This window comes from Rhodovulum adriaticum (assembly GCF_004345735.1).
In the GTDB taxonomy this organism is placed as follows: Bacteria; Pseudomonadota; Alphaproteobacteria; order Rhodobacterales; family Rhodobacteraceae; genus Rhodovulum; species Rhodovulum adriaticum.
In genome coordinates this window covers 110929-167043 of record NZ_SLXL01000001.1, presented here as the reverse complement: position 1 = coordinate 167043, position 56115 = coordinate 110929, and the positions used below count along the sequence as shown (strand labels likewise).

Here is a 56115-nt window from a genome sequence, read left to right as displayed (position 1 = left end):
CATCAGGTCGATCAGGCGGCCGGGCGTGGCCACCAGGATATCGGTGCCCTTGGCCAGCACGCCGATCTGGCGGTTGATGGACTGCCCGCCAACGACCGTGGCGATGCGCAGGCGCGTGCCCTCGGCCAGGGGACGCAGGCTGTCGGCGATCTGGTTTACCAACTCGCGCGTGGGGGCCAGGATCAGGGACTTGGCGGTTTTCGGGGCGGGTTTGCCCGGTTCGGCCAGCAGGTGGTCGATCAGCGGCAGGCCAAAGGCCAGCGTCTTGCCGGTGCCGGTCTGGGCCAGCCCCAGCACATCATGCCCGTCCAGCGCCAGCGGAATCGCTTGCGCCTGGATCGGGGTGGGTTGGGTGAACTTGCCCCGGTGCAGCGCGGCGGTCAGGGTCGGCGACAGGCCGAGTGTGTCGAATTCGGTCAAGGAATATCCTTTTCGGGCCGGGGGCACAGGCCCGCACGGCAATGGTGCAGCGCGCGCCTGGGCGGGCTGCAAGGGTCTGGCCGGCCTCAAGACAGGCGGGTGTGCCCCGCGCCATCCGGCCGTTGGTCAGGAACCCTGCGTGATGGGGAACTGTGTATCGGTGTGCGCTGATGCGCCCGAATGGGGCGCGGCATGCTCACGCGGCAGCGCAGCGTCCCGTTGCACATGCGGGTTCGCGGCTGCGAAGTCAAGTGTTATGCGCGTCCCCGGCCTGGGCCTGTCGCGGGGCGGGCTGGCACACATGCCGCTGGTAGACGCGCCCGATCCCGATCAGCGTCAGCCCCAGCCCAAGGAAAGAGGCGACACGGTACAGCCCGGTCAGGTCCGACATGTCATACAGGAACACCTTGACCACCGTGACGATCAGCACCGCGAGCGAGGCATAGCGCGCCGCCTGCGTGTTGCGGCGGATGCCGATGGCCAGCAGGACCAGGGCAAAGACGATCCAGACGGCGGAATAGGCGTAGATTTCCCCGTTCGTGGGCATGCGCTCGGTCCCCAGGGCGATCACGCTGCCGTGGAAGGCCCGCCGCGTTTCCAGCGTCAGGTCCAGGAACAACAGCACCCCGGCCCCGGCCCACAGCCACTGACGGCTGGCTGGCCCCAGGTCAAATCCCGGGCGCGCCGCCAGCAGCGCAAAGATCAGCGCAGGCGCCAGATAGGCCAGCCCCAGCAGGTTGACCAGTGGCCAGCGGCCGACCGGCTCGGCCGTGAACAGCGGGTTCAGGTCGATGACGTGCCCCAACCCGACCACCAGCCCGGCGGCCAGCAGCAACAGCCCGCCCGCATAGACCAGCCACGGGCGCGCAGCCGTCCATGCCCGGCGCAGGCACAGCGCGGCGGCGGTCAGCCACCACAGCACCTGCACTGCGGAATCGAACAGGTTCCAGCCCATGGGCGACAGCGTGCCAGAGGTCCACAGCTTTAGCTGGAACGCCACCATGAGAAAGCCAAAGCCCAGCCCCAATACCTCGCAGATCAGGACCAGCGGGTCGCGTGTGCCCCCGGCCCCACGGGCGAACAGCCGCGCCGCGCCGATCATCGCCGCCGCGGGCAGGCCATAGCCGTAGATCACCCAGCCCAGCAGCCCGGCAATCCCGCCCTCGTAATCTAGGATCGCGGGGTTGGCGACCAGCCGCACCAGCACGATGCAGGCCATGATCAGGGCGATGGCCTTGACCTCGCGCACGCGCAGACGGTCCCAGATCCAGGCCAGTGCCAGAACCTCGGCGGCCAGGGCGACGGTCAGCCAGGCCTCGCGCAGGACGCAGGTTACGGCCAGCGCGATCGCTGCCGTGCAGCCCGCCGCATAAAGGGCCAGCGCGACATCGCGGCGGCGCCTGGTCATGCGCCGGGCCACCATGGTCGCCGCCCCCAGCATCAGCGCCGCCAATCCCATGCCGACAAAGGCCCAGTCGATGTCGATGCGAAACGCGCCGATACGCCAATAGGCGATGGCAAACAGGATCGTGGGCATCGCCGCCGACAGCCCCGCCCACAGCGCCACCGTGCGCCCGCGTGCCAGCCCCAGCCCGGCGCCGATCCCGAACAGGGCCGCCAGCCCCCACAGGGCGCGGGCAAAGACGTGGAATTCCACCGGCATCAGGAACGGGCCAAAGGCCACGCCCAGACTGCCCATGCCCAGTTGGCGCATTTCCTCGGGGATGGTCAGAACGGCGGGCACCGGCCAGATCAGGAACGCGGCCACCGCGATGGCTGCCGCGGCGACGGTCAGGCCTTCCAGCGCGGGGCGCCAAGCCGCCATCGCCAGGGCCAGCGCGCCGTAAAACCCGACAAAGGCAAAGGCCGCCCCGTTATAGCCGCTGGCATCGGCCAGCATCAGCAGCAACAGCCCCGACAGGGTAAAGCCCAAACCGGATGTATCGGCCAGCATCGCCGACAACCAGCGCCAGGCGGGGGTTTGGGGGTCTTTGACCGGCAGGCGGGTGGACAGCCCCGCGAACAGCGCGGCCAGACCCAAGGCATAGCCGCCCAGAACGCCTTGGTCCGCGATGGTCCAGTTCGTGGCCAGCCACAGCAGCGGCCAGGCCAGCGCGCCGGTCAGCGTCAGCACGGCGAACCACCACCAGCGCTGCCAGACCATCACCGCCAGGCACCCCGCGCCAAGCGCCCACAGATACAGGAACAGCGGCAGGGCCTGCGGCTGGGGGCTGTCGATCAGCGCAGGCATCAGATAGCCGCCCGCTAACCCCAACAGCGCCACGAACCACCCCTGCCGCAACGCCAGCCCCAGTGCGGCATAGGCCACCAGCCCCAACGCGACAAAGGCCGTGCCCGGCCCCAACAGCCCGTACAGACCATGCGCCGCATAAAGCGCGGCATAGATCGCAAAGATGCCCGAGGCCGTCAGCGCGGGCGGCACGTAGTCGGTATTCATCGCCCGGCCGATCCCCGGCACTGGGCGGCGGGCGGCCCATTCCCCGGCGCCCAGCAGGGCCCCGCCCAGCATCAACCCTGCGATCACGCGGGCCATCGGCGTCAGCCAACCGGCGTCGATGGCATAGCGGAACAGGAATACCGCGCTTAGCGCCACGGCGATGGCCCCCAGCCAGATCATCCACTTGGAGGCCAGGGTTTCCTCGATATTCGGGCGGTGTTCGGCAGGGGCCGGTTCGGGCGGTTCGGGGGCGTCCCACGGGCCGGGCGCGGCGGCGCCCTGCGCGTCAGTGTCCGTATCGTCAACCGCGGCGTCCTCTCGCACCGGGGCGGTGATGACCTCTGCCGCGTCCACGGCTGCGGCGGGTTCTGCCTCGGGCATGGTCGGGGCCGGTTCCGGCGGGGCCTGTGCGTTCCGGTCCCGCAGATCGTCCAACTTCCGTTCCAGACGCATCAGCCGGTCGGCCAGCGCGTCCGCCCTGCGGTTAGCGCGCCGGACCATGATCACCGCGATCAGGGGCGTCACGGCGACATAGGCCACGAACAGCAGTGCGAGCAGGGCCAGACCTTCCATGATCCGAGGTTTGCACAGTTTGCGCGCGGGCCAGAATGTTTTTTGCGCGGCAGGGGGCGGGATTCGGGCTGCGCGGCTTTGCGCCTTGGCGTTTGGGGGCGAGTCGGCTATGCGTGCGCCAACCTGCCCGGACCCGGCCCCGTGCCGGGCGGTGCCGTCCAGGCCGCCATTTCCGGAACATTGACAGCCAAACCAGCCGCGTGCCCGCAGGGGTGCCGCGGCCTGCCGTTATCGGGGACCGCATGAAGACAGTATATGCCTATCGCGACCAGTGGTTCGGGAATATCCGCGGCGACATCCTTGCCGGGCTTGTCGTGGCGCTGGCCCTGATCCCCGAGGCCATCGCCTTTTCCATCATCGCGGGGGTGGACCCCAAGGTGGGGCTGTATGCCTCGTTTTCCATCGCGGTGATCGTGGCGATCACCGGCGGGCGGCCGGGCATGATTTCCGCCGCCACCGCCGCAACGGCCGTGCTGATGGGGACATTGGTTCGCGAACACGGGCTGGAATACCTGCTGGCCGCGACCGTGCTGGCGGGGCTGATCCAGATCGGCGCGGGGTTCCTGCGGCTGGGGCAATTGATGCGCTTCGTCTCGCGCTCGGTCATTACCGGGTTCGTGAATGCGCTGGCGATCTTGATCTTCCTGGCGCAGGTGCCCGAACTGATCGGGGTGACCAACATCACCTATGTCATGGTCGCGGCGGGGCTGGCGATCATCTATCTGTTCCCGCTGATCACCAAGGCGGTGCCGGCGCCGCTGGTCACGATCATCGTGCTGACGGCGGTGTCCATGGCGATGGGGCTGGACGTGCGCACCGTGGGCGACATGGGCGATCTGCCCGATACACTGCCGGTGTTCCTGATCCCCGACGTGCCGCTGACGCTGGAAACCTTGCAGATCATCCTGCCCTATTCCATCGGGGTGGCTGCCGTGGGCCTGCTGGAAAGCCTGATGACCCAGACCATCGTGGATGACCTGACCGACACGCCCAGCGAACGCGATCAGGAATGCATCGGGCAGGGCATCGCCAACACCGCGACCGGGTTCATCGGGGGTATGGCCGGCTGCGCGATGATCGGGCAGTCCATCATCAACGTGAAATCCGGCGGGCGCGGGCGGCTGTCCACCTTTACCGCGGGTGCCATGCTGCTGTTCCTGATCGTGGTTTTGGGCGATCTGGTGGCCCAGATCCCGATGCCCGCGCTGGTGGCGATCATGATCATGGTTTCGATCGGCACATTCTCGTGGTCGTCGATCAAGAACCTGCGTGATCATCCGCGCTCGTCCTCCATCGTGATGCTGGCGACGGTGTTCTTCGTGGTCTACACGCACAACCTGGCGATCGGGGTCCTGGTCGGCGTGCTGCTGTCGGGCATCTTCTTTGCCGCCAAGATCGCGCAGCTGTTCCGTGTGAGATCCGAGATTTCAGAGGACGGGCGCGAACGGACCTATGTGGTCGAAGGGCAGCTTTTCTTTGCCTCGACCGAGGATTTCATGCGCGCCTTCGACTTCAAGGAGGCGCTGGAGCGTGTCACCATTGATGTCAGCCGCGCGCATATCTGGGACGTGTCCTCGGTTGCGGCGCTGGATATGGCGGTGCTGAAATTCCGGCGCGAGGGCGCCGAGGTGAACATCAAGGGCATGAACGAGGCGTCTGAAACCATCGTCGACCGGCTGGCCGTGCATGACAAGCCGGGCGCGACGGACGCGCTGATGGAGCATTGAGGAACATGACCGAGAAAACCAACGGGTTGCTGATCGCACTGGTCGACGGGTCGATCTATTCCGAAAGCGTCTGCCGCCACGCCGCCTGGATCGCCCGGCGCACCGGCGTGCAGGTCAAGCTGTATCACGTTCTGGACCCGCGCAAATCGCCCGCCAAGGGGGATTTGTCGGGGTCGATCCGGCTGGGCGCGCGGACCAAGCTGCTGGAACAGCTGTCCGACCTGGACGAACAGCACGCCAAGCTGTCCCAGGCGCAGGGCCGCGCCATCCTAGAGGATGCCAAGGCCCTGATCGAGGCTGAGGGGATCGACCACGTCATCACCCGCCTGCGCCATGACGACATCGTGGACACCGTCCAGGCCAAGGAAGGGGCCGCCGACATGATCGTGATCGGCAAGCGGGGCGAGGCCGCCGATTTCGACAAGATGCACCTCGGCTCCAACTTTGAGCGGATCGTTCGGGCCAGCCACAAACCCGTTTTCGTGGCCAACCGCGCCTTTGCGCCGATCAAGCGTGTGCTGATCGCCTATGACGGCGGGATTTCCTCGCTGAAGGCGGTGGATTACGTTGCCCGCGACCCGCTGTTCGCGGGGCTGGAGGTGATCGTCGCCACGGTGGGCGACTCCAAGGACCGCGCCAAGGGGCTGGCCGATTCCCGCGCCACGCTGAAGGCCGGGGGCCACGCCGCCGAAACCCGCGTGCTGAAGGGCACCCCCGAAACCGCCCTGGGCGAGTTGGTCGAGCAAGAAAAGATCGACCTGCTGGTGATGGGCGCCTACGGGCATTCGCGCATCCGCAGCATGGTGATCGGATCGACCACGACGGCGATGATCCAGGGCTGCAAGGTGCCGGTCGTCCTGATGCGTTGACCGGCCCGGGGGCTAGTCGGTCATGTGTGCGGCAAGCTGGCCCACGATCTCGTGCAGGGCCGCATGCAGCTGCGCCATGTTGCGGTAGGGGTGCCAGCCGGTGGCATCGGCCCAGCCCGTGCTGCGGTAATCCACCGGGTAGGGGATCGGCGCGGGCCAGCCGGCGGCCCTGAATTCCGCCAGGGCGCGCGGCATGTGACCGGCTGAGGTGACCAGAATCCAGCGTGCACCGGGGGCCGGCCGCACGCGGGCCAGACCAAGGCGGGCGTTTTCGGCGGTGTTGCGGGCGCGCTGTTCCAGGATCAGGCGCGCCGGGTCCAGCCCAAGGTCGCGCAGGATCGCAGCGCTGATCGCGGCTTCGCTGGGGGTTGGCGGGGCGCCGTGGCCACCTGTCACCAGAACGGGCACCCCCGGAAATCGCCGCGCCAATGTGGCCACTGCGATCACGCGGTCGGCGGCCTCGTTCAACTCGGGGCGGTTCCAGCGGGCACTGACGGCGGGCCGCTCGGCCCCGCCCAGCAGGATGATGCCGTCGATTTGGTCCAGCACCGGGTTGGCGGGATGCTGTGCCTCGCGCGCGGCCAACATGGGGTGGCCCAGTGGCACCAGGCTGATCGCCAGCAGCCCCGCGAACAGCCCGGCCAGCAGCCACCGCGCGCCCCGCAGGCGCCCCCGCCAGACCAGCACCAGTGCCAGGGCCAGCCCGGCCAGCAGCCATGCCACAGGCGACAGGGCGATGCCCACGGCCTGGCGCAGCAGTATTGCCACCGTGCCCATCACCGGCCTGCAATCCGGGCCAACACCTCGCGGTAGGCCGCGATCACGTGGCGTTCGTCGAAATCGCGCTCGATCCGGGTGCGCCCGGCCGTTCCCATCGCGGCGCGTTCCTGTGGGGTCAGCGCAATGAAACGGGCACAGGCCCGCGCCAGGCTGTCGCCGTCCCGCACGGCGCACAGGAACCCGGTTTCACCATCCACCAGCGCATCGCGGCAGCCCGGCACGTCGGTGGCGATCACCGGGCGGGCCATCGCGGCAGCCTCCAGCAGGGTGCGGGGCATCCCCTCGCGGTAGGAGGGCAGCACGATGCAATCGGCCGCGGCGATCACCGGGCGGACATCGGGCACTGCGCCCAGATAGTCGATGGCGCCCTCGGCCTGCCAGGCTTCGACCGTTTCGCGGGGAATGGCGGTGCGGTTCTCTGCGCCCAGTGGACCCAGCAGCCGGAACCGTGCGCCGGGCCAATCGGCGCGGATGCGGCGGGCGGCCTGCACGTATTCCTCGACGCCCTTGTCGCGCAGCACCCGAGCGATCATCAGAAAGACGGGCGCCTCGGGGGCGGTGCCGGGCAGGGGTGCGGGGGCGAAACGCCCCGTGTCGATGCCCGAGCCGGGCAGCAGCCGTGCTTGTTCCGAACGCAGCAGGTTCCGATCAAGAAACAGCGCCCGGTCGTCGCCGTTCTGGAAGAAAACCACCGGAACCCCTGCAAAGGCGGTGCGATACAGGGTTTCGACCAGCCGTTGCAGGGCCCGCCCCGACAGAAAGGCCGTGCCCAGCCCGGTCACGTTCGGCACGAAGGGGATCCCGCGGAGCCGCGCGGCCAGCGCCCCGAAGATGTTGTTCTTGATCGTATAGCTCAGCACCGCGTCGGGCCTTTCGCGCCCCATGTGGCGCCAGAACCGCAGCATCAGCCCCGCGTCGCGCAGCGGCGACAGGCCCTTGCGGTCCATCCTCAGCGGCACGACGCGACAGCCCATCGCCGAAAGCGTGGCCGTGGCCTCGTCCGGGGGGGCAAGAACCGTCACGCGGTGCCCGTCGGCCAGCAGCGCGGCGATCAGCCCCCGCCGGAAATTCACCAGGTTCCAGGCGGCGTTGACCGTAATCATCAGATGCAGCGGGGCAGGGACGGTCATCGTGATATCACCCCAGCCACATGCGGTATGGCACCCAGGCCCTTGAGAACGTGCCAAAGCCCAGCCAGACCATCAGGATCGTTGCCGCGTAAAGCGTGATCAGGAACACCAACCCGCTGTTGCGTCCGTTATAACGGCCCATCAGGTCGGGCAGGTGCGCAAAGACGAACATCTGCAACGGGATCATGTACAGCGCGACGCGGTCCAGCGCCGTGCTGGCCGATGTCGTGAAATACATAAAGAACATCGCAAGCGAGATCAGCGAGAACAGGCGCCAGACCTTGTACTCGGCCAGGTTGATGCGGATGCGTTTGCGATAGAGAATGAACAGCGCGGCGGGCACCACGTTCATCGTCAGTCGGATCAGCGCGCCGGTCGAGGCATATTCCGCCTCGACATAGTTGCGGATCAGCCTTTCGGAACTATCCGCCAGGATGACCTGATAACCGATCGCCCCCGTAATGCCGACCAGAAGGATGATCAGCCAGCGGTTTTGCGTGGCCGTCAGCGCCACGATGGGCAGCATGATCACCGCGCTTTTGTGGAACAGGGCGGCCAGCATGACCCACAGGATAAAGGTAATCGCGCGGCGCCGGCCCAGGGCCACCAGCCCGATCATCACCAGGCCGATGGCAATCGACTGCCGCGTGTAGCCCATGCTGACAACGACCACCAGATATGGCACCGCTACGGTCAGCCCCAGCCAGGGCCGGGGCAAGCTGCGGCAGAACGCAATCAGCCCGATCGAGAACAACAGCCCTGAGACCGTGTTGACGAAGAGCATGTCCAACCCGGTCAGCAGGCCCAGCTCGTTCAGCAGGCGATAGCCCGGATCGTCCTGCGTCAGCGAGTCCATGAGGCTGAAATAGCGGGCATGGTCGAGATAGTCGAAATAGGCGCCCCAATCGCCGCCGACCCGGTAGCGCAAGCCGATCATCAGGGTCAGGGCAAACAGGATCAGGAACCAGGCCGCGCTGAACCGGGTGTGTCGCGTGCCGTCCTGGCGCACACGGCGGGTTGGCCCGGCATTCAGTGCGGCCAATGCGGGGATCATGAAGAGGATCCAGTAGGGGATCATGCGGGCCCCTTCTTGCCTGCGTCACGCTCCAGCCAGGCCAGCAGCATCAGCAAGGTCCACAGTTTTTGCCCCTCGTTGCCGTGCCGGGCCTGGTGCCGGGTCCACAGCGCGGCGACGGGGCCGCGATCCAGCCCGGCGGCGTCCAGCAGGGTGTCGCGCGTCAGCAGGGCCTCGGCCCAGTCGCGCAGCCCTTCGCGTAGCCAACGGTCCAGCGGTACGGCAAAGCCCTGCTTGGGCCGCTCGACCAGATCGCCGGGCACATGGCGTGCCAGGATGCCGCGCAGGATTGCCTTGCCGCGTTTGCCGTCGATCCGGTCGCCGGGCGCCAGCGACCAAGCGGCCCGCACCACCTGCGGGTCCAGGAAGGGTGCACGGGTTTCCAGAGAGGTCGCCATCGCGGCGCGGTCCACTTTGGTCAGGATGTCGCCGGGCAGATAACCCAGGCTGTCCTGTGCCATCAGCCACTCAGCCCCCGTCAGCCCGGCCAGTGTAGCGGGCAGCGGCGGGTCCGCCACCGGTGCGCCGGGGGGCGGTGCCATGATCGCGGCGGGATCGAGAAAGCCGCGCGTCAGATGGGTGTAAAGCGCGGGCAGCCCGTCCGCTGCGGCGACGATGCCCCCCAGGCGCGCCAGCTTGTCCAGCAGCGTGACCGGCAGGCCCAGCTGCTTGGCCAGCGTGTGCAGGCGTCCGGCGCGGTCGGCGGTGCCCAGCCCCTCCAGCCCGGCCAGCGCGCGGCCCAGCGGACGGCGCAGCGGCCGCGGCAGTGGCGCCAGCAGCCGCCACAGGCGGGGCCCCAGAACGTGGCGGTTATAGCCGCCGAACAATTCGTCCGCGCCGTCGCCGGTCAGCGCCACCGTCACCCGGCTGCGCGCGGCCCGGCACAACAGCGCGGTCGGGATCTGGGAACTGTCGGCGAAAGGCTCGTCATAGATATGCGGCAGGTCGGGGATGACGGCCAGCGCCTCGGCCTCGGACAGGCGAAAGGCGGTATGGGCCGTGCCCAGATGCCGGGCCACCGCCGCGGCATGAGGGGATTCGTCGAACCGCGCGTCGCTGAACCCGACAGAGAAGGTTTCCACCTGCCGGGCGCTGTCCGCCTGCATCAGCGCGGCCACCAGCGAACTGTCCACGCCCCCGGACAGGAAACAGCCCAGGGGCACGTCGGAAATCATCTGTGCGCCGACCGCCCCGCGCAGGATTTCCTCCAGCGCGGCGCTGCGGGCCTGTGCGTCGCCGGGCATGGGGGCGGCGCGGCCCTGCGCGGCCAGCGCGGCGAAATACTCGAAAATGCTTTCTTCGGGCGCCGCGCCTGCGCGCAGCACCACCATCCGCCCCGGCGCCAGCTTGGTGATCCCGGCATGGATGGACATCCCTTCGGGAACGTAGCCGCGCGCCAGATAGGCGGCGACGGCGGCGCGGTCGGTGCCCTGCGGGCAACCGGGCAGGCAGCGCAGCGCATGCAGTTCCGAGGCCGCGGCCCAGACCCCGCCGATCTGCCCGTAATACAGGGGCTTTTCCCCCATCCGGTCGCGGGCGAGGGACAGCGTTCTGTCCTGTCGGTCCCACAGCGCCAGCGCGAACATACCCCGCGTGGCGCGCAGCGCCCCGGCCAGGCCGCGCGCCGCGATCAGGGCCAGCAGCGTTTCGGTGTCGGACTGCCCGCGCCAGCCGGGGGCATGCCCCGCAGCGGCCAGTTCCTCGCGCAGCGCGGGGTGGTTGTAGATTTCGCCGTTAAAGGCCAGCGCGTACCGCCCGCAGGCCGAGTGCATGGGCTGCGCGCCCGCCTCGGAAAGGTCGAGGATCGACAGCCGCCGGTGCCCAAGCGCGATTCCGGCGGCCGGATCGGACCAATGCCCCTCGGCATCGGGGCCGCGATGGGCCAGCGCATCGGTCATCGCGCGGATGTCCGCGGCCGCGGGCAGCGCAGCGCCCGGTTCAGCGGTCAGGATTGCCGTAAAGCCGCACATCCGCCCGCGCCCCTAGTTCGCCGCCAGCCCGAAATCGCGCAGCAGGGCTGCGGTGTCCTGTCGGTTCAGATAGCTTTTGCGGTCGCGCCAGTTCCGCACCCGCTTGGCCAGCCAGCCCGCCGCCCCGCCAAAGCGGCTGCGCCCGTTCGACACGTTCTGCCCGTGCAGCACTGTCAGCCCCCGCGGGGCCTCCAGCCGGTCGACATGGGCCACGCGCTTATCCAGGTTTTCGTGCCGCGCAATGAACACGGTGCGCGGGCCGGTCCCCCATGCGCCTGTTTCCCAGCCCTGGGGGCCGGGACGTTCCACCATCGTGGCAAAGGGCGTGACCATCTGCGAGCGGTATTGCCGCGCGCGTGCCGTGCCCTCTTGCCACCAGGTGGCCAGCGGCGCATCCACGATCGCGGGCAGCGTAGCGGGCCGGTCGGCCAGCATGCGGGCGCGGGCCTGCACATCGGCCACGAAATCCGGGTGCAGGGCGTCGTCGTTGTCCAGCCGTGTTGTCAGGAACAGGCCCTGCGCGGGCGCCTGTGCGCGCAGGCTCTCGATCATCTCCGAGGGGCTGTCGACGAAGACCGGGGCCCAGCCGGGACGGTCCAGCAAGGCGCGCACCGCCGCCTCGCGCGGGCGGGTGCGGTCGCGGTCGAAAAAGACCAGCCAGCGAAAGCCGGTGCAACTCTGCCGTGCGACCGAGGGCAGGCAGTAGCGCTCGAACAGGCCCATCCGGTGATCCATCCACGCCTCGGAATAGGGGTAGAGATCGCCGTAGTTCAGATTGAACCGGGTAATCAGCAGATGGGTGATCTCAGTCATCGCGGGCGGCTCCGTTTTCGGTCTCTTGCAACATTTCTGCCAGCGGCGCGAGGCGTGGGCCGAACCGGGAAATCCCCGCTTGCGACCAGTGGTGCCCGTCGATCCAGTAAAGCGCGTCGCATGAAACGATATCGCTGCCCGGATCGAAATGCATCAGCGGGATCAGCGGCAGGTAGGCGGGGTTCGGTCCGCCCGCGATCTGCGCAGGTGCGGCCATCGCCTGCGCAATGGCCCGGTCCAGCGCGACAAAGCTGTCGGCCTGGCCTGGGCGCAGGTGCCACCGGGCCGTACAGCCGCGCCGGATCAGGGTGCGGATTGGCAGGTAATGGCCGATCTGCGGCCCCAGCCAGATCACTTGCGGCCCGCCCGGAACCACCAGTCTGTCCAGAAAGGCACGCACCGCCGCGGTCCGTCCGGCATCTGGCCGGAAGGGGGGCATGGGTTCCTCGGGGCCATAGCGTTCGAACATGGTGCGTTCGCCTGACAGCGGCGTACCGTCATCCAGCAACGCCTGCGCGGCGTTGTGGTAGACGATGTGCGAGAACATCTCGGGCCGCTCGGCGATAAGGGCGGGCAGTTGCGCGGGGTAGTGGCAATCGCTGCGCCCGGTAAAGGGGCGGCAGCCGCCCTGCGCCAGCGTCACCACGAAGGGCCGCCCGGTCAGCCGTTGCAGCGCGGGCATGACCATGCGCGAATGGCTGTCGCCCACCACCAGCAGGCCGGGCCCGTGCTGGCGATAGCAGCGTTCCAGCCGTGCCTGCGCCGACACCGCCGAGGTGATCTGGATCACGCAGCGCAGGTTGGGGTCGCGGATCAGGTCGGCGCCGCCTGCGCGGGCGGTTTCGTACAGGCGATACATCTGCGCCTGCGCGGGTGGGGCAGAGGCCAGCCAGGACGCGCGCCGGCCCTCGGTCAGCTCTCCTTGTGCACCCGCCGCGACCATCAGCGCGACCGCCGGCACCAGCGCCAGCGCCAGCCGCTTGCCGCGGAACAGGCCATGCCGGTTGCGGAAGGGCTGTTCCACGAAGCGCCAGCTGAGCGCGGCCAGCCCCAGCGACAGCGCCGACAGACCCAGCATGACCCAACCCGGCGGCGGGGCGGGCAGGCCGATCCGGGCAAAGGCGAAAAGTGGCTGGTGCCAGAGATATGCGCTGTAGCTGACCAGCCCCACGGCGACGATCGGCCGCCACGCCAAAAGCTGCGCAACCCGCCCGCCCGGCCAGGCGAAAAGCACGATCAGCGCGGTACCGCCCACCGGCGCCAGCCCGTAGAGCGAGGGGAAGGGCGTCGTTTCATCGTAAAGAACCACCGCCGCCAGGATCAGGACCAGCCCCAGCCCAGCCAGCAGATCGCTGCCCCGTGCCCGCCGTCGGCTGAGCCATAGCGCGCACAGCGCCCCGGCCATCAGTTCCCAGGCGCGGGTCGGCAGAAGGAAGAAATTCGCCGCTGGCGAGGCCGAAGCGGCATACTGGCTGAGTCCGAGGCTGACCAGCAGGACCAGCGCGATTCCGAAAAACACCGCCCGCCGCCCGAACCGCCAGAGCAGCAGCATCGCCAGCGGGAAAAAGATGTAATACTGTTCCTCGACCGCCAGGCTCCAGGTGTGCAGCAGCGGCTTTTCCTCGGATGCGGCGGCGAAATAGCCGCTTTCTTGCCAAAACAGGATGTTAGAGGCAAAGACGCTGACCGCGATCAGCGATCGGGCATAGGCCTGGTACTGGTCGGGCAGCATCAGCATCCAGGCCAGCGGAACCGTGACCGCCATCACCAGGTAAAGCGCGGGCAAGATGCGCCGCGCGCGCCGTTCCCAGAACCGCCAGATCGAGAAGCTGCCCGCCTCGTGTTCGCGCAGCAGGATCGAGGTGATCAGGTAGCCCGAGATGACGAAGAACACGTCCACGCCCACAAAACCCCCCGAAAAGCCGGCAAAGCCCGCGTGAAACAGGATCACCGGCAGCACGGCAAAGGCCCGCAGGCCGTCGATCTCGGGGCGGTAGCCGGTCATGCCCGGCCTAGCCTTTAAGGCGCCGCGCCAGCCCGCGCGCCTTGCGTTGCATCCAGGCCCGCGCGCCCCATTGCCAGTAATGGACCGGCTTGGGATCGGCGCGCGACAGGTCGCGGTCTGCCGGGTCGGCCAGCGCCTTCAGTCGGCCGGGCGAAGGAAAGCGGTAGGCCGCCCGCCCCGCATTGGCGCGGTTCACGTGCCAGCCGCGTTTCAGCTCTGCCTGGGCAAAACGGCGCTGCGTGTATTTCCGATAGGCATGGTCCTGATCGGTGAACATGTAATGGCGCATCGCCAGCGTTTCGTCGGCCAGGCGATAGTCGACCCCGTGCAGCTTGTGCCCGCCGCTGCGCACCTTGTCGGGCCGCAGCGCGGCGCGCCAGGCGTTGATCTTTTGCGGCGTGCCGTGGGAAAAATAGTAGTAGTGGCGCAGGGGCTGAACGCCCGGATGGCCGGGGATGTAGTCGGTTTCGACCGGCAGGAACACGAACTCGTCGAAATTGATTGCGTCAGCCCCGGTTTCGGCGATCCGGGCGATGGCCTCGTCCAGCCGTTCGCCGGGGCGGTAGGAATGGACGTATTCGTCGGGGTCGATATGCATCAGCCAGTCGACACTGTCGGCCAGCTGTTCATACATGGCCTGCTTGGTTTCCAGGATCGCCTGCCACTCGTAGATGCCGTTATAGGGAAAGGTCCGGTAGTCGACCAGATGGCGACGAAAGCGGTCTTCCTTCAGCAACTCGGGGCTGCCGTCGTCCGAATCGTTGTCCAGGATCGCGTAGCGGATGCCGTTGTCGATCAGGTGCTGCAACGCGTTGGCAAGATATGCTTTTTCGTTGCGCATGGCGAGGACGGCGACGATATCCATGATCCGGCGGAACTCCTTGCGATGGCCGCGGTTCTGAGGCGTTTGATACAGGCGTTTGTGGCGGCCGGAAAGGCACTAGCCAAGACGTTTTCCCGGGCAGGTGCGGGCGGCATGGCGCCTTAGTCGGCGGTGGACGACAGCCCGGCATGAAAGGCGATGTCTTCTTGCAGTGCGTCGCGCAGCAGGCGCAGCGATGCCTCGTCCGGGGCGTCGGGCATCGCCGGGGTGATCCCCTGCAGCACGCTGCCGCGCAAGCGGCGATAGAGGGCCGAGGATTTCAGCCCGCCGGGCACCAGCCGGGCGGCGGCGCGGATCGGGCCGGGCATTACCTTGCGCTGCGTGCCGGTGGTGGCATTGCGTGCGGGGGGCGGGGCCTGTTCGAGCGGCGTAAGCCCCAGGAAGCGGTGGCAGCGGGCCAGAACCGCCGCGGGGGTGGCGTGAAAATCCTCTGCCCGCAGCAGCAGGACGTTTTCCCCGCCAAAGCGGCGCTGCCACTCTGGCACGATTCGGGCATAGCGCGAAAACGCAAGGTAGCCCCCCACGCTGCGGTAGAAAGAGATGCGCGTGTCATAGACGTAAGAGGAATCTTCGCCCCGGTTGCGAAGGGCCACGTCCAGCGGATCGGTCTCGATCCCGCGGCGCAGGTCGTAACGGTATTGCGACAGGGCCCGGTCCACGGGATGACGCAGCAACAGGATGATCCGCGGCCGTTTCAGGCAGGCGGCGATGCGGTCCATCGACGGCGCGTCGGCGAAATACCCCTGAGAGCTTTCGCCGAAAACGCGCGCGTCCGCCTGGGCATGGGCGAACAGCGCGTTGTGGCGTTCCACCCCGGAATCGGCGCGGAAAAAGAGCCAGGGTTCCTTGGGGCGGCTCATGCAGATATGCGGATGGGTGGCCAGCGCGGCGTGCAGGGTGCTGGTGCCGCTTTTGGGGGCGCCGGGGATCAGCAGGTTGCACAGGTAGTCCACACTTGCCGGGTCTGGGACGTTCATGGCTGGTCTGTCACTCTGCTGTGGCCGGGCCGCTTGCGCAACAGCCGTATACCACCCCTGGACCCGCGGCGCAGGTGAAAACGCGCCCCCTGCGGCGGCTCAGGCGGTTTCGCTTACCTCGACGATGCGGCGGAAATGCGGGTTCTCGGCCATCAGCGCGTCCCAGGTGCCGACCCCTTCCAGCTGGCCGCGGTGCAGCACCACGATGCGGTCGCACTGGCGCACGGTGCTGAGGCGGTGCGCGATCATCATGATCGTCTTGTCGTCGGGCAGGGCGGATATCGCGGCCATCACGTCGCGCTCGGTCAGGTTGTCCAGCGCGCTGGTTGCCTCGTCGAACACGATCAGGTCCGCCGCGTGATACAGCGCGCGCGCGATCCCGATGCGCTGGCGCTGCCCCCCCGACAGGCGCACGCCGCGTTCGCCGATCTTGGTTTCATAGCCCTCGGGCAGGTCCGACAGGATGAAATCGTGCAACTGCGCCAGTTGCGCGCAATGAATCACGCGGTCGCTGTTCACCTGACGGGGGGGCACGCCCAGGGCGATATTCTCGGCAATGCTGGAATCGCTGAGGAAAATGTCCTGCGGGACATAGCCCACGCTTTGTTGCCAGGCGCGCAGGTTCTCGGGGGTGATTGGCGTGCCGTCGGCGCGCAGCGTGCCCGATTGCGGTTCCAGCAGCCCCAGGACGATATCGGCCAGCGTGGTCTTGCCCGCGCCGGTACTGCCGACGATGCCGATACGCTCGCCCTTGCGGATGGTCAGCGAGATGTCGCGCAGCCCAGCCCCGTCGGCGTTGGGGTAGGCGTAGGAAATGCCGTCCAGTTCCAGCCGGTCGCGCAGCCCGATCCCCGAGGGCGGCTGATCGGGCAGGGGGCGCCCGCCAGCGGTGCGTTCGAAATCGCCGGTCAGGCTTTCCAGAACCCCGCGCCCGTATTGCAGCTTGGAGAAGTTGTTGTAGATCTTGGCCAGCTCCGGCAGGATCTTTTGCCCCGCGAAGGCAAAGACGCCGATCAGCGGCAGCAGGTCGCCCAGCGGCGCCCCGGTTTCATAGGCGGTGGGGTCGACCAGCAGCAGGCACAAGAGGATGATGCCGCCGAAGGCCACCGATTGCACCGCGAATTGCGGCAGCGAAGAGATGAAGGCCACCTTGCGCTGGTTCTCTACCATCGTTTCCGAAGGGTGCTCGAACCGTTGCAGATAGGCGGCCTCGCGCCCCAACAGCTTGATGTCCTTGATGCCGTGCAGGGCCTCGGCGCTGGCACGGAAACGCATCTTGTTCAGGTGCACCCGTTCCCGCCCGAAACGGTGCAGCATCGCCCGGGCCGAGCCGTAGATTATGCCGTAGATGCCCCCCAACAACAGCAACGCAGTACCAGCCACGATGGGGTTCACGGCGATGACCACGAACAGGATGGCCAGGGCGGACAGCACCGCGCCCACCAGTTCGGCAAGCGGCCGAAAGAACTGGGTCACCAACTGGTTGGATTCCGACAGGACGCTCTTGTTCATGTCGCTGGTATGGGTGTTCAGGAAGAATTCGTAGGGCTGGCGCAGGTAGTTGCCCAGCAGGCGGTAACTGACCAGGTGCACCTGCCGGTAGGAAAAATCGGTGATTACGTAGACCTTCAACATTTGCAGGGCATTGCTCAGCAAGATGACCCCAAGAGAGCTGAGGCCGAGCCCGACCAGAAAGCCGAAATCCGAGGTGAAGCCGAACATTTCGTAGAGGCGGTTGAAGGTCGCGTTGCGGTGGATGCGCGTGGGGTCGGAAAGGACCGCCAGAAACGGCAGGATCGAGACCACCATGATCGCAGAGGACAGCGCGGACAGGATGATGACCCCCAGCACGCGCAGGGCCTTGCGGCGCTCTGGCGGGGTAAGAAGGTTCCAGGCCTGCCGCCATGTCTGCTGTGTGCTGGTCATGGGTTCGCTCCGGCAATGTTGCGCCCTCGGTCCGGTCGGCGGGGCGCCTGTTCAATGCGGGCGGAATACACCATCGCCCCTGGCAGGTCGATAGGCCCGATCTGCGGCGCCTGCGGTTTCATCCCCGTCACGCGACCCTGATGCGAAACGGTGCAGGCGTGCCAAGGGCGTTTGCGTTGCAGGGATCGACGATCCTATTTGCAGGTGATGAATTCGGGGCGGACTTCGCTTCTCCACGCGTCGCGGATCCTGGCCGTGCTGACCCCGTAACGCTGGTGTAGAACGGGGCCGAAGACCTTGATGAAATAGGCCTCATCCTGCGCGATCCGGGGGAATTCCGCGAAAATGACCGGGATTTCGTGTTTCACCAGCGCATAGGCCAGGGTGTAGAAACTCTCGGCCAGCGCGGCCAACTGCCCCTCTTCGTGGTCGGTCTTCCACAGCCCGCCGGGGGTCTTGGTCAGGTCTAGCCCGGATTGGCGCGCACGCTCTGTCACCGCGACCCGGCTGGAGGCTGCAGCGGACAATTCGCGGATCGGGACAATGCACAGGTCCAGTTTCAGCCAGCCCTCGGCCAGCGCGTCGTCCACGATATCGACTGCGTGCGGGGTCTTGATGATTTCCGGGCGGAACCGGATCGTGTCCTTGTTCAGGCTCTTTTCCAGCCCGGCCTTGCCGACGTTCTTCTCGACGTTTTCCAGGTCGGCCGTGGTAAACCCGGTGTCCAGGCCAAGCTGGGTGAAGACGCGCATGATGAACGTCGTGCCCGACCGCCCGGTCCCGGTGATAAGTACGCGACCCGCCCCGTTTCTGCGGGCCCGGCGGATCCTTTTCCTGAACCTGTCGAGGCTGAAAAGTTCCATCAAGTCGCCTTGTTCGTTTGATTTTTTGAAAATGTATTCGTGCGGGCGGGCCTGAACCAGTTTGATCCGCCGATGCCGGCCTTGCGATGGCGACGGACCCGTTTCGCGGCAGACCGTATCGCCGGACCGTGTGCGGTGCAACCGCTCTATAGGGGGGCGGAACAGATCGGGCGGGGCCCGGTCCCCGGCATGGAAAGGGCCCCGGCACGCGCTGTGCCGGGGCCCCCTTTTTCGTCCTGCTCAGGCGATCAGAACTGCAGGCGCATCTGACCGGTCAGGCCCATGCCCTGGACATCGCCGCCAAAGCGGTAGTCCGCACGGAAGCCGTAGTTGACCTGGCGGATCTGCCCGGGCGTGTTGCTGAGAACCTGAACGTGGTTGAAGCCTGCGCTCAGCTCGGCGAAGTCGCCCACCTCTCCGGTGGTCAGTTTCGCCGAGGTCACACCGTCGAACGATGTGAACCGGCTGGCCCGATCGCCGCTGAAGTCGACGTGGTAGGTCGCCGTGGCAAAGGCGTTGGTGGCCGACATCGCCGCTTCGTTCACGGTGGTGTTGCTCAGCGTGGCGCCCACAAACCCGGTCTTGTAGGTGTGGTCGCTCAGGTCCAGGCGGCCCAGGGTGGTGCCACCGGCGTCCTCGAAGAACAGCGCGCCGGTCGAGCTGCGCGTCAGGTTGAAGCCCACGCTGGGCAGCAGGGCCAGACCGTTCTGCATGTCGATCCGGTAGGTCATGCTGCCGCTGAGCGACGTGCTTTCGGAATCGACGTCGGCATCGCGCATATCCAGCGCGATGTTGCTGAAGGTGTAGTCGGTGTTGGCCTGGCGCAGTTGCAGTTCGCCCGACCAGTTCCCCGAGGTCGCGGCCACATAGCCGCCGAAGAAGTACTGGTCGAAATCGCTGGCGGTGATCGTGGTCACGGCGGGGGTGCCCACGGTGGCCTGTTGGCCCGTGTTCCCGGTGTTCATGCCGATCAGCAGGCCGCCGGAAATGTCCCAGCCGCCATCGAAGGCCTCAAAGCAGCCGAAGTCCAGGCCGCCCTGAATGCCCGCATATTCGACACGGCCCAGCGACTTGGACGCGGTGGTCCCGTTGTTGGTCACCGTGTCGGCATCGATCCGGCCGCCGCTGACGCGTGCCCAGCTTCCGGTGCTGCAGTTGCCCGGGGCATCGTAGGCGATACCGCTGACATAGGCGCCAGAGGGACGGTTCCCCGTGGTCGACAGCAGGCCCTCCACCGACGCGATGGTCCCCGCGACGCCGCCCAGGGCCGGGTTCAGTTCGCTGAACAGCTGGATATCGGCGGCCGCAGGGTCGTCGATCAGGCTGTAGAGAACCAGGCCGGTATTGGTCGGCAGGTCGCCGGTCAGCTGATAGGACATGGTGCCGCCAAAGGCGTTGGCATCCATGATCGTGATCGGCGTTTCCTGAAGCGTGTAGACACCGCCGGTCAGGATCGAGTCGACGTCGATGACCACGGCGCCGTCCAGCGTGCCGTTGACCGTCACCACGTCAGCGGTGCCGGCATTGGTCACGCGCAGGTCCGCGTCCACCTGAACCGTGTTGGCGTTGGCGCCGGCGGTCGTCAGGTTGCCCTTGATGGTGATGCCATCGCCCGCCGCGCCGTTTTGCAGGTCGAACGTGCTGCCGACGCCACCGATGACCGAACCGCCCACGGTCACCGTGGTCGCGCCGGGCACACCCCCGCCCAACCCGATCGTGCCGGTGTTGGTCATCGCGCCACCAAAGGTGATCTGCCGACCGTTGGACAGGAAGAGTTGCCCGGTGTTGTTGAACGTCCCCGAGGTGGTCATGCTGCCGCCCTCGATGTGAAGGCCGCCGTCGTTGTCCAGGTTGCCGGTATGGGTCAGCGCGCCGGTGGTGAAGAAGCCGCTGCCCGAATTGATGTCGATGTCGCCGACGATGGTGCCCTCGGCGTTCATCTGGCCGCCGTTCGTCACGACATTGCCATTGATGGTGCCGTCGGTGTTGAACTCGCCGCCATTGACGGTAACCGGCCCATTGATCGTGCCAGAGGCGTTGACCTCGCCGCCGTTCTGGCCGCCGTTCAAGGTCACGCCATCCGTGGTGCTGCCGGAGTTGAGGTTCAGCGTGCCAAGGCTGACGGTCGTGCCGCCGGTCACGCTGCCGCCCGCCGTCACGGTCGCCGTGGCGCCGTTGCCGACGCTGAGGCCGCCGTTCAGCGCGCCGCCGTTGGTCAGGGTGCCCGCACCGTGGGTCACCGCACCGGCGACAGTGCCGGTCGCGCCGATCTGGACGTCGACCGTGGCGTCGCCGCCGGTGGTGTCGATCCCGCCGCCGATGGCGCCGTCATTGGTCAGGGTGCCGCGGTTCACGGTGGCCGTGCCCGTCAGGGTACCGCCATTGGCGATCGTGACCATGGGCGCGGTGCCCGTCATCAACAGGTCGCCGTTCAGCGTGCCGCCGGCATTCACGCCCAGCGACCCGGTGCCTTTGACATGGGTCGGCGCGGCCAGCGTGCCGTCGATGGACACCGTCGCCGCGTTGGACACGGTGAACTGGTTCGCGTCCATCTGGCCGCCCGCGTCGATCTGAAGGGCCGCGGCGTGGCGGAACTCGACCGCACCCGATCCGGTGACGAAGTCGATATCCCCCGCAGCGCCAACCGTCATGGTCCCGCTCGATTGCAGCAGGGAGTCCGCTGCGAAAGCGGCATTCACGTCGACGTCGATGCCTGCATCGATCGTCACGTCGTCCCCTGCGACGGGAACGGCAGCCGGGTTCCAGTTGCCGGCGGTGCCGTAGTCGGTGTCGACGACGCCGGTCCACTGTTGCGCCGATGCAGCGCCGGTCGCGCCGATCATGACCAACATCGCCAGGGCGGTTGTGGAACGGAACACTTCGCCGACCGGGCGCCGTGCGGCGCGCGTCAGGGTCGGGGTGGTGGTGGAATCAATCATGTGAGCCCTCTAATGGTCAGCCCCTTGAAACCGGAGTCCATGCCGGACGGGCTTTCTCTTCGAATGTCGACTTCGTCAGGATACAGCCTCGTCGCGACCATAACCCCAAAGTTCAATTTGCCTCAAGCCAAGCCGCGAAATTCGAGCGGGCGATGCCCCCTGCGGAACAAGATGCGCGGCAGTTGTGTCGCTTGGGCAACAAGTTGAGGCCCCGAACGGGGGTGACACGGGGTCACGGCGCGTGCCTGTCTATTTTTCAGGCGATATACGCCGCCGTCATCGCGCGCGGGGTGGCGGTGTTGCCCCGTTCGCCCGGTCCAGCAGGGCGCGGCAGGCCCGCAGGACATCATCGCGGTAAAGCGCCCTGTCCTGCCACACGGCCCGTGCGGTTCGGGCCATGGCCTCGGACCGGGCGGGATCTGCCAGCAGGTCAGCGATGCGCGCCGCGCTTGTGGCGGGCGGCTCGTCCGGTGGCAGGAACAGCGCGCTGTCGTCGTCGCGTGCGTAGCGGGGGATTTCGCCCACGGGCGTCACGACCGGTATCAGGCCCAGTTGCATCGCCTCGACCACCGACATCGCCATGCCTTCGGTCACGCTGGGCTGAAGGTAAAAGCAATGCGTGCCCGCCTGTCGAAAGATCTCGGCCCGGTCCAGCGGGCCGGCGAAGGTCACGCGGTCGTCCACCCCCAGCGTGCGCGCCTGTTCTTGCAGCGCGGCCTGGATGCCCATGTCGGGGCCGATCAGGGTAAACTGCGCCTCCGTATGCCGTGCCGCGACGGCCGCGAAAATCTGCAGCGCGCGGGACAGGCCCTTTTGCGGGTGCAACCGCCCCCAGAAGATGAAGTGCGGCCTGGCAGGGGGGCGTGTCGCGCGCTCCATCCGCTCGGTCAGGAAGGAGATCACCCGCCCCTTGCGCCGCAGCCTTGCGGGCAGGCGCGCCCGAAGCGTGCTGTCGCTGTCGGCCCAGATTTCCACGGCCAGTTCCATCACCAGCCGATTCAGCAGCCGGTCGGGCAGGTGCACGGATTCGGCAAGGTGCAGGAAGGCCACCAGCCGCAGCCGCGGGCGCAGTGCCTTGGCCAGCAGCGCGGCGATGCAGGACCGCCAGAGCGAAACGATGACCAGATCGGGCTTGCGGCGGCGGATTTCCGAAACGGCGCCCAGATAGTTCCCCGGTGCCCATTCCGACGCCTGCGGCCCGGTCCAGACATGGGGGCCGTGTGCCGCGCCCCCCTTGCACGACAGGAACAGCTTGGCAAAGGTCAGCGCGCCGCTATCCGTGCCGTGCGGCCCCGCCGCCAGCGACCGCGCCGCCACCTCGACGCCGCCGATCCCGTCATAGGGGATCAGGTGCAGCACGGTGGGCGGGGTGCGCGGGGGCATGGCGCGTTCAGATCCAAGTGGAATAGATCACGCCCATTTCGGTCAAGAGCGCCTCGTAGCGGGCATTATCTTCGGGGCGGTCCAGCCTTTGGGGGTGAAACTCGATCATAAGGTAGTCGATCAGGGGCGTGCCGGTTTGCGACCAGACCCGGTGCAGGTCGTCAATGATCTGGTATTCCGCCCCCTCGATATCCATTTTCACGACGATAAAATCGCAGCCCTGCGCGCGCTGTTCCGCCAGCAGGTCGGAAAAGCGGATCGCCGGGACGGTATAGCTGGCCGCCGGGGTGCCCGTGCCCTCGGGGCGCAGGATGGACGTTGCGCCGCGCACGTTCAGGCCTGATTTCTCGGACAGGAACACCTCGACCTCGCCGGGGGTGCCGGCAACCGCCTGGTGCCGGATCTCGGTTCCGGGGTTCACCTTTCGGGCCCGTTCGATCACGTCCCTCTGGATCTCGAACCCCAGGAAGTCGAATCCCGGCAGCGCGGTCCGGTAGCGGCGCAGGATCGCGCCTTCGTTCGCACCGCAATCGATGAACAGCCGGTGCGCGGCCCCGGCAGAGAGGCGCTGGATCTCGAGCGCCTGCGCCTGCACCAGCTTGCCGATTTCGCGGTCGTGGCCGTGCAGCTTGCGATTGAGCGCGGTGTAGAAATACGGGCTGATGCGCTGCGTCGGTCTGAGCAGGCGTTCGCGGAATATCCGTTTCGTCCGCTGGCCGGTGCGCCGCGAAAGCCGCGCCAGCACGCCGCCCGGCCCGTCGCGGCGGATGGCCCGAATTCCCCGTGTGAACAGGTTGGTCACGGCTGGTTTCCCTGTCTTGGGCGGCCCGGCGGGGCAGTTTTGCTGGGGCTCATGCCCCGGACCGCAGGATAGCGTTCAAGATGTCGGGTGTAAGAAGATTATCGTCCGAGGCGTCCTCTATCGAGGTGCTGAGCGTTGCAATCTGCGCTTCGATCGCCGCGCGGTCGCGTTCGATCTGGGCCTGCGGGGTCAAGGCGCGGCGCAGCGGGGCAAGCAGGCGGTTGCGCCCCTTGATCGCGGCCAGGCGGTCCAGCACCCTCATGCGGAGGGGGAAGCGTTCTCGGGCCTGTTGCATGATGCGGTCGTGGTCCAAGCGCGACAACCTTTGCGTGATGCGGTCATGGTCCTGCGGCGACAGCTTGCCCCGGCTGCCGGCCCCGTGGTGATAGATCGCATCGGCATAAAGACCGAACCACAGCGGATGCGGATTGTACGCGTTCGAGCGCAACAGCGGCGCCCAGTCGATGTTTTCGGCCTCCAGGTGCTTCAGCAGGTTGCCGCCGACATCGGTGACCTTGGCGCCGGTTTCGCTGCGCCATTTGTGCCCCGAGGCCCAGGTGCCGCCGATCCGCCGCCAGAACCCGACCGTGGTCGCGCAGAAACAGGGATGGGGCTGCGGGGAGCCGAAGTTTTCCAGCCGCTGCACGGCGGTCAGTTCGTGACGATCCAGGGCGGGCAGCAGCCGCGCCTCCCACGGCGCGACGGGAAAGGCGTCGCTGTCGATGAACACGAGGATATCGTCGTCCCGGGCGCCCTGGCGGCAGACCTCGTGCGCGAGGATGTCCAGCTTGGTCGCGTGTTCGCGGATGCGGGTCTCTTCGCGGAACAGCCACCGGCTGTCCTCGGGGATGGGGCCGTCCAGGTCGGTGTGAAAGCAGGCGATCCGGTAATCGCCCGTCGTATAGCCCGCAATATGCCTGAGCTGGCGTCCGATCCACCGGGTGTTCTTCCAATGGACGACACAGAAATAGATCATTCCGAATGCTTCCTGGGGAACCGGGGTGCGGGGCCGCGGGATATGCGTGCAAGTGTCAAATCTTCGTGCCGCCACTTAGCCCATCCCCGCGCGGCCTGGCAAGCCGCATCCGGTCCGCCCAAAAACAGGTGGCACCGTCGCGCGCTTCCATGATAGGGGTCGGCCGGATCGGAAAAATGGCCAAGTTCCGCCCGGCCGGCACGATGACAGGGAAATCTGGAATGGTTCAGTCCGGCGGGAAACACGGCATTGTCACGGCCGGCGCGCCCAAGAATGCCGTGGCATTCGTGACCTCTGCCACTGCGTTGCGCAAACGCGGCATCACCTTCCGGCAGGTCTGGAACGATGCGGGCAGCTACGACCGAAAAAACCCTGTCTCGGTGCTGCGCTACCTGTTGCGCAAGACCCTGCCGCGGTCAAATCGCGGCATCCTGTTCTGGACGCTGTTTTCGCGGCGGCTGGATTTCGTGGTCATCATGTGCGCCTCTTCGGTCTACAAGACGCCCCGGCGGCTGGCATTGGTGCACCGGATCGCGCGGCTGCGGGGCGCGCAGGTGATCCTGCTTTTCGTGAACTGCGGCTACAACATCGGCAACCTTGCCGAACTGGTGTCGGCCAGGCCGGGCGGGCCGCGGCGCGTGGCGCTGGCGCGCCGGCTGGTGGCCCGGCCCGATGTCGTGCCCGCGGCCATCAGCCCGCAGGCCTGCCGCGATGTCGAGGATCATTTCGGGGTGCGCGATGTGCGCAACATCGGCTTTGCCCCCGGGATCGCCCCGGCGGACCTGACTGGCGAATTGCCCGAGGATCCGCCGATGTTCATCAACATCGGCAACTATTCCCATCGCAAGGGTCAGGATCTGTTCCTGGACGTGGCGTTCCGCTGTCTGGAACGGAACCCGGCGCTGCGCTTTTGCTGGGTGGGCAAACATGTGCCCCGCCCCGAGGATGTGCCAGAGATCGCCCGGCGGGGGCTGGCCGGGAACTTCATCTTCACCAAGACGAAATCGCCGCCCTTCGACCTGATCCGCCGGTCCTCGGGTCTGATCTTTACCAGCCGCAGCGAGGCATTCGGCCTGGTCGTGTCGGAATCCATGGCCATGCAGCGCACCGTCTTTTGTTTCGAGGGGACGGGGGGCAGTTACCAGGTGGGCGATCTGGGCAATGTCTTTGCCCGTTTCGACACGGCTGCCATGGCCGATGCCGTCCTGGCCCACGCCGCGCGCCCGGCGGCCGAGCGCGTGGACCTTGCCGCACAGGACAGATACCGGGCGCATTTCAGCCCCGAGGCGTTCGCCGAACGGTTTTCCGCCCTGCTGGCGACCGTTTCCGGCCAAGCGGGCGCCAGTGAAAAAAATGCATTGCACCACGACGGAGTGAAGACAGGATGACGACCGGAACGGCGCTCAAGAAGCGGGCCAAACGCGTGATGCGGCGCATGGGCTTTGATATCATCAAGGCCAAGCGGTTTCCCGCCAACGAGATTCACTTTCTGCATATCGGCAAGAATGCGGGCACGCAGATCAAGCGCCTGTCCGAAGAGATCACCCGGCAATACCCGGACCGGCCGATCGTGACGCACACGCACGATTTCTTTTACAAGCTGTTGCCGCCGTCCTCGCAATACTTCTTCAGCATACGCGAGCCCATTTCGCGTTTTCGCAGCGGGTTCTACTCGCGCAAGCGCAAGGGTTATCCGACCTTCGATGTGGACTGGAACGACCACGAGCGGATTGCATTCGAGGAATTCGAGCACGCCAACGATCTGGCCGAAAGCCTGTTTTCCGAGGGTGAGTTGGGCAACCGGGCCTTCGCGGCGATGAAGTCGTTGCGCCACACCGCGCAGAACCAAAGCGACTGGTTCTACATCCGCGGCAACTTCCTGCGCCTGTCCCCGCCGATCTGGATCATCCGGCAGGAAAGTTTCAAAGCGGATTTCGAGGTTTTCCTCAAGCGCGCGAGCTATGACCTGACGCTGGACGGCCTGCAGGGTCAGCAGGACAAGGTTGCCGTGAACCGGGGCGATTATTCCAACATCCCGCCGATCTCGGAAAAAGGGCAGGAAAACCTGCGCCGCTGGTATGCCCAGGACATCGCGTTCTATCAGCTCTGCGACGACTGGCTGGAGGCGCAGACCCCCTGACCTGCCCCCTTGCACGGTCAGGCAAGGCCGCGCCTGGTGGCGCGGCCTTTTCACGTTTTCAGGATGGGGCGGCGACCCACTGGCCGCTGGCCTCGTCCCAGTCATATACCCCGCCGTCCTGCGGATACGCCACCGGCGCCATCCAGCGGGCCTTTCCCGCGTCCCATATCCAGGATGGCCAGGGCTGCGCCGGGCGCGGTGCAACGAACGCATGGGTGCCGGCCACTGTCGTGCCCTCATTGGTCATCCAGACATCCAGGGTGATCGCCTCGTCGGGGCGCCAGCGCACGGGCACGCTGGTCAGCAGATCCTGATCGGTGCTGACATATCTCACGCCCGGCGGCGGAAAGGTCTGGCGCAGCGCCTCGGCCCCGTTTCGGGACAGGACCATCCCGAAGGACAGCCCGTCAAAGGCGACGACCTGCCCGTGCCGGTCCAGCCGGGCCTCGATATTGGCGCCGAAGGGCCGCGCGCCCGACGTGTCGAACGCGAACGTCCCGGTCCAAATGTCGTAGGTGATCCGCATCACGCCGTCCTTCGGTAACGGATAATCACAAGACCAGAGCCGCCGTCCCCACTGGCCACTGCGGAAACGCCGGACCCGGACACCCCGCCAGAGCCGCTGCCAGAGTTGGCCGGGGCCGAAAGGCTGTCGCCCGCGCCATTGCCATCTGTGCCGCCGCCCGTGCCGCCGATCCCGTCGCCATCACTGCCAGACCCGCCGCCGCCGCCGCCATAGGGGGCAGCCGTGCCACTGATCGAGGACACGACCCCTGGCCCGCCGTCGCCTGCCTGCGCGCTGGTGGCATTGTCCCCATCGCCACCGGCGCCAGCGCCGCCGCCGCCTTCGGCGCTACCGGCGCCCGTGCCGCCGCTGTAATCCGCGTTGCCGCCGCCGGGCGCGTCGGAAAAGGCCGAGAGTGCCGCGATACCACCAAGCCCGCCCGGCGCCGTAACCCCAAGCGCCGAACTGGCCCCGCCGTCATTGCCATCAACCGGCGTCCCGGCGCTGGTCACACCCGGCCCGCCCGCGCCGATCACGACCGGGTATGTGCCCGCTGACAGCGTTATGGTGCCCTGCCGGACACTCCCCGCAGCCCCGCCGCCATTGCCCGTGCGCCCGTCGCTGTTGGCGGCGCCCGAGGCGCCGCCGCCCAAGACCAAGCACTCGAACTCCCCGCCCGTCAGGACCGTGAATCCCCCGTCTGCGGTAAAGGTGTGCGCGGTATAGGCCAGCCCATCGTCGGGGTCGGTGATGTCGGCGATCATGCCCCCCGTCGCGGCAGGCAGGTCCGGCGGCCTGCCCCCGCCCATCCCTGCCCGGCGGAGGCGCAGCGCAAGGCTGTTCGCGCCGGTTCCCAGCCAGCCCATCAGGCGAACACCAGCGCGTGGATGCCGCTGGCGGTCGTGCCGGTGGCGCGCACCCGGCGGGTGCCCACGGGCAGGAAGAAGAAATCGGGCACGCTCACCTGTCTTTCCTCCCCGCGCGGGGTGACCAGAGCCAGATCGCCGCCGCCCTCGACATAGAGCGCGATTGCCATCGCGGGCAGATCGGCGGCGTCGTCGGGCGTGACCGGCAGGATGTCCGTGGCGGGCCCGTCCAGCGAGGGGCTGCGGCGTTCAAAAGGGTTCTTCATGGCTGGTGCCTCCAACAGGTTGCGACCGCCCATGCCGGGCGGCCATGCCCCGCAGATGTGCTGCAGCGCGCTTTGCGATGCGGTAAAGCCACCGCGCGCTGGTGGTGCTGTCTCTGCGTCTTGTTCCCAGGGGCAAAGCCGCTTATTCCATGGGGCGTATTTGACTTTCCCGTTCGCGCAGGGGCCCTTTCCGTGTCAGAGATTGCAGACCTTATCCCGGCAGCGGAACGCCGGATCGCCATCATCGGGCTGGGCTATGTGGGTCTGCCGCTGGCCGTGGCCTTCGGCCGCCACCGCGCCGTGGTCGGGTTCGACATCAATGCGGGGCGAATCGCGGCGCTTGAGGCCGGGAACGACGACACGCGTGAGGTCACGCCCGAGGAACTGGCCGCCGCGGATGGTTTGCGTTTTTCCGCCGATCCGTCCGTTCTGGCGGAATGCGATACCTTCATCGTGACGGTGCCCACGCCCATCGACGCGCACAAGCAGCCCGACCTGACGCCGCTGATGCGCGCCTCGGAAACGGTGGGGGCGGCGCTGCGCCCCGGCGGGCTGGTGATCTATGAATCCACCGTCTATCCCGGCGCCACCGAAGAGGACTGCGTGCCGGTGCTGGAACGGGTGTCCGGGCTGACCTTCAATCGCGATTTTTGGGTCGGCTACAGCCCCGAGCGGATCAACCCCGGCGACAAGCAGCACCGGCTGGCCGATATCCGCAAGGTCACGGCCGGTTCCACCCCCCAGGTGGCCGAGGTGGTGGATGCGCTGTACGGCCAGATCATAAACGCCGGCACCTACAAGGCCGCCAGCATCCGCGTCGCCGAGGCCGCCAAGGTCATCGAAAACACCCAACGCGACCTGAACATCGCGCTGATCAACGAACTGGCGATGATCTTCAACCGCATGGGGCTGGACACCCAGGCCGTGCTGGAGGCCGCTGGAACCAAGTGGAACTTTATCCCCTTTCGGCCGGGGCTGGTCGGCGGGCACTGCATCGGCGTCGATCCCTACTACCTGACCCACAAGGCCGAGGCGATCGGCCACCGCCCCGAGATCATCCTGGCAGGCCGGCGCATCAATGACGGCATGGGCGCCTATGTTGCCGGGCAGATGGTCAAGGCGATGCTGCGCCGCCGCCTGCCGGTGGATGGGGCGCGGGTGCTGGTGATGGGGCTGACCTTCAAGGAGAACTGCCCCGATCTGCGCAATACCCGCGTCGTCGACGTTATCGCCGAGCTGCGCGATTACGGGGCCCAGGTTGATGTGCACGACCCCTGGGTGGATCCCGATGAGGCCCGGCATGAATACGGGCTGGACATCGTGGCCGACCCGCAGCCGGGCAGCTATGACGGTATCGTTCTCTGCGTTGCGCACGAGGAGTTCCGCCAGCGCGGGGCAGAGGGCATTCGCGCCCTCGGCAAGCCGGACCATGTCCTTTACGATCTGAAACATCTGCTGCCCGCGGCCCAGTCCGACCTGCGGCTGTAACAGGGCTCAGCGCCGCGGCGCGCGGCGCAGCAGCAGAACGCTCAGCGTTTCGACGATTTCCAACGCCTTGATGCGGAAGATCAGGACCAGCGCCTTCAACCGGGCCGTGCCGCCGGGATTGGGCTTTTCCATCAGGATGCGCAGCCGGACCAGCGGGGGCGCCAGCACGATGCGCAGAACCGGCCAGCGGTCGCGTTGCGCGCGGCCGCCCGCGACGCGCCGGGCCTTGGACAAAAGCCCCGGCAGATCACTGCGCAAGGGATGGCGCAGCACCGCCTGCGGGCAATGGATCAGCGCGGGGCCGGGGCCAGCATGATGGCGCGCGGCGCGCTGGCAGAATTCCACGTCGCCACCCGATTTCAGGCTGGCGTCAAACCCGCCCGCAGCCTGGAACAGGGCGCGCGGCAGGAACAGGCTGGCGGTCGCGGCCACCCCGTCGCGGGCGTAGATTTCCTGGTTGATGCCGAAAAAATAGTCATAGGATTCGGCCCAGTTCAGGCGGTTCATCGCGTGTTCGGTGCTGAACATCCGCACCCGCCCCGAGATCAGCCCGTCATGGTGCGCCGCGCACTCCAGAAAGGCCGCCAGCCAGTCCGCCTCGGGCAGGCAATCGCTGTCGGTGAAGGCCAGATAGTGCCCCTGCGCCACACCCGCGCCCCGGTTGCGCGCCGCATAGGATCCCGGCGCGGGTTCGGTCAGGATCGTCAGCCGCGGATCGGCAGGAAAATCGGCGGGCGGCGGATCGTCGGGGGCGTTGTTGACCAGCAGGATCTCGAAATCCGTCACGCTCTGGGCGATCAGCGCGCGCACCAGTTCCGCCGCCCGCCCCCAGTCGCGGAAACATGGCGCGATGACCGAGATCCGCCGCGCGCTCATCCGAAATACGCCGGCAGGCGGGGATGCAACGCCGAGGTGGCATGCCCGCAGAACAGTTCGATCCCCTCCGGTTGCAGCCACAGGTCGCGGAACAGCATCACCACCCGGTCCACCGGCACCCCGGCCACGCCGGGATCCATCGTGCGATGCACCTGGCCGGGTTGCGCATTGCCGAACCACGACAGCGCGGGATCCTCATCCCAGAAATAGCGGGTGTCGTTCAGGTCCACCCCCGCCAGAACGATGCGGCGATACCCCATTTCCGCCCCAAAGGTCAGCGCCTGCACGATGGAGGCCCGCGCGAACAGCAACAGCCCCGTGCGCCGCGTCAGCCCCGCCGCCCGGCACAGGCGCAGGGTGCGGGCCAGCCGCGCCTCGTCATCCACGGGCAGGTTGACCTTGTTCAGCACGCGCAGGGTTTTCACGGTTTCCGGCGGCAGGCGCGACAGGTCCAGCTGGTGACGCTCTATATCCTTGTAGATCATCATGCTGGCGCGCATCCGCGCGGCGCGCTCGGCCAGGAAGGTTTCGAACTGGCGGGTGCGCTCGGGGGTGGGGCCGGCCTCGAACTGGTAAAAGGTCGGGGTAAAGGGATGCAGCATCCAGAAATTCAGCCCCAGCGTGTCGGTTTCGCGCCCGATCCGCTGCCAGTCCGTGTCGTCCAGGCGGCAGACCGACCGCCCTGACCCCAGCACGATCAGCGTGTCAGAGGTCTTGCGCATGCGCGCCTCCTCCAGACGGAAGGCCGCCAGGCCATGCGCGCGGCGCAGCCGGGCAACCCGGCGCACGCGCCGCCCCTCGGTCCGCATCCAGCTGATATCGTCGCGCAGGGTCATCGGCTCTCCTTTCGCAGGGTGCGCTCGGCCCGCCGACGTGCGCGCCGCCAGGACCACAGGTTCAGCAGGTGGCGGGCCAGCGAGTTGCGGCAATAGAACAGGCTGCCCGATATCCAGTCCTCGACCAGCTCGGGGTGGTGCAGCCGCAGCGCGCGCATGAAGCGGCGATAGGCGTCCTGGTCGTGCAGCGTGGCGATGGCCGCCAACCTGTCCTGCGCCTGGGCGGGGACGAAACCGGCCAGCGCGGTGAACGCCTGCGCAAAAGCCGCCTGTTCGCGCAGCCGCCCGGCCGGGCTGTGATAGGCGGTTCCGTCGCTGTCAGACAGGCTCGGCGGGTGGGCGGCACCCTCTGTGATGGGGGCGGCGGGCAGCCATGTGCAGGCCGCCCCTTGAAGGGCCATCGTGTAAACCAGCAGGGTCTGGGGATAGATTCGCGCGGCGTAACAGTCCGCCGCCAGCCGCGCCTGCAGGAACGGTAGCGCGCGGCGCGCGGCCGCCACGCGGTAGATCAGCCCCGGCGCGTGACCGCTGGCATCGCGGATATCGGCCAGGGCGACGGGCCCTGCGGCGGGCTGTCCCCGCTTTATCGCGCCCGCGCGGTCAAGGAACTGGGTCGCGGCGAAATCCGGCCGGCGCGCAGTCAGCAGCGCGCGGCTGCGCGCCAACCCCGCGGCATCGCAAAGGTCGTCATCGGCACTGACCAGCAGGTAATCGGCAGAGCAGCCCTCGATCAACTCGGCAAAGCTGTGGGCGTAGCCGCGATTGGTTTCGTGCCGGATCAGCCGGACGCGCGGGCCGGCATCTGCTAGCGCCTCGGCGGTCGCGGGGTCGGGGCCGTCGTCGATCACCGTGACCGGCAGGTCTGGATCGGCGGCAGTCAGCCCCTTCACCAGCCGCAGCAGGTCAGCGCTGCGGAAATAGGTCGGAATCCCGACGGCAAGGGACGGTGCGGCGGTCATCCGCGCGCCTCGCCGATCAGGATTTCCGCGACGCGGTCGTGACAGGCGGCCAGCGTGAAACGGTCGGTCACCACCGCGCGCGCCTGTCCGGCCAGCCGCGCGCGCAGCTTCGCATCGCTCAGCAGGCGCCGCAGGGCGGTGACCGTGGCGGACAGGTCGTCGGGCGGGATCACCAGCGCGTTCGCCTCGTCCTCGAAAATCTCTACGTTGCCGTCGACGGCGGTGGCAACCACGGCGCACCCCGCGGCCGAGGCCTCCAGGTTGACGCGGGCGAAGGGCTCGCAGCGCGACAGCATCGCGAACACGTCCGCGCCCCACAGCACCGGGCGCACGTCCTGAACAAAGCCCAGGAAATGCACGGCAGGGGCCAGGTCGGCGGGAACGTGGTCGCGGCGGAATGCGGCAACATCGTCCTCCGTGCCGCCCGCGACGACGAAATGGGCCTGCGGAAATTCCGCACGCAGCGCGGTCGCGGCGCGCAGGAACAGGTCCAACCCCTTGCGCGGGCGCATGTTGCCCACGAAACAGGCCACCGGCGCATCCGCCGGTATGCCATGGGCTGCGCGGAAATCAGCGCGTGCCCCGCTGTCGGGTGCGAAGTCGCCCGCGTCGATCCCGTTATACACCGTGTGGACATGGGCGGGCGTTAATCCGGTGCCGGGCACGTCCAGCACCAGTTGGCGCACCGCCTCGGACACGCAGATCACGCGGGACGCGCTGCCCAGGACCGAACGCAGCCGCCAGCGCTGCCACGCGCCCCGCGGGCACAGGTAATTCTCGGCCTCGCGCACATGCAGCACCACGGGCCGGCGCATCAGCCGCGCGGCCCAGACCGGGGCTGCGCGCAGCACGGTGTTGACGTAGACCAGGTCTGCGCGCCGGACCTCGGCCAGCAGGCCAAGGAACACCGCCATCGCACATATCCGGCGCTGCAGGCGCAGCCAGTTCTGCTGGATCCGGTAGGCCAGCCGCGGGCGCGTGGGGTCGGGGATGCGATCGCAGGCGTTCAGAATCCGAAGATCCAGCCCCTGTCCACGGGCGAAACCCACCAGGTCGCCCGCCCCAAAGGTCAGCATCCGCATCCGGGCGCGCCCCTGCATGTAGGCGCAGATCATCGTCAGGCTGCGCGGCGCGCCATACAGCAGCGACTCGTGCGAAACGGCCAGGATGCGTGGCGCCGACCTGTCCTGCGCGAGTCCGGCCATGTCATCCTCCCAGCTTGCGCCGCAGTGCCCGCCCGGCGCGGCGCAGCAGCCCGCGGGCCTGGGTGGCATGCTGGTCCAGCCGGTTCATGTCGGGCCGGTAAAGCGACCAGTTCTCGGTGCATAGCACCGGCTTGACCGCGATCTGGGCGATGTCGCGGGCCTGGAAGGGTTCGCTTTCGATGAACAGTTCCGCCGGCAGGTCGCGGTAGGTGCGGCCCTTGAACCAGCCATGGGCACCGGCCTTGCGGCGGGTTTCGGCGCTGACGCCGTCCAGCAGGATCAGTTCGCGATAGCGGATGCCGTGGCGGGCCAGCCAATCCTCGGTCTGGGGGCGGTATTTTTCCAGCCGGTTGGAGATCAGCCAGCCGATTTCGTGGGTGGGGGTCGCAATCAGGTCCGTGTCGCGCAGGAAGGCGGCATAGCAGTCGCCATCGTCGTTTTCCGCCCGGGTCGGATCACGGCACAGCACCCCGTCGATATCGACGCAGAAATTCGACATCCCCTCGTGATGCAGGGCGTTCCACTCGAACAACCGCGGGCGCGGCACCTTTTCGAACCAGTAATCCAGCCCCTCGACCGGCACACCCGACCAGTAGACCGCCAGAAAGGAAACCGGCCGCTTGCCCGCGTCGGGATGGGCGGCCAGCGCCGCGCGCACCCGCGCCAGCGCACCGCCATCGCCCACGCTGTCATCCACGACCAGCACCCGGCCCGTGCCGTCACCGCCCCGCCGCTTGCGCGCGCTGAACCGCGTGGCGTCATCCGCGCCCGACAGGTATTCGTCCAGCGACACGATGGGCAGGTTTCGGTGCAGCGCGATCTGGGCGGCGGGAATGATCCCGCTGCGCGGGACATGCACCACAAGGTCGATATCGTCAGGCAGCGATGACATCTTGCGCCGCACCAGGTGGATGAGATCGTTGTAGGAACGGAAATTCATCTGTCCAATCCGGAATCGCGGCGAAAAAACCCCCGCCTGTCTGTCATGCCTGACCGCGCGGGCCAAGACCCCTGTGCAGGTAATGACCCACCCGGCGAAGTGCCCGGCCCGCACGGGTGGGGGGCGCAGGCATGGTGTCCAGCGCCGTGGCCAGTGCCGCGCGGCATTCCTGGGCGATGGCCTGCATGTCGGCGGCGGTGCCGATGCCATTCGGATCAGGCGCGCGGTCGGGCAGGGGGCGGCCCAGCCGGTCCTCGATCCACTCCATGTCGGCGCGGTGCGCCGCCAGGGCGGGGGCCAGGAACGCGTCGGAAAAGGTGAACTTGCCCGTGCCAAAGCCTGCCCAGGCCCGCGCGGGCGTCGCGCGGAACCGCGCGGCCAGCCTCGCCGTGGGGTAGTCATCGGGCAAGAGGCCCGCAAGCCGGCAATAGGCGACCGACATCGCCTCGCGGCTGAGCCCGTCATTGGCCCTCAGCCGCGGTGCGTCTGCCAGGTTTACCCCCAATGCGTCGGCGAAATCCAGCACCACGTCGCCCTCGCGGAAGGCGCCCGTATCGAAGGCGCGCAGATGCACCTTGTCGCGGCCGAAGACCTGATCCAGTTTTTCGAACCGGGCGCGGTAGCCGGGCCACAGGTTATGCGCGTCCAGTGCCACCGCGCCGGGCTTGTCCTGTTTCACCCGCTGCTGATAGGCGCTCTGCATAAAGGACACCGGCCCACGGACATAGGCGATCACCTCGATCGCGTGACCGTGGGGCGACAGAAACTCGGCCATGCGGGCGGTGGCCCCGGCGTCGAAATCGGGTGCGGCGATATCCTCGGCCGAAAACAGAAAGACCGGCGCCCGGCAGCTGCGCAGCCGCGCCTCGATCCGGGCGCGTTCCCGGTCCCTGCGCCGCAGCAGGGCGGCCCGGCCAAGGTGCGGCATCCGCGTGGCGTGAAACTTGTCCAGCAACGCGCCCTCTGCGAACAGCAGCAGCACGGTATCCGACAGGTTGGCCCGCGGCCCGCCGGGATGATCCACGCCTGCCACCCCGCGGATGCCGAACACCTCTTGGATCGCGGTCGAGCCTGTCTTGTGCATTCCCGCGTGGACCACGATGCGCGGCAGCTCAGCCATGCGGCGTGCTCCAGTCCGGGGGATGCGCGCCCATCAGGGGCGCCAGCGCAGCCTGCTGGGTGGCGATGTCCTGGGCCAGCAGGGCGCGCAGCTCTGCGATCTCTGTGTCGGTGACGGGCGAGGGTCGGGGCGGGTTGAAGCGGGTCCAGGCGCGGCGGGCCAGATCCTCGGCCCCGACGCGCTTGATCGCACGGCGCGCCGGTTCCAGTTCGGGGCGCAGCAGCAGCGCGGTCAACCGCCCGTAGCGGCGCAGCCCGTCGGCTGCCGTGTTCTTGCGCAATTCCCGCGTCACCGGCACGGGGTCCAGACCCAGCCAGCCAAAGACCTCGTTCATCGTTGCCTGCCTGTCGGCCGACAGCCGTTCGGCGGACAGGATGCGCAGGTTGTTGCGTCCGAACCGCGCAAGGTAGGGGGCGATCTGGGCGTGGTAATCCCCGATCTGGCGATACCGGGGATCCTCGCGCACCGCCTGGCAGATCGGCCGGTCCTCGCCATGGATGCGCATGTTGAAAAGGTACTGACTGACGATCCGCGCTACCGGTTCGCGCACCATATACAGGATACGCGCCCCGGGGGCGAAGCGGACCAGCCGGTCGGGCACCCCCGCAATGCCGGGGGCCTTGGTGTATTGCGTACTGGATTCGCCGCGATAACGCGCCTCGGTACCTGCCGCGAACAGCGCCAGATAGGCGGCAAGCTCGGCCTCGCTGCGGTCCGCGCGGGCAAAGAAGCCCGGCTCTTTCGGATCGCACATGAAGATTTCGGGGTGCAGGTCCAGATAGCCGTGCAGCGCCGTGGTCCCGGCCTTCATTGCGCCGACGACGAAAAGGTTGGGAGGGGCCCCGCTCATCGTGCGTCCCCGGTGGCCGACAGGTCCGACAGGCGGGCCTCGACCGCCTCGAAATCGGCGGCGGTGTCGATGTCCGCCGCGCGGTTGGCCGGCATCTGGACCATCCCGATCCGGCCCGTGGCCAGCGTTCCATGCGCCCTGAACCAGTCGGCATCGAAGACGTAGACCGCCCCGTTCGGCCGGTAGACCGCGGGCAACTCTGCCCGGTTGGCAAAGCAATGCGCCGGGTCCGAAAGCGGCAGGAAGGCCGCGCCCTCTGCCCGGCCCCATTTCAGCACGCCCGAATCGGCCTGCGTCGCGCTGAGCACCAGGTCGAATTCCCCTTGGCGGTGCACGTCCATCGCCGCGGCGATATCGCCGGGCAGGCGCAGGGGCGAGGTCGCCTGCAACAGCACCACCTGCGCCGGGCCGGTGATGTCATGGGCCAGCACATGGCGCAGCACCGCGTCCATCGGTACGGTGTCGCCCGCCAGCGCAGGCGGGCGGGGGCAGACCGTCACGCCCGCGTTGGCCGGGGCCTGCAGGATCTGGGGAATATCGGTCGAAACGACGACCCGCGCGATGCCCGCTGCGTGGGCCTGATCGATCGCGTGGCGATAAAGCGGCTTGCCCGCCAGGGGGCGGATGTTCTTGCCCGGCAGGCCCTTGGACCCGGCCCGCACCGGAACCAGCGCCACCGGCGGCCCTATGCGGGGTTCAGCCATTGGCGCGTGCTCCGGGTGGGGTGACATCGTTGAAGGTCTTTTGCAGCGGCAGGGTCCAGACCGTCGGTTCCTCCAGCACTTTAAGGAAGTTCTCGGCTGCGGTGCCGCCCCCGAAGGCATTCGAAGCGGGGAACCGCCGCCCCCAGACATCCGACAGGAACGCATCGATCCCGACCCGGTCAAAGGCCGTGGCATGGTGGACGGAGACCGCGTTCGCGCGGTTGGTCTGGCGCGTGCCGATATCCAGGCTGGGCACGCCCAGGAACGGGGCCTCGCGCACGCCTGTGCTGGAATTGCCGATGATCGCGCTGGCGTTTCGCAACAGTTCCGAGAAATGCGAAAAGCGCATCGAGGGCAATTCGCGGAAGCGGTCCGCAGACTGGGCGGCGATCACCGCCTGGATCGCGTCCGAGCCGGGGTCGTTGTTGGGCCGGATGACCACGAAGTGCCGTCCCGAGGCGGCCAGCGCGTCAAACAGCGCCTCGGCCTGCTGCCCGATGCTGTCCACCTCGGAGGTGACGGGGTGGAAGATGACGATGCCGTAATCCTGAAACGGAATGGCATAGCGCGCGCGGACCTCGTCCAGCGCGACGCCGCTGCCGGTGCGGTGCGTGTCCAATTCGGGAGAGCCGATGACGTAGACCCGGTCGTCGGTTTCGCCCAGGGCCAGGACGCGGGCCTTGGCCTCTTGGGAACTGACAAGGTGGCAGGTGGCCAGCTTGGTGTTGCAGTGGCGAAAGACCTCGTCGATCGTGCCCGACACCTCGCCGCCCTCGACATGGGCGCAGCGAATGTAGTTGGTCGCGCAGACCAGCGCGGTCGCCATCGCCTCGACCCGGTCGCCGTGAACCACGACAAGGTCGGGTTCGGCGATGCGCAAATGGTCGGAAAAGCCCAGCACCGTCTTGGCAAAGATCACGTCCTGCGGATCGCCCTCGCGGTGGTTCAGAAATTCCACCACCTCGACGCCCTGCATCCGATGCACCTCGACCTTGGTCAGCCCGTAAAGGGGCAGCATATGCATCCCCGTCACGAAAAAGGCGACCCGGTGCCCGGCATCCCGTGCGGCGCGGGCCAGGGGCTCCAGCTTGCCGAAATCGGCGCGCGTGCCCGTGACGAACAGGATCGAGCGCGCCGCGCTCATGCCAGATCGCTCCATTTCAGTTGCTGGTTGCGGCGCACGGCGCGGGTCAGCCGCCGGCCCAGAACCTGGTCGAAGGCGTAGCCCGGGATTTCGCCGCTGCCGGGACGGCGGGCCCAGATATCGGCCTCGGCGATCACGTGGCCCTCGGGCAGGTCGGCATCGGCCACGACCGAGGCGCGGGCGAACCGGTATACGTCCTCTTCGGGGGCGGTGCGCTGTTTGGGATTGTTCGCGGCGATCCAGATTTCGCGCGCGCGGTCCACCATGTGGCGCAATTCGGACGGGTCCATGGAACAGGAAATGTCCGGCCCCTTGCGATAGCGCGTGTCGGTGAAATGGCGCTCCAGGATACAGGCGCCAAGGGCCACGCTGGCCAGCGCCATTTCCGGGCCGATGGAGTGGTCGGAAAAGCCCACCACCGCGTTCGGAAAGGCCGTGCGCAATTCCGTCACGCCGCGCAGGCTGACGATGTCCGGCGGCGAGGGGTACAGGTTGGTGCATTCCAGCAGGGCATAATCGACCCCGGCCCGGTCAAGGATCTCTACGCTGGCGCGGATCGAGTCGATGGTTTGCATGCCCGTGGACAGGATCACCGGCCGGCCCTTGGCCGCGACGTGGCGGATCAGCGGCAGATTGTCCGCCTCGCCCGAGCCGATCTTGTAGGCCGGTACGTCCATCTCTTCCAGAACGTCGGCGGCGGCGCGCGAAAACGGGGTGGAGATATAGATCAGGCCCAGCCCCTCGGCATGGGCCTTCAACTCGGCCTCTTGCGCGGGCGACAGTGCGCAGCGGGCCATGACCTCCCAGATCGAGACATCGGCATTGGGCGGAAAGATCGCCTTTGCCTCCTCGGTCATCTCGTCCTCGACGATATGGGTCTGATGCTTGACGCATTCGCAGCCTGCCGCGGCGGCCAGGCTGACCATCCGCTTGGCCACGTCGAGATCGCCGCCGTGGTTGATGCCGATTTCCGCGATTACCAGCGGGGGGTGGCCGGGCCCGACCTCTCGATGCGCGATCTTCATCGTGACCTCCGGTCAGTCATTGTCCTGGGAACGGGTATAGGGGGTGCCCTGCCGTGCTGCAATCAGCGCGCACACGGCATCGACCAATGGCGTGTGGGTGGGGGTCAGCGCGGCGCGCAGCGTGTCACGGTCGGTGCGCGCCTGCCGGGCCAGCGCGGCGGGGTCGGCCAGCACGGCCGTATGCCGGGGCAGGTCCGACGCGCCGTCGCACACCGTCCCGGTCGAGGCGATGGCGTCCATGTGCGCCGGCGCGTTGGACGACAGGTAAGGCATCCAGACCAGCGCCGCCCCGCAACGCACCGCGTCCACCCCGGCCCCCGAGCAGGGCGAAAAGGCCAGTGTGCGGTCGGGACGGACCACCTTGCGCATCAGCACGCCGGTCACGTCTTCCCAGTCGCGGCCCTCCAGCGCCTGCAACACGTCGGGTTGGGCCGAGAAGGGGGTCAGCGGGTGGGCGCGCACCAGCAGGCGGATATTCGTCGCAGGCAGGGCGTCCAGGATCTGGCGGATCATGGTCCCGCTGACCCGGCGGTTGTCCAGCAGGATCAACGCACAGACCGGCCCGGGTTCGGCGGGGGCCTGCGGCGTTTCCTCGGCCAGGATTTCCAGGCTGCCCAAGGCGATGTCCCGGTCCGGAACGCCCCAGTCGTGCAGCAGCGCGCGCGAGCGTTCGTCCGAAACGACATATCCCACCGGCAGGCTGTCGCGTTCGCGGCGGTAATCCATCGGCATGGCCGGCATCCGCGTGCTCAGGCTGCGGGGGGTGACGACGATGGTTGGCACGCCCGCGCGGCGGCAGGCCCAGTTAGTGCGCCGCTCGTCCGGGGTGTTGTAGTTGCCGTTGCGGATGAACGCGGCGGGGCGCAGCCGCCGCACCAGCGCCTCGATGCACAATGCATGCAGCGCGGCGTGGAACGCATGCGGATAGCGGTAGGTCAGCATCGAGGCCAGCACCGGGTCCACGCGCCTCATGTCGGGGGCCAGCTGGCGCTGCCGCCGCATGACCCGCCAGCCGATCCAGGCCGCGCGCAGCACCGCGCCGGGCCCGCCGCCCCGGTGGGCCGAAATTACACCCGGCGGATAGTCTGCGTCGCTGGCCCAGGCGCGTTCCTTGGGGTGCACACCGATAAGGCGCGTGCCGTCGCCGATCTGGTGGTGCAAGTCGTCGATCAGCGTGCCGTAACGGTGTTTCTGCATCGATGCGGTCGAGATCAGCAGGCAACGCCCCTGGGCCCCTTTCACTGCGGGATCGGGCCGCGTGGTCGCGACCCGCAAGACCGAGCGCCAGAGCCAGCGCCACTTGCCCATCCTGTCGCGCGGATCGCGGATTTCCGCGCTGGCATGCGCCGGGAAACCCGCCGGGTCGGGCGTGACAAGGCCCAATTCGTCCCGCGCTGCGCGCAGGAATTCGGCCGGAACGTGCAGGTCGTTTTCGATTTCAAGCCGAGCAAGGGGGCGCCGGGCCATGCCGGCGCGCAGCTGTTCCAGCAGGAACAGCCACAGAACCGGGCCGGCCAGCCCGTCGCGCTTGGCATAGACCCAGCCGCCCTCGAACAGGAAGATGTCCAGCGGGGTTCGGTCGGGCCGGTCCTGAGCGGCGCGGAAAAAGGTGAAAAGCCGGGCGATTGCCCGGTCCAGGCAGGCCAGCGTCTCGTCCCAGCCCAGCAGGTGGCTCAGCGGGTGCCCGTCAAGGTAAAGATCGGCCGGTGTGGGAACGCCATGGCGCAAGGTGATCGTATCGGCGGGGCGGTCTGTCGTCATGGCGCGGGCCTGAAGGCTGGTGTGGGTTCGGCAATGCCGCAAAGCCTCCAGTAGGGCACTTTGGTAACATCCCGGCCCGAGCAAAGCCGCGACAGGGCGTCCCAGTCCTGTTGCGTGTCCAGCGTCAGCCGCAGGTCTGCGTGGTTGCCGCCTGTGTCGGTCATGCTGCACAGCGACAGTGCCCCGCGCAGCCGGTAAAGGTGCTGGGTGACATGTTCGCGTTCCTGCGGTTCCGCTGCATCGGCGAGCCGGACATAGGCGTCGGTTGCGATCCATTCGACCGCGATTCCGTAGGGAAAGCTGCGTTCGACGATATTGCTGACCATCTCGGTTCCGTTGTCCAGGCGGGCCAGCGCGGCATTCGCCAGCGCAGGGTCGAACAGCGGGCTGTCACCGTTCACGCGTAGGATGGCGGCGGGTGCGTACACCTCGATCGCCTGTAGCGTCCGGCGGACCAGATCCTCGGGGTCGCCGCGAAAGCACAGGTAGCCCCGTTGCGCGCAATGGGCGGCCAGCGGGTCGTCCACCTCGCGGTCGGTGGTCAGGACCACCACGCGGTCGACCGCCACGCGCGCGGCGCGGGCGTGCACGATGTCGATGACCGTGTGGCCCGCGATCTCGCGCAGGATCTTGCCCGGCAAGCGGCTGGAATCGCAGCGGGCATACACGAAGGCAGCGGTGTCAGTTGTCATCGCGGGCCTTCATCCCCTTCTCGGTCATTTCGCCTGCCCAGTACGCCTGCGCGGCCTGCCAGTTGCTGTGCGTGGCCTGCGCCCCGGGGCATCTGCCGATGGCCTGGTAACGCTGAACGTCGGTTTCCAGCTTGGCCCCGACCAGTGCCGACAGGTCGAAGCCCTGGAAATCCGAACTGGGCCGGACATGCAGCAGGTCGTCCCGTGTCAGGACATGGCCCGCCGACAGGTCGCGTGCCGCGTAGACCCCGCGCCGCGCGCGGACGCGCGTCGTATCCTCGGCCGGGGCGGACTGGTTGGCGGGGGCCTTCAGGCTGGCCGCGCAGGCGGTCAGCGTCGCCACGTAATCGGTGAACTCGGTCTCTGCCATCGCGTGGGCATGGTCGAACCCCGGCAGCGTCCGGTCGGTCGTGATGTGTTTCTCGAAAAAGCTTGCGCCCTGCGTCAGCGACATGGCCGCCGCCGTGGTGCCCCCGGTATGGTCCGAATAGCCCACCGGCACCCCGAAGCAGTCGCATAGCAGGCGGACACGCTGCACGTTTGCGCGTTCCAGCGGGCAGGGATAGGCCGATACGCAGTGCATCAGGTGCAATTCTGTGCCGGGGAAATTGCGCCGCACGAAACCGACCATCGGGTCGATTTCGGCCAGCGACGCCATCCCGGTGCTGACGATCACCCTGTCGAACAGGTCGCAGGCCTGGCCGATCAGCTCATGGTTGGTGGCGTCGGTCGAGGCGATCTTGACATAGCTGGCGCCCAGGTCGGACAGCAGCGCCAGGCCCTGCGCATCGAAGACCGAGGCAGAGATGTCGATGCCCGTCTGTGCGGCGTGCCGCCAGATGCGTTCCCAGTCCTCGCGGTTCAGCTCCTCGGCCTTGCGAGTGTGGTAGACCTCGCTTTCGACGTAGCGCCCGTCGTCGTAATAGGCGGGCAGGTACAGGCCGTCGGCGAAGATGAACTGGAACTTGACCGAGGTTGCCCCGGCGCGGGCGGCCAGGTCGACCAGCGCCTCGGCCCGCTCGACCGAGCCGTTATGGTTGCTGCCGGCCTCTGCGATGATTTCGGGCATGGTTCAGCCTTCCTCTTGCTTGGATGTCCGGGCAATGTGATCCGCCAGGGCGCGGGCGCCCGCACTGGCGTCAGCGGCCAGGGCTGCACGGTGCATTTCGGCCAGGCCGGGGCGATTCGACAACCACGCGGCCAGCGCCGTTTCGGGCATGTCGCCGTGAAAACAGCATTCGATGCAGCCGGCCTCGATGAAGGCGCGGTTCTTGAACAGGGCCTCGGGCCGGGTGATCGACAGGCAGGGCAGACCTTGGGCCACGGCCTCGGCGATCATCAGCCCGTCGCCGCCGACAAAGACGTTGCACCCCGCGAAAAAGTCCCAGGCATCGTTGCTGAAGGCCTGCCAGTGCAGCGCGGGCCCAGCCTCCCCAGGCTGCGGCCGCTCTGGGGCGATCACGAAGATATCCGTCACCCCGGCAACCCCGGCGGCGGCCCGCACCAGCCCATCGACCGGCTGCTGTCCGGCGCCGCCGGACAGGCAGATGCCGACGGACAGGGGGCCGTCATAGCCCATCTTGCGCGGCGTCAGCCCGGCCGCGGTGGCATAGGCGAAACGCGGATCGCAGGTCACCCTGCAACCGGGCGCCAGTTGTGCGCGCAGCCGGTCCGAAACCGACCGGACCAGCACATCGGTGGCAATATCCGCGCGATCGCAGACGGGCGATATCAGGATGCGACGGTCGAAGCGCGCCAACAGGGCGGCGTCGGCCTCGGGCACGGACATCGCGTCGATCACGACGCACGCCCCCGCCGCGTGGGGCGTTTCGACCAGCGGCAAACCCCGCATGCGGGCCAGCGCGTGCCCCTGTTCATCGGCGCGCAGCCAAACCCGCGCATCGTGGCCCTGTGCGCACAGCGTTTCCAGAACGGCCGCGCTGCGCGCCAGGTGCCCCATCCCTGCCGCAGCGCTTGCCTGGACATAGAATAGAGGCGCCGGCGGCCCGCTCATCGGGCGTAGCTTCCGCTTTCCAGGTAGCTGCCCATCATCTGCTTCAGCCGTGCCAGCGCGGCGAACTGGCTGTCGGTGATCTCTTGCCAGCGGGGTTTCAGGGCGGCGTGCCGTTCTGCGGTATAGCCCCCCGACATGATCGCATCGCCCAAGGCGGCGGCAAAGCCGTTGCCCTGTTCCACCATGTTCAGGCTGGCATCGCCCAGGCCCAGGTCGTCGCACAGCGAAAGGGCGCGTTCGTCGTAGACGATGTTGACCGTCGGCGTGCCGTAGGAAATGGCAGGCAGCGTGGCGTGCAGGCGGTAGCTGACCACCATGTCGGCGCGGCTGAGCAGGGCCAGGTACTGGTAGACGTCGTTGGCATAGACCGCGTCCACGCCCTTGGTGTAGCGGAACGCCGTCGCGAAATCGAGGTCGCGGCTGTCGTTGCACAGGATGCGGATGCGCTTGCACCCCCGTTCGCGCAGCTTGTCGATCGCTAGGTCGATCTGTGCCTGTACCGAGCTTTGGATGCGGTAAGGCACGTTCATCAGCCCCGGCGTCCGCACCGAGATCAACGCGCCCACCTCTTCGTGTTCGGGCAGGTCGGGCAGGCAGTGCCGGTAGCGCGACAGGTTGATCGTCGGGCACCAGCCCATTTCGTCCTTGGGGTTGATGGCGTGCAGATGGGCGTGGGTCGCCGAATCGCGCGACAGGGACAGGTCGGCGCGCTGCAGCAGCGTTTGCAGCTTGGCGTCGGGCATCACGTCGGACCGGTCCGACAGCCGCCCGTGCCGGTCGAAGATCCGCCCGCGCGAGTTCGAGAACAGGACCATCGGCGGCAGGAGAGAGTTCAGCGCGCGCGCGTCGACCTCCAGTTCGTCGTTCTCGTAAAGATTGCCGCCGCCCACGATCACGCCGTCCGCAAAGCGGTTTATCTCGAACACGGTGCCGGGTGTCAGACCGGCCTTGGCCGTGCTTTCGTGCCGGCTGGTCGCGGGATAGTCGATGACCGACACCAGCCGCCCGAAGGTTTCATACAGCATGTGGCGGAGGGCGAAATTGATGGCGTGGTTGCCGACGTTGTAGCCCAGAGGCCTGATGTTCGCGATCGTGTACATTCCCGGTCCCGTCTAAATGCATTTGCGGAAAACTGCCTGCGGCGGCGATGGTCCCTGTGTGTCACGAGCGCGCTTCCCATGCCAGACTGTGCCGCAGGATTTCCCGCAGATCGTCGTGGCGCGGTCGCCAACCGAGGTTTTCCCGCAACGCGGCGCTGTCGGCCACGACCTCTGCCAGGTCGCCGGGGCGACGCGGCGCGGCGCGGGTCGGCAGCGGTTTTCCCGTGATCTCGCCCAGCGTGCTGACCACGGCGCTGACGCTGAACCCGTGGCCATAGCCGCAATTGTAGATCCGGTTTCCCGTGCCGTTGCACAACGCCTCGATCGCCAGCCGGTGCGCAGCGGCCAGGTCGTCGACATGGATGAAGTCGCGTACCCCCGTGCCGTCGGCGGTGGGCCAGTCGGTGCCGTAGATTTCCAGCGCTTCGCGCTTGCCCAGTGCGACCTCGGCGGCGACCTTTATCAGATGCGTGGCGCGCGGGGTGGACTGGCCCGAACGGCCCTGCGGATCGGCGCCGGCCACATTGAAATTGAGCGCAGGATCATGTAATCCATCAGGCCCGCCGCGGCCATGTCCTGGATGATCCGCTCGGCCATCAGCTTGGACGCGCCATAGGGCGAGGCTGGCGCCAGGGGCGCGCTTTCCGGGATTGGATCGCTGCCGTTGATGGCGTAGACGGCGGCGGTAGAGGAAAACAGGATGCGGCGCACCCCTGCGGACTGCATCGCGTGCAGCAGTCCCAGCGTGCCACCGACATTGTTGTCGTAATAGGCCAGCGGATCGCGGACCGAATCCGGTACGACCGTCGATCCGGCGCAGTGGATCACGGTATCCACGCCGTTTTTGCGCATGATTTGCGCCATCCGGTCGCGATCGCGGATATCCGCCCGTTCCAAAGTGGCCCGCGCGGGAACAAGCGATGCCAATCCGGTACTCAGGTTGTCGGCGATCACGACATCGTGGCCGGTATCCAGAAGGGCAAGCGCGACATGGCTGCCGATGTAGCCGGCCCCGCCGGTGATGAGAATTGCCATGAACTGTCCAACAATCTCTAGCGCTGCGCTTCGGCGGGCTCAGGGTGTTCATATATTTTCCCCCGCCATGAGGCAAGGCGATCCATCGACCCCCACCCCGGCAAGGGGCGTAGTTTTCGTGGCACGGTTGTCGGGATCGTGGGGTTTCAGGCCCGCATTGGTATTTTGAATCGGTACAAAGGCATGGTATACGAACGCCAAGCAAAGGAGTTCTTCGTCATGAAAGCTATTACCTCTTCCCTGTTCGCCGCCTCTCTGATCTGCGCCCCGCTTGCGGCGCAGGCCGAAACCCCGATGGAGATGGCGCAACGCCTGGACGCCTGCAACGGCAACCAGGTCAACTCGGCGCGCATGACCGACAAGGGTCTGGCCGTGACCTGCGGCAGCATGTCGGTGTCGACCCAGTCGGCCCCCGATAATGGCCTTTTGATGCCCGTGATCGGGCTGGCGGGTCTGGCATTCGTCTTCGGCGCTATGGCCGGTGGGTCCAGCGCCTCTGACACCCAGTAACGGGGCGTCCCCCTTTGGATCTGGTTTGGGGCGCAATGTTGAACGCCGCCCCAAACCGCGCCAACATCCGGGCATCCGCCGCGTCGATCCAGGCCGTGGCCCCGTGTGATTTGGCACGCCAACCCGCCTGAAGCGGGCTTACCTCCCTCAACAAAGATCCCCCGGAAAGCGTCGGTTCGAACGCGATCTGCGCCGTTGGAGGCCGAGTCAGGCAAGCCAGGGTTTCGGGCCGTAGGTCGTGTGCCATGGCTTGCCCCGCCGCCCGGTAAAACCGACACCGACAACGCCGATTTGGAACGGCGCACCGGCGGACAGTCCGGTCGCTGCGGGTGTGGCCCATGGGCTCATGGCCCCGGCGCGGTGATTCTGTCGTTGGGCATAGCTCGCATGCACGCATGCACCCGGTGCATGGGGGCTATTTTCTATTCGGACTTGCACAGGGGGGGCGTAACCTTGCCAACAGGGGAAACCTTTTCCCCGTGCCCGTGACCTATCACCCATGGGCAGCGACTGCCCCGGCGTGGCCATACGCTGGCCGCGCGGGGCCCAGATGCAGGAGGCGCCCTTGAGCGACAGCAACCGTATTGCCGATCCCCGTCTGCGCGACAGGATCATGGATGCCGAGGCCGCGGCGGCCCGGATCGAAAACGGCGCAACCATCGGGATGAGCGGCTTCACCGGGTCGGGGTATCCCAAGGCGGTTCCGCTGGCGCTGGCCCGCCGGATCGAGGCCGAGCACGCCGCCGGTCGCCCGTTCCAGGTGCGGATCTGGACCGGCGCGTCGACCGGGCCGGAACTGGACGGCGCGCTGGCCAAGGCCGGGGGGATCGAATACCGGCTGCCCTACAACTCGGACCCTGTCGCCCGCGAAAAGATCAACGCAGGTGAAATGGACTATGTCGACCTGCATCTCAGCCAGGTGGCCCCCATGGCGCGCCAGGGGTTCCTTGGCCCGCTGGATACCGCCGTGATCGAGGTGTCCGGCATCACCGAGGATGGCGCGCTGATCCCGTCGTCGTCGATGGGCAACAATAAGACCTGGCTGGAACAGGCCCGGCAGGTGATCCTGGAGGTCAACCGCTGGCAAAGCCCGGCGCTGGACGGGATGCACGACATCTATTACGGCACCGCGCTGCCCCCGCACCGCAAGCCGATCCCGCTGGTTCACCCGGACGACCGGATCGGCCAGCGCCATTTCCGCTGCGACCCCGACAAGATCGTGGCGGTGGTCGAAACCGACGCGCCGGACCGCAACGCGCCGTTTTCTCCGCCGGACGCGGTGGCCCACGCGATCGCCGGCCATCTGCTGGACTTCTTTGCCCATGAGGTGAAACAGGGCCGCCTGCCGCCGGAGCTGCTGCCGCTGCAATCGGGGGTGGGCAATGTCACCAACGCGGTGATGCTGGGCCTGATCGAGGCGCCGTTCGAGAATCTGACCGCCTATACCGAGGTGGTGCAGGACGGCATGCTGGACCTGATGGATGCGGGCAAGCTGCGCTTTGCCTCGGCCACCGCGCTGTCGCTGAGCCCGGAAAAGGCCCAGTGGTTCAACACGCAGGCGGATCGGTTCCGGGACAAGCTGATCCTGCGCCCGCAAGAGATTTCAAACCACCCCGAACTGATCCGCCGCCTGGGCTGCCTGGCGATGAACGGGCTGATCGAGGCCGACATCTACGGCAGCGTGAATTCCACCCATATCATGGGCTCGCGCATCCAGAACGGCATCGGTGGATCGGGGGATTTCGCGCGTAACGCCTATGTCTCGATCTTCATGTCGCCCTCTGTGGCCAAGGGCGGCAAGATTTCCACCATCGTGCCCAAGGTGTCCCATACCGACCATATCGGGCAGGACGTGCAGGTTCTGGTGACCGAACAGGGGCTGGCCGATCTGCGCGGGCTGGATCCCAAGCGGCGCGCGCAGAAGATCATCGGCACCTGCGCCCATCCCGATTTCCGCCCCGCGTTGCAGGATTATTACGACCGCGCGCGGCGCACGTCTTTCGGGATGCACGCGCCCTGTCTGCCGGACGAGGCGCTGTCCTGGCACACGCGCTATATTCAGACCGGGTCGATGCGGCCCTGATCGGGAAAGGGGCGGCCACGCGGCCGCCCCTGGCCCTTTAGGTGCCTGCGGGCATAGGATTGCTGGCCGCCTTGTAGGGCGCCCAGTCGGTGATGTCGGGATAGTATTTCCGCCGCCATTCCCGCACCCGCGGGTTCATCCGGCGCCGCCACAGCGGCGGGATCATCGCCAGCGAGGTCATCGCCGGATAGCCCAGGGGCAATTGCGGGGCCTCGTCCTCGGAATAGGTCTGCAACAGCGGAAAGCGGCGCTGCGGCTTGTAGTGATGGTCCGAGTGGCGTTGCAGGTTGATCAGCAGCCAGTTCGACGCCGTGTGCGATGCGTTCCAGCTGTGATGCGGTTTCACGTGTTCATACTTGCCCTCGCCCAGATAGCGCCGGGTCAGGCCGTAATGTTCCACGTAATTGGTCAGCTCCAGCTGCCAGACCGCGATGAAGGCCTGCCAGACGAACAGCGCCAGCCCGGCCCAGCCGCCGATCCACAGCGCCAGCCCCAGCATCGCCAGTTGCAGCGCGCCATAGCGCCAGAACGGGTTAGAGACATGCCAGACAGGCCGGTTCGCGCGGGCCAGTTTCAGCCGCTCTGCCCGCCAGGCGGACGGAATGCCGGTTTTCAGCACCCGCCAGAAAAAGCGGTGGAACCCCTCGTTATAGCGCGCCGTCACCCCGTCGCGCGGCGTGCCGACATGGGGGTGATGCACCAGCAGGTGTTCGGTGCGGAAATGGCTGTACAGAACCGTGGACAGCAGCAGATCGCCCAGCCAGCGTTCCGTCTTGTTCGACTGGTGCAGCAGTTCATGCGAATAGACGATCCCCACCGTGCCCGAGATCACGCCGACGCCGAAGAACAGCACGATGGTTTCCAGCGCGTTCAGGTGGTCGGTATGGGTCACCCACCACAGCATCCCAAAGATCGTGACGAACTGGATCGGGAACCAGATCATGGTGATGAAGCGGTACCAGAACAGATCCTTTTCGGGGGTCTGCGGGTCGGGGTTCTTTTCGTTCAGGCCCAGGATGGCATCCAGAACCGTGACCGACAGCCAGCCGTAAACGGGTAGCAGGATCACGGTCCAGCCCCCGACGGTGGCCCCGGTCAGGGCCAGCGGGATCATTCCCAGCGATAGCCAGAAGGGCAGGGCGTTCTTGAGTTGGGCGATGGGCGGTTTGTCAGGCATGACAGTCTCCGAATCTCTCGCGCGCGCCCCGTGCCCGCAGGTATAGACCCGCCCGCCCCTTTCACTCAACGCATGCCTGCGTCGCGGCGCGCAATGTCAAAGGCCTTGCGCATCACCGTCGGCAGATCCGAGGGGCGGAAATCCCCCGGCTGTAGGAACGCGCCCCGCGCGGGCGTGCAATCGGCGGGCAGTTGGGCCACGCGCACCGACAGGCGCAGATGGAAATGGGTAAAGGTGTGGCGCACCTCGGCCCCGGTATCGCGCCATTCCACGGCGGCTGGCGGCGCCTCGGCGGGCGGATCTTCACGCCAGTCGGTGCCGGGCCAGCCCAGCATGCCGCCCAATAACCCCCTGTCCGGTCGCCGTTCCAGCAGCCAGGCCCCATCGGCGCGGCGCCCGACATAGGCGATGCCGTGGCGTGTGGGCTTGGGCTTTTTCGGCTGTTTGCGGGGCAGATCGGCGGCAATGCCTTGCTGGCGTGCGGCGCAGGGCGCGCGCAGCGGGCAGATCCCGCAGGCGGGGCTTTTGGGCGTGCAGATCGTGGCGCCCAGATCCATCACCGCCTGTGCGTAATCGCCGGGGCGGCGGGCAGGGGTCAGCCGGGCGGCGAGCGCGGTCAGTTCGGGCTTGGCCGGGGGCAGGGGCGTCTGCACGGCAAACAGGCGGGCCATCACCCGTTCAACGTTGCCGTCCACCACGGTTTCGGCCCGGTCAAAGGCGATGGCCGCGATGGCCGCGGCCGTGTAGGGGCCGATCCCGGGCAGGGCCAACAGCCCCTCGCGCGTGTCGGGAAACCGCCCGCCCATCTCGCCCGCCACCACGCGCGCGCATTTCAGCAGGTTGCGGGCGCGGGCATAGTATCCCAGCCCGGCCCATTCGCCCATCACCGCCGCATCCTCTGCCCCGGCCAGGGCGGCCACATCGGGCCAGCGGGTCGTGAAGCGGTGGAAATAGTCGCGCACCGCCGCGACCGTGGTTTGCTGTAGCATCACCTCTGACAGCCACACGGCATAGGGGTCGGGCTGCACCCCGGCCGCGCGGGCCGCCGGCCCCACACGCCAGGGCAGGTCGCGGGCGTGGCGATCGTACCAGGCCAGCAGGGCGGTGCTCATCTCCTCGTCACGCAATCTTTATGCTCCTTGCGCGGTCATTGCCTTTGCTGCGGCGCTGCCTCGCGCCTAAGCTAAGTCGCGATGATGGGAAAGACAGACATGACGGAAACGGGCGACAGGGCAGCACGGCGCATGCGCGGGTTCGAGCGTGCGGCGGGCCTTGTGCAATCGCGTATCCGCCGCGCCGGAGAGGCGCGCGGGTTTGCCGTGTCGCGGCTGTTGACCCATTGGGCGGAAATCGTGGGCGAACAGACCGCCGCTATCGCCCGCCCGGTCGAGGTCAGCTATGGGCGCGAGGGGTTCGGCGCCACGCTGACCCTGCTGACCACCGGCGCGCAGGCCCCGATGCTGGAAATGCAGAAAGAGGCGATCCGCGAAAAGGTGAACGCCTGCTACGGATACGCCGCCATTTCGCGCATCCGCCTGACCCAGACCGCGCCCACCGGCTTTGCCGAGGGGCAGGCGCAGTTCGCCCCCGCCCCCAAACGCACCCCGCGCGCGCCCGATCCCGCCGTGCAGGCCCAGGCCGCCCAATTGTCCGGCGATGTCCGGGACGAGTCCCTGCGCGCCGCCCTTGAAGCCCTTGGCCGAAACGTTCTATCCGGCCCCAAACGTCAATGAGGTTCCCCCGATGATCCGCATCCTGACCCTCTCTCTCGGTATGGTGATGCTGGCCGCGCTTGGCGGTGGCTGGATCGCATCCGCGCCCTTTGCCCCGGCAGGCCTGTCCGGCGCCGCCCATGCCGAAGAGGCCGTCACGGTCGACTCCTTCACCCTGGGCGATCCGGACGCGCCGATCCGCCTGACGGAATACGCGTCCTTTACCTGCGGGCATTGCGGCAATTTCCACGACGATGTCTTCAAGCGGCTCAAGGCGGACTATATCGACACCGGCAAGGTCTACTTCACCTACCAAGAGGTCTACTGGGATCGCTACGCGGTCTGGGCTGGGCTGCTGGCGCGTTGCGGGGGCGGCACCCGTTTCTTTGGAATCGTGTCGCTGCTGTATGAAAAGCAGCGCGACTGGATCGACGCCAAGGATCCGACGCAAACGGGTGAGAACCTGCGCCGCATCGGCCGCACCGCCGGGCTGAGCACCGAACAGATGGATGCCTGTTTCACCGATGTCGCCCTAGCCGAGGCGCTGATCGCCCATTCCGACGCGGCCACCGAACGTGACGGGGTAGACGGCACGCCCTCGATCATGATCGACGGCGAGCTTTACTCGAACATGCGCTACAGCCGCCTGAAGAAGATCCTGGACGCCAAGCTGGAGGGTTGATCGACCCTAGCCCAGGCGGATCCGCGCCAGCGCGGCGTCGATCGCGGACCAGTCGTCGATTTCCAGTCGGACCGGCAGGGTCAGAACCTTCTGGCGAAAGGACGCGGGCAGGCGCACCGCGTCCTTTTCCGTGGTAACCAGTTGCGCGCCCAGCAACGTCGCCTCGTTTTCCAGCCGCGCCATCAGGGCGGGGGTCAGCGGCTGGTGATCCTCCAGCGCCTCTGCCCGGGCCAGGTCGGCACTCAGGCCCCGCAGGGTGGCAAAGAACTTCTCGGGGTGGCCGATCCCGGCAAAGGCCAGCACCCGCATATCGCCCCAGTCCATGCCCGTGGGCAGCGGGCGCAGCGCGCCGGTCACATGGGGGCAGGGGATGCGGGCGCCCCAGCTTTCTGCGAAATGCCGTTGCGCCGCGGCCGGTCCGATGGACAGCACCGCATCGGCACGCCGTAAACCCACGTCCACGGGTTCGCGCAAGGGGCCCGCCGGGATCACCCGCCCGTTGCCAAAGCCCTTGGCCGCATCCACCACGACGATGGACAGATCCTTGGCCAGCGCGGGATTCTGTAACCCGTCATCCAGCACGATCGCCTGCGCGCCAGCGGCCACCGCCGCCTGTGCGCCAGCGGCCCGGTCCCGCGCGACCCATGTGGGGGCAAAGGCGGCCAGCAGCAGCGGTTCGTCGCCGACATCCGCTGCGTCATGGGTGCGTTCCTGCACGCGCACCGGCCCCTCCAGTCGCCCGCCATAGCCGCGGCTGACCACATGGGCGGTCACGCCCCGTTCCATCAGCCGCATCAGCAGCGCGATCACCGTAGGCGTCTTGCCGGTGCCGCCGGCGTTGATGTTGCCCACGCAGATCACCGGCACGCCGGGCGCCAGCCCCGGCCCCTGTGCCAGCCGCCGCGCGGTGCCGCGCGCATACAGCGCCCCCAGCGGCGCCAGCGCCCGCGCGGCCAGGCCCGGTCGGTCGGGCGGGCGGAACCAGAAACGGGGTGCGCGCATCAGCCAGCCTCCGCCATGTCCAGTGTGTCCAGCATACGCTGCACGATCCGCCCGGTGGCCACGGTGCCCGCGCTGGTCACGTCCCAGGCCGCGCGGGCCAGGTGCGCGGCGCGTTCGGGCGCCAGCAATTCGCCCAGCCCCTGCGCCAGGCTGGCTGCGTCCTGTACCGGCCTGGTGGCGCGGGCCTTGGTCAGGCGCTCGAAATGGGCAGCATGGGTTTCGGTCATCGGCCCGTGCAGGATCGCCGAGCCGAGCGCCGCCGCCGCGCAGGGATCGGGACCGCCCCCCGCCCCCAGCGTGCCGCCCAGGAACGACACCGGCGCCAGGCGCAGCCACAGGCCCAGCTCGCCCACGGTATCGGCAAGGTAGATCTGGGTTTCCGCCGTCGGTTCGTCCCCGGCAGAGCGCAGGCCCACCTCCCAGCCTTCGGCGCGCAGGCGCTGTGCCAGGGCCGGGCCGCGGGCGGGATCGTCGGGGACCAGGATCAGCAGCAGCCGGTGCATGTGCCGGATGATCGCGGCATGGGCCGCCACGGCAACCGGGTCTTCGGGGGCGCGGGTGCCGGCGGCCAGCCAGACCGGCCGCCCGGCCAGCAGCAGGGCCAGCGCCTCGCGCTCTGCCGGGGCAAAGGGTAGGGCGGCGCTGCCCTCGTCCAGCGGGCCGCAGGCCGCGATCTGCCAGCGCGGCACCCCCATGGCCCGTAGGGCCAGTGCGATTTCCGCGCTTTGGGCATACAGCCGGTCGAAGCGCCGCAACAGCCGCCGCGTCAGCCCGGTACCGATCCGCCAGCGCCGCTGCCAGCCCCGGGGGATGTCGCGCGCGATCAGGAACAGGGCCGCCCCGGTCGCATGGGCCTGTGTCGCCGGGGTGGCGGGCAGCGTGGCCGGAAAGAACAGCGCCAGGTCGGGGCGCCAGTGCTGGCAAAAGCCCAGGGCCGCGCGCTGCCTGTCCGGCGGCGGGGCCGCGTATAGCAGGGCGGGCAGGTCCGCGCCCTCTGCCCAGGGGGGGGCGGTTCCGGCCTCGGTCAGCAGCACGGTCAGGTCCGGGCGCGCCTCTGCCAGGCGGGCCAGCAGTTGCGCGGTTGCGGCGCGGTCCTTGGGGGGCGGCGCATGCACCCAGATCAGCGGCCCCGAGGGCCTGTCGGCCGTTGCGGTCTGCATCGCCGCCGGGATCAGCCGCCCAGTTCCTCGGTCGGGGCTGTTTCGACCTCTTCGTCGCGCAGGCGGTGGATATGGGCGATGAAGTAGCGCATGTGGGCGTTGTCCACGGTGCGCTGCGCCTCGGCCTTCCAGGCGTTATAGGCGCTGGCATAGTCGGGGAACATGCCCACGATATGGATGTTCTCGACATCCTTGAAGGTGGTGCGGCTGGGGTCCACCAGTTCGCCGCCGAACACAAGGTGCAGGCGTTGGGTCATCGTATCCTCCGGGTGCCGTTCGCGTCGGGGTCACCCTAGAGCATGGTGAAAGGCGGCGAAAGCCCGCTCAGGCCAGCCGCGTGACGATCTGCCCGTGCAGGGCGGGCGGTGCCGCGATCACGCCCGCCGACACAGGGTGCGCGGTGTCGAAACGCAGCGCGCCGCCGCGCCGGTCGGTGACGCTTGCGCCGGCCTCGCGTGCGATCAGGCTACCGGCGGCGGTGTCCCAGTCCCAACTGTCGCGCAGGGTCAGCATCGCATCGTACCGCCCCTCGGCCACCAGGCACAGCCGATAGGCCAGCGAGGCCCGCAAGGACCGTTTCAGATGTGGCGGCGGGCCGGTCCAGTGGTCGGGGTCCAGCGCGGCGCGCGCGGTAAGCACCGCGGCCCCCTCCAGCCGGTCACGGCTGCTGGCGCACAGGCGGCGCCCGTTCAGCCAGGCGCCGCCGCCCACGGTCGCCTGATACAGCGCCCCCATCATCGGCAGGTAGACCACCGCGGCGGTGATCGCCCCGCTGCGCGCCACCGCCAGCGCATGGGCAAAGGTGCGTTCCCCCCCGATAAAGGCGCGGGTGCCGTCGATGGGATCGACGACAAAGATATGCTCGGCCTCCAGCCGGGCGGGGTCGTCCTCGGATTCCTCGGACAGCCAGCCATAGGCGGGGCGCGCAGCCCGCAGCCGGTCGTGCAGCATCCGGTCGATTTCCAGATCGGCCTCTGTCACCGGGCCCTGGTGGCCGGGCTTGTCCCAGGTGGCCGGGTCACGCCGCCAGTAGCGTTCGGCGATATGCCCCGCCGCGCGGGCGGCCTCTGTCAGCAGGTCCAGGTCACGCACCGGCAAGGGTCATGCCCTCGACCAGCAGGCTGGGCACCCGGCGCGACAGGTGATCGCGCGCGTCGTTGGCGGGGATCACGCGGCGCAGCATGTCAGGCAGATGCCCGGCGATGGTGCATTCGTTGACCGGATAGGCGATCTGCCCGTTTTCCACCCAAAAGCCAGAGGCCCCCCGCGAATAATCGCCCGTGTTGGGGTTGATGGTGGACCCGATCAGCGAGGTCACCCACAGCCCCGTGCCCATCTGGGCCAGCAGATCGTCCCGGCTGTGCGCGCCCGGTGTCAGCGTCACATTCCCGACCGAGGGGGCGGGCGGCGCGGATGTGCCCCGCGCGGCGTTGGCGGTGCTGTCCATCCCCAGCTTGCGCCCGGTCGCCAGATCCAGCACCCAGCCTTGCAGCATGCCATCGCGCACCCAGGCACGGCGTGCCGTCGGCAGCCCCTCGCCATCGAAGGGGCGCGACCCGGCGATGCGCGGACGATGGGGATCCTCGATCAGCGACAGGGCCGTGGGCAGCACCTGTTCGCCCAGCAGGTCGCGCGCCCAGGACGCGCCGCGCGCGATGGCCTGGCCGTTGATCGCCGCCAGCAGATGCCCGATC

At 67.8% G+C, this 56115-nt stretch carries 52 protein-coding genes (2 of these 52 cut by a window edge); 9 read left to right on the top strand and 43 right to left on the bottom strand.

Annotation, left to right across the window (positions count from 1 at the left end; all coding sequences use genetic code 11):
* A protein-coding gene (locus EV656_RS00795) for a DEAD/DEAH box helicase (protein WP_132598485.1) crosses the window boundary here: on the bottom strand, window positions 1–420 show its beginning. The gene continues 837 nt to the left of window position 1, outside the view; 420 of the gene's 1257 nt are visible here — the first part of the coding sequence; its start codon is at window positions 418–420; its stop codon lies beyond the left edge, outside the window.
* A 247-nt stretch (window positions 421–667) separates the two neighbouring features.
* Window positions 668–3451, bottom strand: coding sequence for a DUF2339 domain-containing protein (locus tag EV656_RS00790; protein ID WP_132598483.1), 2784 nt, complete (start codon window positions 3449–3451; stop codon window positions 668–670).
* Window positions 3452–3693: 242 nt separating this feature from the next.
* Here EV656_RS00790 and EV656_RS00785 point away from each other — a divergent pair, with 242 nt between their 5' ends.
* Both EV656_RS00785 and EV656_RS00780 read left to right on the top strand, forming a co-directional pair.
* Window positions 3694–5178: a SulP family inorganic anion transporter gene (locus tag EV656_RS00785; RefSeq protein WP_132598481.1), complete on the top strand. Its 1485-nt coding sequence runs from the start codon at window positions 3694–3696 to the stop codon at window positions 5176–5178.
* A 5-nt stretch (window positions 5179–5183) separates the two neighbouring features.
* Window positions 5184–6047 carry a universal stress protein gene (locus EV656_RS00780; protein ID WP_132598479.1) on the top strand — a complete coding sequence of 288 codons (864 nt, stop codon included), beginning with the start codon at window positions 5184–5186 and terminating at the stop codon, window positions 6045–6047.
* A gap of 12 nt (window positions 6048–6059) precedes the next feature.
* Here EV656_RS00780 and EV656_RS00775 read toward each other — a convergent pair whose 3' ends face one another.
* The 14 genes from EV656_RS00775 to EV656_RS00710 form a co-directional block, all read right to left on the bottom strand.
* Window positions 6060–6824, bottom strand: coding sequence for a YdcF family protein (locus tag EV656_RS00775; RefSeq protein WP_132598477.1), 765 nt, complete (start codon window positions 6822–6824; stop codon window positions 6060–6062).
* Window positions 6824–7957, bottom strand: a complete 1134-nt coding sequence (locus tag EV656_RS00770) for a glycosyltransferase family 4 protein (protein ID WP_132598475.1) — start codon at window positions 7955–7957, stop codon at window positions 6824–6826. The genes EV656_RS00775 and EV656_RS00770 overlap by 1 nt, the downstream gene beginning before the upstream one ends.
* 7 nt (window positions 7958–7964) lie before the next feature.
* The gene (locus EV656_RS00765) at window positions 7965–9035 is read right to left on the bottom strand and encodes an EpsG family protein (RefSeq protein ID WP_132598473.1); all 1071 of its coding nucleotides are present in this window, start codon (window positions 9033–9035) and stop codon (window positions 7965–7967) included.
* Window positions 9032–11002: an asparagine synthase (glutamine-hydrolyzing) gene (gene asnB, locus EV656_RS00760; RefSeq protein WP_132598471.1), complete on the bottom strand. Its 1971-nt coding sequence runs from the start codon at window positions 11000–11002 to the stop codon at window positions 9032–9034. Before asnB ends, EV656_RS00765 begins: the two co-directional genes overlap by 4 nt.
* Window positions 11003–11014: 12 nt before the next feature.
* Complete coding sequence (locus EV656_RS00755) at window positions 11015–11815, bottom strand: glycosyltransferase (RefSeq protein WP_132598469.1); 801 nt, start codon at window positions 11813–11815, stop codon at window positions 11015–11017.
* On the bottom strand, window positions 11808–13820 hold the full coding sequence (locus EV656_RS00750; RefSeq protein ID WP_132598467.1) for an acyltransferase family protein: 2013 nt from the start codon (window positions 13818–13820) through the stop codon (window positions 11808–11810). The genes EV656_RS00755 and EV656_RS00750 overlap by 8 nt, the downstream gene beginning before the upstream one ends.
* Window positions 13821–13827: 7 nt before the next feature.
* Window positions 13828–14685: a glycosyltransferase family 2 protein gene (locus EV656_RS00745; protein WP_132598465.1), complete on the bottom strand. Its 858-nt coding sequence runs from the start codon at window positions 14683–14685 to the stop codon at window positions 13828–13830.
* A gap of 119 nt (window positions 14686–14804) precedes the next feature.
* Window positions 14805–15680: a sulfotransferase family protein gene (locus tag EV656_RS00740; protein WP_132598463.1), complete on the bottom strand. Its 876-nt coding sequence runs from the start codon at window positions 15678–15680 to the stop codon at window positions 14805–14807.
* A 99-nt stretch (window positions 15681–15779) separates the two neighbouring features.
* A complete protein-coding gene (locus tag EV656_RS00735) occupies window positions 15780–17606 on the bottom strand; it encodes an ABC transporter ATP-binding protein (protein WP_200276431.1) in 1827 nt (608 codons plus the stop codon).
* 194 nt (window positions 17607–17800) lie between these two features.
* Window positions 17801–18358: a hypothetical protein gene (locus tag EV656_RS00730; RefSeq protein ID WP_132598461.1), complete on the bottom strand. Its 558-nt coding sequence runs from the start codon at window positions 18356–18358 to the stop codon at window positions 17801–17803.
* Between the two features lie 359 nt (window positions 18359–18717).
* Window positions 18718–21408 carry a hypothetical protein gene (locus tag EV656_RS00725; RefSeq protein WP_132598459.1) on the bottom strand — a complete coding sequence of 897 codons (2691 nt, stop codon included), beginning with the start codon at window positions 21406–21408 and terminating at the stop codon, window positions 18718–18720.
* A gap of 276 nt (window positions 21409–21684) precedes the next feature.
* Window positions 21685–22791, bottom strand: a complete 1107-nt coding sequence (locus tag EV656_RS00720) for a glycosyltransferase family 4 protein (RefSeq protein WP_132598457.1) — start codon at window positions 22789–22791, stop codon at window positions 21685–21687.
* A 7-nt stretch (window positions 22792–22798) separates the two neighbouring features.
* Window positions 22799–23593, bottom strand: a complete 795-nt coding sequence (locus tag EV656_RS00715) for an FkbM family methyltransferase (RefSeq protein WP_132598455.1) — start codon at window positions 23591–23593, stop codon at window positions 22799–22801.
* Between the two features lie 49 nt (window positions 23594–23642).
* Window positions 23643–24569 (bottom strand): hypothetical protein, encoded by a 927-nt coding sequence (locus EV656_RS00710; RefSeq protein WP_132598453.1) that lies wholly within the window; start codon window positions 24567–24569, stop codon window positions 23643–23645.
* 221 nt (window positions 24570–24790) lie between these two features.
* Between EV656_RS00710 and EV656_RS00705 the strand changes: the two genes are divergently transcribed.
* Window positions 24791–25957: a glycosyltransferase family 4 protein gene (locus EV656_RS00705; protein WP_165918906.1), complete on the top strand. Its 1167-nt coding sequence runs from the start codon at window positions 24791–24793 to the stop codon at window positions 25955–25957.
* A complete protein-coding gene (locus EV656_RS00700) occupies window positions 25954–26709 on the top strand; it encodes a hypothetical protein (protein ID WP_132598449.1) in 756 nt (251 codons plus the stop codon). The genes EV656_RS00705 and EV656_RS00700 overlap by 4 nt, the downstream gene beginning before the upstream one ends.
* Before the next feature lie 58 nt (window positions 26710–26767).
* On the opposite strand, the gene EV656_RS16440 is transcribed toward EV656_RS00700, so the two are convergent.
* From EV656_RS16440 to EV656_RS00685, 3 genes are read right to left on the bottom strand one after another with little or no spacing between them, the layout of a single operon-like run.
* On the bottom strand, window positions 26768–27235 hold the full coding sequence (locus EV656_RS16440; RefSeq protein WP_165918905.1) for a hypothetical protein: 468 nt from the start codon (window positions 27233–27235) through the stop codon (window positions 26768–26770).
* On the bottom strand, window positions 27235–28080 hold the full coding sequence (locus EV656_RS00690; protein ID WP_132598447.1) for a glycine-rich domain-containing protein: 846 nt from the start codon (window positions 28078–28080) through the stop codon (window positions 27235–27237). The genes EV656_RS16440 and EV656_RS00690 overlap by 1 nt, the downstream gene beginning before the upstream one ends.
* A complete protein-coding gene (locus EV656_RS00685) occupies window positions 28080–28346 on the bottom strand; it encodes a spike base protein, RCAP_Rcc01079 family (protein WP_132598445.1) in 267 nt (88 codons plus the stop codon). The genes EV656_RS00690 and EV656_RS00685 overlap by 1 nt, the downstream gene beginning before the upstream one ends.
* 201 nt (window positions 28347–28547) lie before the next feature.
* Between EV656_RS00685 and tviB the strand changes: the two genes are divergently transcribed.
* The gene (tviB, locus tag EV656_RS00680; protein WP_207899541.1) at window positions 28548–29834 is read left to right on the top strand and encodes a Vi polysaccharide biosynthesis UDP-N-acetylglucosamine C-6 dehydrogenase TviB; all 1287 of its coding nucleotides are present in this window, start codon (window positions 28548–28550) and stop codon (window positions 29832–29834) included.
* Window positions 29835–29840: 6 nt separating this feature from the next.
* Here the strand turns inward: tviB and EV656_RS00675 are convergent, their stop codons facing one another.
* The 17 genes from EV656_RS00675 to EV656_RS16850 form a co-directional block, all read right to left on the bottom strand.
* The gene (locus EV656_RS00675) at window positions 29841–30710 is read right to left on the bottom strand and encodes a glycosyltransferase family 2 protein (protein ID WP_132598443.1); all 870 of its coding nucleotides are present in this window, start codon (window positions 30708–30710) and stop codon (window positions 29841–29843) included.
* Window positions 30707–31546: a hypothetical protein gene (locus EV656_RS00670; protein WP_132598441.1), complete on the bottom strand. Its 840-nt coding sequence runs from the start codon at window positions 31544–31546 to the stop codon at window positions 30707–30709. Before EV656_RS00670 ends, EV656_RS00675 begins: the two co-directional genes overlap by 4 nt.
* A complete protein-coding gene (locus EV656_RS00665; protein ID WP_132598439.1) occupies window positions 31543–32505 on the bottom strand; it encodes a glycosyltransferase family 2 protein in 963 nt (320 codons plus the stop codon). Before EV656_RS00665 ends, EV656_RS00670 begins: the two co-directional genes overlap by 4 nt.
* Window positions 32502–33710 carry a glycosyltransferase family 4 protein gene (locus EV656_RS00660; protein WP_165918904.1) on the bottom strand — a complete coding sequence of 403 codons (1209 nt, stop codon included), beginning with the start codon at window positions 33708–33710 and terminating at the stop codon, window positions 32502–32504. Before EV656_RS00660 ends, EV656_RS00665 begins: the two co-directional genes overlap by 4 nt.
* 1 nt (window position 33711) lies before the next feature.
* A complete protein-coding gene (locus EV656_RS00655) occupies window positions 33712–34650 on the bottom strand; it encodes a phosphoribosyltransferase (RefSeq protein ID WP_165918903.1) in 939 nt (312 codons plus the stop codon).
* 43 nt (window positions 34651–34693) lie between these two features.
* Window positions 34694–35770 carry a hypothetical protein gene (locus tag EV656_RS16435; RefSeq protein ID WP_165918902.1) on the bottom strand — a complete coding sequence of 359 codons (1077 nt, stop codon included), beginning with the start codon at window positions 35768–35770 and terminating at the stop codon, window positions 34694–34696.
* On the bottom strand, window positions 35763–36620 hold the full coding sequence (locus EV656_RS00650) for a sulfotransferase family protein (protein WP_132598433.1): 858 nt from the start codon (window positions 36618–36620) through the stop codon (window positions 35763–35765). Before EV656_RS00650 ends, EV656_RS16435 begins: the two co-directional genes overlap by 8 nt.
* On the bottom strand, window positions 36617–37324 hold the full coding sequence (locus EV656_RS00645; protein WP_132598431.1) for an acylneuraminate cytidylyltransferase family protein: 708 nt from the start codon (window positions 37322–37324) through the stop codon (window positions 36617–36619). Before EV656_RS00645 ends, EV656_RS00650 begins: the two co-directional genes overlap by 4 nt.
* Window positions 37317–38468: a UDP-N-acetylglucosamine 2-epimerase gene (neuC, locus tag EV656_RS00640; protein ID WP_132598429.1), complete on the bottom strand. Its 1152-nt coding sequence runs from the start codon at window positions 38466–38468 to the stop codon at window positions 37317–37319. The genes EV656_RS00645 and neuC overlap by 8 nt, the downstream gene beginning before the upstream one ends.
* Window positions 38465–39493 carry an N-acetylneuraminate synthase family protein gene (locus EV656_RS00635; RefSeq protein WP_132598427.1) on the bottom strand — a complete coding sequence of 343 codons (1029 nt, stop codon included), beginning with the start codon at window positions 39491–39493 and terminating at the stop codon, window positions 38465–38467. Before EV656_RS00635 ends, neuC begins: the two co-directional genes overlap by 4 nt.
* Window positions 39494–39505: 12 nt before the next feature.
* Complete coding sequence (locus tag EV656_RS00630) at window positions 39506–41254, bottom strand: hypothetical protein (RefSeq protein ID WP_132598425.1); 1749 nt, start codon at window positions 41252–41254, stop codon at window positions 39506–39508.
* A complete protein-coding gene (locus tag EV656_RS00625) occupies window positions 41251–41946 on the bottom strand; it encodes a cytidylyltransferase domain-containing protein (protein WP_132598423.1) in 696 nt (231 codons plus the stop codon). Before EV656_RS00625 ends, EV656_RS00630 begins: the two co-directional genes overlap by 4 nt.
* A complete protein-coding gene (locus EV656_RS00620) occupies window positions 41936–43015 on the bottom strand; it encodes an N-acetylneuraminate synthase family protein (RefSeq protein WP_132598421.1) in 1080 nt (359 codons plus the stop codon). The genes EV656_RS00625 and EV656_RS00620 overlap by 11 nt, the downstream gene beginning before the upstream one ends.
* 3 nt (window positions 43016–43018) lie before the next feature.
* Entirely contained in the window at window positions 43019–43960 is a 942-nt protein-coding gene (locus EV656_RS00615; protein ID WP_132598419.1) for a hypothetical protein, read from the bottom strand.
* Window positions 43957–45060, bottom strand: coding sequence for a polysaccharide pyruvyl transferase family protein (locus EV656_RS00610; protein ID WP_132598417.1), 1104 nt, complete (start codon window positions 45058–45060; stop codon window positions 43957–43959). Before EV656_RS00610 ends, EV656_RS00615 begins: the two co-directional genes overlap by 4 nt.
* 61 nt (window positions 45061–45121) lie before the next feature.
* A complete protein-coding gene (locus EV656_RS16855) occupies window positions 45122–45583 on the bottom strand; it encodes an NAD-dependent epimerase/dehydratase family protein (RefSeq protein WP_279432451.1) in 462 nt (153 codons plus the stop codon).
* Window positions 45523–46095 (bottom strand): NAD-dependent epimerase/dehydratase family protein, encoded by a 573-nt coding sequence (locus EV656_RS16850; protein WP_274610527.1) that lies wholly within the window; start codon window positions 46093–46095, stop codon window positions 45523–45525. The genes EV656_RS16855 and EV656_RS16850 overlap by 61 nt, the downstream gene beginning before the upstream one ends.
* A 219-nt stretch (window positions 46096–46314) precedes the next feature.
* Between EV656_RS16850 and EV656_RS00600 the strand changes: the two genes are divergently transcribed.
* Window positions 46315–46605 (top strand): hypothetical protein, encoded by a 291-nt coding sequence (locus tag EV656_RS00600; RefSeq protein ID WP_132598415.1) that lies wholly within the window; start codon window positions 46315–46317, stop codon window positions 46603–46605.
* Between the two features lie 613 nt (window positions 46606–47218).
* Complete coding sequence (locus tag EV656_RS00595) at window positions 47219–48688, top strand: acetyl-CoA hydrolase/transferase family protein (RefSeq protein WP_425057161.1); 1470 nt, start codon at window positions 47219–47221, stop codon at window positions 48686–48688.
* A gap of 37 nt (window positions 48689–48725) precedes the next feature.
* On the opposite strand, the gene EV656_RS00590 is transcribed toward EV656_RS00595, so the two are convergent.
* Window positions 48726–49865: an alkane 1-monooxygenase gene (locus EV656_RS00590; protein WP_132598411.1), complete on the bottom strand. Its 1140-nt coding sequence runs from the start codon at window positions 49863–49865 to the stop codon at window positions 48726–48728.
* 65 nt (window positions 49866–49930) lie between these two features.
* Window positions 49931–50977 carry an A/G-specific adenine glycosylase gene (gene mutY, locus EV656_RS00585; RefSeq protein WP_132599445.1) on the bottom strand — a complete coding sequence of 349 codons (1047 nt, stop codon included), beginning with the start codon at window positions 50975–50977 and terminating at the stop codon, window positions 49931–49933.
* Between the two features lie 99 nt (window positions 50978–51076).
* Here mutY and EV656_RS00580 point away from each other — a divergent pair, with 99 nt between their 5' ends.
* Window positions 51077–51598, top strand: a complete 522-nt coding sequence (locus EV656_RS00580; protein WP_132599443.1) for a DUF721 domain-containing protein — start codon at window positions 51077–51079, stop codon at window positions 51596–51598.
* 10 nt (window positions 51599–51608) lie between these two features.
* Window positions 51609–52259: a DsbA family protein gene (locus EV656_RS00575; protein WP_132598409.1), complete on the top strand. Its 651-nt coding sequence runs from the start codon at window positions 51609–51611 to the stop codon at window positions 52257–52259.
* 6 nt (window positions 52260–52265) lie between these two features.
* Here EV656_RS00575 and lpxK read toward each other — a convergent pair whose 3' ends face one another.
* From lpxK to EV656_RS00550, 5 genes are all read right to left on the bottom strand, one after another.
* Window positions 52266–53261: a tetraacyldisaccharide 4'-kinase gene (gene lpxK, locus EV656_RS00570; protein ID WP_132598407.1), complete on the bottom strand. Its 996-nt coding sequence runs from the start codon at window positions 53259–53261 to the stop codon at window positions 52266–52268.
* A complete protein-coding gene (locus EV656_RS00565; RefSeq protein ID WP_132598405.1) occupies window positions 53261–54421 on the bottom strand; it encodes a 3-deoxy-D-manno-octulosonic acid transferase in 1161 nt (386 codons plus the stop codon). Before EV656_RS00565 ends, lpxK begins: the two co-directional genes overlap by 1 nt.
* An 11-nt stretch (window positions 54422–54432) precedes the next feature.
* Window positions 54433–54678, bottom strand: a complete 246-nt coding sequence (locus tag EV656_RS00560; protein WP_132598403.1) for a DUF4170 domain-containing protein — start codon at window positions 54676–54678, stop codon at window positions 54433–54435.
* A 67-nt stretch (window positions 54679–54745) separates the two neighbouring features.
* Complete coding sequence (locus EV656_RS00555) at window positions 54746–55519, bottom strand: inositol monophosphatase family protein (protein WP_132598401.1); 774 nt, start codon at window positions 55517–55519, stop codon at window positions 54746–54748.
* A protein-coding gene (locus EV656_RS00550; RefSeq protein WP_132598399.1) for a TldD/PmbA family protein crosses the window boundary here: on the bottom strand, window positions 55506–56115 show its end. Its footprint extends 737 nt past the window's final position; only the last 610 of its 1347 coding nucleotides appear in the window; its start codon lies beyond the right edge, outside the window; the stop codon is at window positions 55506–55508. Before EV656_RS00550 ends, EV656_RS00555 begins: the two co-directional genes overlap by 14 nt.

Bases quoted from the DNA above. Each gene is read 5' to 3' on its own strand.
- EV656_RS00730 (WP_132598461.1), bottom strand. From the start codon at position 18,358: ATGCGCGTCTTCACCCAGCTTGGCCTGGACACCGGGTTTACCACGGCC.
- EV656_RS00775 (WP_132598477.1), bottom strand. From the start codon at position 6,824: ATGGGCACGGTGGCAATACTGCTGCGCCAGGCCGTGGGCATCGCCCTG.
- EV656_RS00625 (WP_132598423.1), bottom strand. From the start codon at position 41,946: ATGACAACTGACACCGCTGCCTTCGTGTATGCCCGCTGCGATTCCAGC.
- EV656_RS00645 (WP_132598431.1), bottom strand. From the start codon at position 37,324: ATGGCTGAACCCCGCATAGGGCCGCCGGTGGCGCTGGTTCCGGTGCGG.
- EV656_RS00655 (WP_165918903.1), bottom strand. From the start codon at position 34,650: ATGAATTTCCGTTCCTACAACGATCTCATCCACCTGGTGCGGCGCAAG.
- EV656_RS00575 (WP_132598409.1), top strand. From the start codon at position 51,609: ATGATCCGCATCCTGACCCTCTCTCTCGGTATGGTGATGCTGGCCGCG.
- EV656_RS16850 (WP_274610527.1), bottom strand. From the start codon at position 46,095: ATGGCAATTCTCATCACCGGCGGGGCCGGCTACATCGGCAGCCATGTC.
- EV656_RS00685 (WP_132598445.1), bottom strand. From the start codon at position 28,346: ATGAAGAACCCTTTTGAACGCCGCAGCCCCTCGCTGGACGGGCCCGCC.
- EV656_RS00660 (WP_165918904.1), bottom strand. From the start codon at position 33,710: ATGGCCGGACTCGCGCAGGACAGGTCGGCGCCACGCATCCTGGCCGTT.
- EV656_RS00725 (WP_132598459.1), bottom strand. From the start codon at position 21,408: ATGATTGATTCCACCACCACCCCGACCCTGACGCGCGCCGCACGGCGC.
- EV656_RS00745 (WP_132598465.1), bottom strand. From the start codon at position 14,685: ATGGATATCGTCGCCGTCCTCGCCATGCGCAACGAAAAAGCATATCTT.
- EV656_RS00600 (WP_132598415.1), top strand. From the start codon at position 46,315: ATGAAAGCTATTACCTCTTCCCTGTTCGCCGCCTCTCTGATCTGCGCC.
- EV656_RS00750 (WP_132598467.1), bottom strand. From the start codon at position 13,820: ATGACCGGCTACCGCCCCGAGATCGACGGCCTGCGGGCCTTTGCCGTG.
- EV656_RS00710 (WP_132598453.1), bottom strand. From the start codon at position 24,569: ATGATCTATTTCTGTGTCGTCCATTGGAAGAACACCCGGTGGATCGGA.
- EV656_RS00565 (WP_132598405.1), bottom strand. From the start codon at position 54,421: ATGCAGACCGCAACGGCCGACAGGCCCTCGGGGCCGCTGATCTGGGTG.
- EV656_RS00780 (WP_132598479.1), top strand. From the start codon at position 5,184: ATGACCGAGAAAACCAACGGGTTGCTGATCGCACTGGTCGACGGGTCG.
- EV656_RS00590 (WP_132598411.1), bottom strand. From the start codon at position 49,865: ATGCCTGACAAACCGCCCATCGCCCAACTCAAGAACGCCCTGCCCTTC.
- EV656_RS00755 (WP_132598469.1), bottom strand. From the start codon at position 11,815: ATGACTGAGATCACCCATCTGCTGATTACCCGGTTCAATCTGAACTAC.
- EV656_RS00735 (WP_200276431.1), bottom strand. From the start codon at position 17,606: ATGACCAGCACACAGCAGACATGGCGGCAGGCCTGGAACCTTCTTACC.
- EV656_RS00560 (WP_132598403.1), bottom strand. From the start codon at position 54,678: ATGACCCAACGCCTGCACCTTGTGTTCGGCGGCGAACTGGTGGACCCC.
- mutY (WP_132599445.1), bottom strand. From the start codon at position 50,977: ATGAGCACCGCCCTGCTGGCCTGGTACGATCGCCACGCCCGCGACCTG.
- EV656_RS00770 (WP_132598475.1), bottom strand. From the start codon at position 7,957: ATGACCGTCCCTGCCCCGCTGCATCTGATGATTACGGTCAACGCCGCC.
- EV656_RS00785 (WP_132598481.1), top strand. From the start codon at position 3,694: ATGAAGACAGTATATGCCTATCGCGACCAGTGGTTCGGGAATATCCGC.
- EV656_RS00740 (WP_132598463.1), bottom strand. From the start codon at position 15,680: ATGAACGTCCCAGACCCGGCAAGTGTGGACTACCTGTGCAACCTGCTG.
- EV656_RS00675 (WP_132598443.1), bottom strand. From the start codon at position 30,710: ATGAGCGCGCGGCGGATCTCGGTCATCGCGCCATGTTTCCGCGACTGG.
- EV656_RS00690 (WP_132598447.1), bottom strand. From the start codon at position 28,080: ATGGGCTGGCTGGGAACCGGCGCGAACAGCCTTGCGCTGCGCCTCCGC.
- EV656_RS00595 (WP_425057161.1), top strand. From the start codon at position 47,219: ATGGATGCCGAGGCCGCGGCGGCCCGGATCGAAAACGGCGCAACCATC.
- EV656_RS00720 (WP_132598457.1), bottom strand. From the start codon at position 22,791: ATGCCCCCGCGCACCCCGCCCACCGTGCTGCACCTGATCCCCTATGAC.
- EV656_RS16440 (WP_165918905.1), bottom strand. From the start codon at position 27,235: ATGCGGATCACCTACGACATTTGGACCGGGACGTTCGCGTTCGACACG.
- EV656_RS00665 (WP_132598439.1), bottom strand. From the start codon at position 32,505: ATGACCGCCGCACCGTCCCTTGCCGTCGGGATTCCGACCTATTTCCGC.
- EV656_RS00670 (WP_132598441.1), bottom strand. From the start codon at position 31,546: ATGACCCTGCGCGACGATATCAGCTGGATGCGGACCGAGGGGCGGCGC.
- EV656_RS00635 (WP_132598427.1), bottom strand. From the start codon at position 39,493: ATGAAGATCGCGCATCGAGAGGTCGGGCCCGGCCACCCCCCGCTGGTA.
- EV656_RS00615 (WP_132598419.1), bottom strand. From the start codon at position 43,960: ATGAGCGGGCCGCCGGCGCCTCTATTCTATGTCCAGGCAAGCGCTGCG.
- EV656_RS00700 (WP_132598449.1), top strand. From the start codon at position 25,954: ATGACGACCGGAACGGCGCTCAAGAAGCGGGCCAAACGCGTGATGCGG.
- EV656_RS00610 (WP_132598417.1), bottom strand. From the start codon at position 45,060: ATGTACACGATCGCGAACATCAGGCCTCTGGGCTACAACGTCGGCAAC.
- EV656_RS00650 (WP_132598433.1), bottom strand. From the start codon at position 36,620: ATGAGCGGGGCCCCTCCCAACCTTTTCGTCGTCGGCGCAATGAAGGCC.
- asnB (WP_132598471.1), bottom strand. From the start codon at position 11,002: ATGTGCGGCTTTACGGCAATCCTGACCGCTGAACCGGGCGCTGCGCTG.
- EV656_RS16435 (WP_165918902.1), bottom strand. From the start codon at position 35,770: ATGGCTGAGCTGCCGCGCATCGTGGTCCACGCGGGAATGCACAAGACA.
- lpxK (WP_132598407.1), bottom strand. From the start codon at position 53,261: ATGCGCGCACCCCGTTTCTGGTTCCGCCCGCCCGACCGACCGGGCCTG.
- EV656_RS00580 (WP_132599443.1), top strand. From the start codon at position 51,077: ATGACGGAAACGGGCGACAGGGCAGCACGGCGCATGCGCGGGTTCGAG.
- EV656_RS00630 (WP_132598425.1), bottom strand. From the start codon at position 41,254: ATGACGACAGACCGCCCCGCCGATACGATCACCTTGCGCCATGGCGTT.
- EV656_RS00765 (WP_132598473.1), bottom strand. From the start codon at position 9,035: ATGATCCCCTACTGGATCCTCTTCATGATCCCCGCATTGGCCGCACTG.
- EV656_RS00705 (WP_165918906.1), top strand. From the start codon at position 24,791: ATGGTTCAGTCCGGCGGGAAACACGGCATTGTCACGGCCGGCGCGCCC.
- EV656_RS00620 (WP_132598421.1), bottom strand. From the start codon at position 43,015: ATGCCCGAAATCATCGCAGAGGCCGGCAGCAACCATAACGGCTCGGTC.
- neuC (WP_132598429.1), bottom strand. From the start codon at position 38,468: ATGAGCGCGGCGCGCTCGATCCTGTTCGTCACGGGCACGCGCGCCGAT.
- EV656_RS00790 (WP_132598483.1), bottom strand. From the start codon at position 3,451: ATGGAAGGTCTGGCCCTGCTCGCACTGCTGTTCGTGGCCTATGTCGCC.